Origin of the sequence: Sphingopyxis sp., assembly GCF_050725655.1 — a bacterium.
In the GTDB taxonomy this organism is placed as follows: domain Bacteria; phylum Pseudomonadota; class Alphaproteobacteria; order Sphingomonadales; family Sphingomonadaceae; genus Sphingopyxis.
This window is the reverse complement of sequence record NZ_JBOHHT010000112.1, coordinates 1-56,734: the sequence shown is the minus strand read 5'-3', so window position 1 is coordinate 56,734 and position 56,734 is coordinate 1. Positions and strand designations below refer to the sequence as shown.

Here is a 56,734-nt window from a genome sequence, read left to right as displayed (position 1 = left end):
CGACATCGTCGGGCGTCAGCCGATCGAGGAAGCGGTACATGATCTCGCGCCAGCTCCAGAAATTATCGTCGGGCCGGCTGCGGCGCTCCGAAAGCCCGGCCATGCCGCGCTGGAAGCCATGGCTGTGAACATTGCACAGCCCCGGCAGCGCGACTCGATGGCGCTCGTCCTCTCGCTCCGGCGCAACGCCGGTTTCGATCGAAGCGATCCGGCCGTCGGCGATGCGCAGCCGCGCATCCCTTGCCCAGCCATTTTCGATCCACGCACGTTCGAACCAGAGAGCCATCATCGTTCGTCCTCATATTATGTCTAGACATAATGGCGCATTCGGACGACATAGTCCAGATGGAGCAGCTCTGGACGAACGCCCGAATCGCAACGATGGCCGATGACGCCCTCGGCCTGATCGACAATGGTGTCGTGGCCGCGAAGGATGGACGCATCGCCTACGCCGGCCCCGCCGTCGGCGCGCCGACGGCGGCGCAAATAATCCATGATTGCGAGGGTCGGCTGATCACCCCCGGCCTCATCGATTGCCACACGCACCTTGTCCATGGCGGAAACCGTGCCAACGAATGGGCGATGCGGCTCGCGGGCGCTAGCTATGAAGAGATCGCCCGCGCGGGCGGCGGCATCGTCTCGACGATGCGCGCCACCCGCGAAGCGAGCGAAACCGATCTGGTCGCAAGCGCGCTCCCCCGTCTCGACGCCCTCATCGCCGAGGGCGTCACGACGATCGAAATCAAATCGGGCTACGGCCTGTCGACCGACGACGAGCTCAAGATGCTGCGCGCCGCGCGCGCGCTCGCCGACCACCGCCGGGTTCGCGTCGAACCAACCTTCCTCGGCGCCCACGCGCTGCCCCCCGAATATAAGGGCGACAGCGACGCCTATATCGACCTCGTCGTGGGCGAGATGATCCCCGCCGCCGCGCCGTTCTCAACCGCGGTCGACGCCTTTTGCGAAGGCATCGGCTTCTCGCCCGCACAATGCGAACGCGTGATCGAAACGGCGAAGGCGCACGGCCTTGCGGTGAAGCTTCACGCCGAGCAATTGTCGGCGCTCCATGGCAGCGCGCTTGCGGCGCTGCACGGCGCGCTGTCGGCCGATCATCTCGAACATGCGACCGACGACGATGTCCGCGCGATGGCCGCCGCAGGCACCGTCGCGGTGCTGCTGCCCGGCGCCTATTACTTCATGCGCGAGACCAAATTGCCGCCGATCGATGCGATGCGCCGCCACGGCACGCGGATCGCGCTCGCGACCGACAACAACCCCGGCACCTCGCCGACGACCTCGCTGCTGCTGATGCTCAACATGGGCGCGACCTTGTTCGGGCTGACGGTGGTCGAGGCGCTGCGCGGCGCGACGGTGAACGCCGCCGCCGCGCTGGGTCTTGGCGCCGAAATCGGCACACTCGAAGCCGGCAAGGCGTGCGACCTCGCGATCTGGAACGTCACCGACCCCGCCGAGCTGGTTTACCGCATCGGCTTCAACCCGCTTCACCAACGCATCAAGGACGGACAATGATCATCACTCCCGGCGCCATGACACTCGCCGACTGGCGCGAAATCCATGAGGGCGCGGGCGCCGAACTGAGCGCCGATGCATGGGCCGCGATCGACGCGAGCGCCGCCGCGGTCGCGCGGATCGTGGCGAAGGGCGCTCCCGTCTACGGCATCAACACCGGCTTCGGAAAGCTCGCGAGCGTGCGCATCGCCGAAAACGATCTGGCGACCCTCCAGCGCAATATCGTGCTCAGCCACGCCGCGGGCACCGGCGCGCCGTCGCCCGTCCCCATCGTGCGCCTCATGATGGCGCTGAAGCTCGCCAGCTTCGGCATGGGCGCCTCGGGCGTGAAGCGCGAGACGGTCGCGATGATCGAGGCGATGCTGGCGAAAGATCTGACCCCCGTCGTCCCGTCGCAAGGTTCGGTCGGCGCAAGCGGCGATCTGGCGCCGTTGTCGCACATGGCGGCCGCGATGATCGGCGTCGGCGCAATCGACGTCGGCGGCAAAACCTTGCCCGCTGCCGATGCACTCGCACAGGCCGGTCTCGCCCCGGTCGATCTCGGCCCCAAGGAAGGTCTCGCGCTGCTCAACGGCACGCAATTTTCGACCGCCAACGCGCTCGCCGGCCTGTTCCGCGCCGAGACCGTGTTCCGGTCGGCGCTGATTACCGGCGCGCTCTCGACCGAGGCCGCCAAGGGCTCCGACGCGCCCTTCGATTCGCGCATCCACGCATTGCGCGGGCATGCCGGACAGCGCGAGGTCGGCGATACGCTGCGCAGTCTGATGGCGGGATCGGCGATCCGCGCATCGCACGCCATCGACGATCCACGTGTGCAGGACCCTTATTGCCTCCGCTGTCAGCCGCAGGTGATGGGCGCCGTGCTCGACCTGCTGCGTCAGGCCGCGACGACGCTCGGCATCGAGGCAAATGGCGTCTCGGACAATCCGCTGATCTTCGCCGACGCTGGCCCGTTTGGGGACGAAGCGCTGTCGGGGGGCAACTTCCACGCCGAGCCCGTCGCCTTCGCCGCCGACATGATCGCAATGGCGCTCTGCGAGATCGGTTCGATTTCGGAGCGCCGCATCGCGATGCTCGTCGATCCCGCATTGTCGGGCCTGCCCGCCTTCCTGACCCCGCGCCCCGGGCTCAACTCGGGGTTCATGATCCCGCAGGTCACCGCCGCCGCGCTCGTCAGCGAGAATAAGCAGCGCGCCTATCCCGCCAGCGTCGATTCGATCCCGACCTCGGCCAATCAGGAAGATCATGTCTCGATGGCCGCGCACGGCGCACGCCGTCTGCTCGAAATGGCCGACAATGTCAGCGCGGTGATCGGCATCGAACTGCTCGCCGCGTGTCAGGGCATCGACTTCCACGCGCCGCTGAAATCAAGCGACGCGCTCGAAGCCGCGCACAAACATCTGCGTGCCGAAGTGCCGACGCTCGAAGACGACCGGCATTTCCATCCCGATATGGAGGCCGCGACCGCGCTGGTCCGGTCGGGCAGCCTCGCCGCCGCGGTGCCCGCCACGCTGCCGGGCATCGCTTGATGGACTGGCTGCGCGTCCATCGCGGCGACGCGCCGCTCGTCATCGCCTTCCCGCACGGCGGGACAGATTTGGCGGGTCTCGACGAGCAGTATGTTTCGCCATGGCACGCGCAGATCGACACCGACTGGTGGATCGCCGAACTTTACGCCTTCGCCGCAGATCGGGGCGCGACGCTGGTCGCGACCGACATTTCGCGCAGCGTCATCGATATGAACCGCGATCCGTCGGGCGCGTCGCTCTATCCGGGACAGACGACGACCGAGCTATGTCCGACGACGACCTTCGACGGCGAACCGCTCTATCGCTTCGATGCACCCGACGAGGCCGAGATCATGCAGCGGCTGCACTCCTATCACCGGCCCTATCACGACACGCTGGCTACCGAACTCGACCGCCTGAAATCGGCGCACGGCCGCGTCGTCCTCTACGACGCCCATTCGATCCGCAGCCATGTCCCGCGCCTGTTCGACGGCGAGCTACCGCAGTTCAACATCGGCACCAACGGCGGCGCGACCTCGGCCCCCGAACTCGAAACCATCGTCGCGAACATCTGCGCCGCGAGCGGCAAGAGCCATGTCGTCAACGGCCGCTTCAAAGGCGGCTGGACGACGCGCCACTATGGCCGCCCCGACGACGGCATCCATGCCATCCAGATGGAGCTGGCACAGCGCGGCTATATGGCCGAGCCCACCGAAATCACCCACGCCAATTGGCCCTCCCCCATCGAACCGAACCCTGCGATCCGGCCCGTTCTCGAACAGCTGATCGCCGCCACTCTCGATTTTGCGAAAGGACAGAAATGACCCGCCCCCTCAATCAGAGGCTCGACAACAGCCGCGTGATCCGCCCGGCGACCGGCCCCGAGATCAGCGCGAAAAGCTGGCTCACCGAAGCACCGATGCGGATGCTGATGAACAATCTCCACCCCGATGTCGCCGAGGCGCCGCACGAATTGGTCGTCTATGGCGGCATCGGCCGCGCCGCACGCGACTGGGAAAGCTATGACAGGATCGTCGAGACGCTGAAGCGCCTCAATGACGACGAGACGCTGCTGATCCAGTCGGGCAAGCCCGTCGGTGTCTTTCGCACCCACGCCGACGCGCCGCGCGTGCTGCTCGCCAATTCGAACCTCGTCCCCGAATGGGCGAACTGGGATCATTTCCACGAGCTCGATAAAAAGGGCCTGATGATGTACGGCCAGATGACCGCCGGCAGCTGGATCTATATCGGCAGCCAGGGCATCGTTCAGGGCACTTACGAAACCTTCGTCGAGATGGGCCGCCAGCATTATGGCGGCGACCTGTCGGGCCGCTGGCTGCTGACGGCCGGGCTTGGCGGCATGGGCGGGGCGCAGCCGCTCGCCGCGGTGATGGCGGGCGCCAGCTGCCTCGCGATCGAATGCCAGCCGAGCCGCATCGAGATGCGCCTGCGCACCGGCTATCTCGACAAGCAGGCATCGAGCATCGACGAAGCGATCGCAATGATCGAGGCGAGCCATGCCGAGGGCAAACCCGTCTCCGTCGGCCTGCTCGGCAACGCCGCCGAAATCCTGCCCGAAATGGTCCGCCGCGGCATCCGCCCCGACCTGCTCACCGACCAGACCTCGGCGCACGATCCGGTCAACGGCTATCTCCCCGCGGGCTGGACCCTCGATCAATGGTTTTCGAAGCGCGAGAGCGATCCCGCGGCGGTCGCGAAAGCCGCCAAGGCGTCGATGGCGGTGCATGTGCAGGCGATGCTCGACCTGCAGGCCGCGGGCGTGCCGACGACCGACTATGGCAATAACATCCGCCAGGTGGCGAAGGACGAGGGCGTCGAAAATGCCTTCGACTTCCCGGGCTTCGTCCCCGCCTATGTCCGTCCGCTCTTCTGCCGCGGCATCGGCCCATTCCGCTGGGTGGCGCTGTCGGGCGATCCCGAGGACATCTACAAGACCGACGCCAAGGTGAAGGAACTGCTCCCCGATAACACGCACCTCCACAACTGGCTCGATATGGCGCGTGAGAAGATTCAGTTTCAGGGCCTGCCCGCGCGCATCTGCTGGGTCGGGCTCGGCGATCGCCACCGGCTCGGGCTCGCGTTCAACGAGATGGTCGCATCGGGTGAACTCAAAGCTCCCATCGTCATCGGCCGCGATCATCTGGACTCGGGTTCGGTCGCCTCGCCGAACCGCGAAACCGAAGCCATGCGCGACGGCAGCGATGCCGTGTCCGACTGGCCGCTGCTCAACGCCTTGCTCAACACCGCGAGCGGCGCGACGTGGGTGTCGCTCCACCACGGCGGCGGCGTCGGCATGGGCTATTCGCAGCACGCCGGCATGGTGATCGTCGCCGACGGCACCCCCGAAGCGGCGAAGCGCCTCGAACGCGTGCTATGGAACGACCCCGGCACCGGCGTGATGCGCCACGCCGACGCGGGTTATGACATCGCGATCGACTGCGCGCGCGAAAAGAGTCTCGACCTTCCCTCGATCTGATCGCGGATTGGACTTGGCGCCCGATGCTTCGCATCCTAAGGCTCTCCCCACGAACAGGGGAGAGCCAGACGCCGATGTCCGAAGCCCAGCCGCCAAGCTATCCCGAAATCCGCGACGCGGTGCGCCGCCTCTGCGCCGATTTTCCTGGCGAATATTGGCAGCGGCTCGACCGCGACCGCATCTATCCGACCGAGTTCGTCCGCACGCTGACCGAAGCGGGTTTCCTCTCGGTCCTGATCCCTGAACAATATGGCGGGTCGGGGCTCGGCCTTGGCGCCGCGACCGCGGTGCTCGAGGAAATCCATCGCTCGGGCTGCAACGGCGGCGCCTGCCACGCGCAGATGTACACGATGGGCACATTGCTCAAACATGGGTCGGAGGCGCAGAAGCAAGCCTATCTGCCCGCCATCGCCAGCGGCGACCTGCGCCTGCAGGCGTTCGGCGTCACCGAACCGACCGCGGGCACCGACACCACGCGCATCCGCACCTTCGCCAAAAAGGTCGGCGACAAATATGTCGTCAACGGCCAAAAAATCTGGATCAGCCGCGCCGAGCATTCGGACCTGATGGTCCTGCTCTGCCGCACCACCCCGCGCGAGGAATGCGCCAAACCCTCCGACGGGATGAGTGTGCTGCTCGTCGACATGCGCGAGGCGCAGGGTAACGGCCTCACCATCCGTCCGGTTCGCACGATGCTCAACCATGCGACCACCGAGCTGTTCTTCGACGATCTCGAAGTCCCCGCCGCCAATTTGATCGGCGAGGAGGGCAAGGGCTTCCGTTACATCCTGTCGGGCATGAACGCCGAGCGCATCCTGATCGCCTCCGAATGTATCGGCGACGGCCGCTTTTTCATCGACCGCGCGACCACCTATGCCAAGGAGCGCGAGGTGTTCGGCCGCGCGATCGGCGAGAACCAGGGCGTCCAGTTCCCGATCGCGCGTGCTTATGTGCAGATCGCCGCCGCCGCCGAGATGGTCGACAAGGCGGCGCGGCTGTTCGACGCGGGGCAGGATGGCGGGACCGAGGCGAATATGGCAAAGATGCTCGCGTCCGAGGCGAGCTGGTACGCCGCCGACATGTGCGTGCAGACGCACGGCGGCTTCGGCTTTGCCGAGGAATATGACATCGAGCGCAAGTTCCGCGAGACGCGGCTCTATCAGGTCGCGCCGATCAGCACGAATTTGATCCTGAGCCATGTCGCGACCCACGCGCTCGGCCTGCCCAAGAGCTTCTGAGCCGATGGACGATTATTCCGCTTGGGTCGGCCGCAGCGAAACGCGCGAGGATGTCGCGACCGCGGCACCGCTCGCCGGCCTTGCCGCATTGCTCGACCATGACCCCTCGATCGGACCGCCCGGCACCGTGCCGCCGCTGGCCCACTGGCTCTATTTCCTGCCCACCGCGCGCCAGTCGGTGATTGGCGAGGACGGCCACCCGCGCCGCGACGGCGCGGGTCTGCTCCCGCCCGTTCCGCTGCCGCGCCGCATGTGGGCGGGCAGCCGCATCGAGTTCCTCGCACCAATCGCGGTCGGTGCCGCGCTGACCCGCGTCACCACGATCGAGGCGATCAAGCCCAAGCGCGGCGCAAGCGGCAACCTGCTCTTCGTGACGCTGCGCCACGACATCGCGGCGGGCGGCGTCGCCGCGATCCGCGAGGAACAGGACATCGTCTTTCGCGAACCCGCGCCGGCGGCACCCGCGACCGCCACCGATCCGGTTGTGCCGCAGGAGCCCGAGCCCGCCGACGCGGTGCGCAGCATATCGCCCGATCCGGTGCTGCTGTTCCGCTATTCGGCGCTCACCTTCAACGCCCACCGTATCCATTACGACCGCGACTATGCCCGCGATGTCGAGGGCTATGCCGGGCTCGTCGTCCACGGACCGCTGATTGCGACGCTTTTGATGGATCATTTCCTGCGCGCCGCGCAGGGTATCATTCCGCGCCGTTTCAGCTTCCGCGCCGAAGCTCCGCTAACCGACGGCCCGCCCTTCGATCTCTGCCTCGCGCACGATGGCGCGGGGGCGCGGCTGTGGGCGCGCGATGCGGCGGGCCGCACGACGATGCGCGCCGACGTGGCGGTCTGAGAGCGCGCAAATCCCCCCACAGAGATCATCTGGGTATTTCTCCACCCCCGACATTGCCAATTCGCAAAGCGGGTCATGCCGCGGCGGATCATGATCGCCTTGTTCGCACCGATGCGGACGGAGTCGGGGAGGATCCGCATCAAGCCATGCCGTTCGGCATCGCGCGCCATCCCCTTTTTGTAAGGAGAGTAGTCATGATCAAGAAAGTCATGCTGGCGGTGTCGACGCTGGCGCTTGCCGTCTCGGCCGCACCTGCCTTCGCGCAGGGGAGCCAAGACCAGGACAACGACAACACCACCACCGGTGCGTCGGGCAACAACAGCGACAATGACACCGTCGTTGTGAACGACCTGATCGACCTGTTTGTCCAGGACAATGCGGCCGACACCTTCTCGGACGACGATCAGGACAATGACGGCAATGGCTCGGGCAACGGCAACAATGCTGTCGTCGCGATCCAGGCTCTGACCGCTACCAACACCAACCAGAATATGGACGAACTCGTCGATATGGACGGTGAAGACGACACCGAAACGGCTGTCGGCTACAACAGCGGCAACAACACCGTGAGCGGCAGTGCCTTTGCGGCCTATGCCGGGATCCTGAACGCCGCCTGGAACACGGGCATCAACTCGAACGCCCAAGCTGCGACCAACATCGCTGCACAAGGCACTGTCAGCTTCGGCGACAGCGCCCCGGCAGCCGGTGGCGGCGACGGCGGCGGCGACTAATAGTCCCCCGGATGGCCGGCCCGGCACCACTGGCGGGTCGGCCATTTCTTCCCGTTTCGCTTTCAAGGAGCGCCCGCGTCATGAAACCCCCGATCGTCCAGGTTATGCTCGTCATGGCCGGCCTATCCGTGCCTGTATCGGCGCAAATGTCTCCACCGGAGGCGGCGGTTCCCCCGGCAGCCACGGCGGTTCAGATTGAAACATTCGAGGCGCCCGCAATCGCGGTGCGGCCCGAACGCAAATCGCCGATGCTGAACGATAACGAGCTCGATACGCTGCGCGGCGGCCAGTCGATCGTCATCACCAATCAGACGCTGGATTCGCTTGTCAGCGGCAACGTCCTCAACGGTGACTATACCGCGGGTTCAGTCACGCTGAGCGATTTCGCCCTGTCCAATTTCAACGGTGTCGGCAACCTGCTGATCAACACCGGTGCGCAGGTCAGTGCCCAGAGCGGCATGAACCTGACCATCAACCTCGGCGACTGAGCGCGCCGTGCGGCCCCTGCAGACCTTGATCGCGGGCCTGCTGTGCGCCCTTGCGGCCGCCCCAGCCGCCGCCGAGGTCCGGCTGACCGGACCCGAAACGGGCGGCAATTATCAGCTTCAGGTGATGACCTGGTGGGATATTCCTTTTCGCACCGTCGTTCGCCAGCGTTATGATTTCAGCTGCGGTTCCGCCGCCGTCGCGACCTTGCTCACCTATCATTATGGCGCGCCGACATCGGAGACGATGCCCTTTCGCGCCATGTGGGAAAAGGGCGACCGCGAGGCGATCCGCAAGGTCGGCTTCTCGATGCTCGACATGAAAAACTATCTCGCCTCGCGCGGCTATCGCGCAGAAGGTTTCCGGATCACCGCCGAGCAATTGAAGCAGGTAAAACGCCCGACGATCGTGCTGATGGACCTCAAGGGCTTCAAGCATTTCGTGGTCGTCAAAGGCGTCCGCGGCGACCGCGTGCTCACCGGCGATTCGGTTCTCGGCCTCAACGAATATTCGCTCGGCGATTTCGAGAAGCATTGGAACGGCATCGCACTGGCGATCGTCGAGGGTGGAAAACAGCGTCCATCGTTCAATCTTGCCGGCGACTGGGGCCCCTGGTCGCAGGCACCGCTCGAAGAGGACGGGTCGCTTCACGTCTCGGTCGGCGATCTGACGACCAACCTTCCCCCGCAATATCAGCTGACGCCGCAGATCCTGCTCGATGTGCGCGTCGGAACCGTGAAATGAGATTGAACATGTCCCCACGCATCCTCCTGCTCGCCTTTGCGCCCATGCTCCTCGCCGCGGGTGAGGCGCCGGCCGACGATCCGCTTGTCGGCGCCGAGACGGTATCGGACGAGATACTTGCGACGCAGCGCGGCGGCTTTGCCTTTCAAGGCATGGTGATCGCCTTCGGCGCCGATATTCGCAGCTTCGTGAACGACGAACTCGCGCTGCGCACGATCGTCAGCTGGACCCCCCAGGGATCCTCGATCGAGCGCTTTGTGTCGCCGGCGCTGACCGCCGTCGATGCGGCGCAGATCCAGGGCGGCATTTTGACCAGCGGCGGCATCACGATGCGTGTGGGCGACCAGCCAGTCTTCCTTGCGAACAACGGCCAGACCGCGCTGATCCAGAGCACCGACGCGATCCAGAATGTATTGATCAACACCGCCAGCAACGTCTCGCTGAACCAGCAGGTCGACGCCGTGCTCGACATCAGCGGCTATGACGGGTTCCGCGATGCGCTGGCTTCCACGCGGATGGGCGACGCGATCGGCGCTGTGATGGGTGCGCAGACGGTCGGCGCGCTCGGCAACTGAACGACCCCCCGCCCCTGCTTCGACAGGGACGGTTCACCTGGCCCCGCCTCTTTTGGCGGGGCTTTCTTTATAGGCTTGGGTCAGGTCGTCGGGATTATATCTTCCCGCCGAACGGCATGCGCAGCGTGATCGACACGTCGGGTGCATCCTCGGTCACGCCGATTTCGAAGCCGATGTTCAGAACGTCGCGCTCCGTCAGGCGATAGGACATGCCGAAATTGAGCGAGCCGACGTGGATATAGTTGGACTTCTGACGCGTATCGCCAATCTCGGTTTTGGTCGGGAAGATATAATTGTGCCGGTAGCCGAGCGAGAAAGAGAAGCGCGGGTTCAGCGCGAAACCGAAACCGATATTGGCCGAAACTGCATCGCCCGGATCGACGCGCCCGATCAGCACGTCGCCGACCAATTCGTTCACATCGCGGGGGATATGATAAAGATAGGCCATCCCGCCATAGATCACCGCGGGATCCGACGGCATCAGGAAATTGAGCCCCGGCTGAACCGCCCAGAAACCCGAGCCGGTGGCCAGCCCCGTTGCGACGCCGAATTCGTCATAGCCGACCTCGAACGGCCCCTTGCCTGTGTCCGATTTCACGCGCAGTGTCCCGACGAAGATCGGTTTCTGCCCGACCGGGCGATTGAATTGATAGCGCAGCGAGAATTCGGCGTCGCCGACCCCGTCCTCGCGCAGCGCGATCGACCGGACGATGCCTTCGTCGCGCTGCTGGACGACCTCTATCCGGTCGTTGCGATAGAGATAGGGGATGCGCACTTCGGCCTCGAGCCGGTCGCTGATTCCATAGCGCAGCGAAGCGGTGCCGACGAGCGTGTCGCGGTCGGCGTCGGTCGCCTCGATCAAACCGATCTGAATCCCCGGGATCAGCTCGATCCCACGAAAGACGAGGCGATTGGTCGACGAGCGTGTATATTCGAACGAGGGTTCGAAAATGAGATTGCCGGCGCGCGTCAGCACGCCCTGTCCTTCGGGGACCGCGGCGACACGTTCCGTGGTCGACTCGCTCGGAGGCGGTGCCTCCCCGACCGGCGCATCGGGCAGCGCGACCGCGGCGCTGCCAGGGCCGGGAAGCGCGGGACCGGCAACGCCTTGCCCCCCCCCCATGCCGGTCCCACGGAACATGTCGAGCGGCGCTTCGGCGAGCGCAAAGGACGAGAGCCGGTCGATCTGCGCCTGCTGCGTAATAAGCTGTCCCTGCATCTTGACGATCTGCTGCCGCTGCTCGGCCAGCATCGCATTTTGCTGGTCGATCAGCGCGCGCTGCTCGGCGATGATTCGACGCTGCGCATCGATCTCGCTCTCGACGCTCGCGGCTGGCACGCTTTCGGCGACGCCCCCCGAACCTGCAGCCGCCGCATTCCATGTCGGTGCGGTATCGAGAAAGGGAAGCGCTTCGCACAGGCATTCGAGCGCGGGAGTTTCATGCGCCTTGGCATATGAGGGCGTAAAAACCGCGGACAGGCCAACGGCGGCCACACCCATATGGCGCAGCACGGGCGGAGCCGACAGATTGCTCATGCGCCCGCCCCCTGCCCGGTGAACGATCGCTGCGGCTGCATCGCACGCATATTGTCGATCGCGACGCCCATTTCTTCGCCGGCAATGGCGCGTAGCCCGTCGAGGTCGACCAGCCGGCACAATTGCGGCCCCTCCAACTCGATCAGGCCCTGGCGGACAAAGCCCGAAATCGTCCGGCTGACCGTATGGATCGTCAGGCCCAGATGATCGGCAATATCCCCGCGCGTCATCGGCAAGGGAACGCTGCCGAGCGCCGACAGCCGCTTCGCCGCGATCAACAGGAACGCCGCGACGCGTTCGTTGGCATTGCGGCGGCCAAGCAGGAATATGCACTGGTTTGCGCTGTCGAGCGCCCGTTCGAGTGCCCGGTTCTGCCCGAACGAATCGGGATCGCCGCTCATCGCCGGGCGGCGGGTCAGGATCGTGTTGGTGACCGCCTCGGCGGCCGCATCGCGTGCGCCATATTCGACGCCGAACACGTCGCCCTGATAGAAAAAGCCCGTTAGCTGGCGGTGCCCGTCGACATGGAAGTGACAGGTTCTGACGGTGCCCGAGATGACTTCGAACCAGCAATCGCCGGGATCGCCCTGCGAGAAAATAATCTCGCCTTTCCGGAATTTGAGGATGGTGTCCTGCGGAATGGACCCGCGTTGAAATTCTGCCGACAGACCTTGCACGCCACGTCTCCAATCTGGAATTGGTATTTGCGGCGACCCCGTTTGCGAGTCTCATCTGCCTTTGCGGATGCTGAATCCATCCGCATAAAAACTGAGGAATTCGTGTGTATGAACAGCCTAGGAAAATCACTTACGTAAATTTCCTTAGCATTTCAGGAAAGATTAAGACTGAATTTCAATAGTATAGATGTATTAACACGTGCAGTGTCTCTACATGCTTAATTAGCTTAGGTTAATTGATAAACAGCGCACAAACATATATCATCGAAGCCAGAGCAGGTGGGTTGCGGCAATTGCCGCGCAAAAGATGCTCGTCGGTCGCACAGTGTCTACGCCTTGGGTGTCAGGGGATTGCGCCGTGCATCAAAACGCTTTGAACGTCGAACCGCATTTGACCTTTCGTGAACATCAAATACTGGAACTGGTCGCCGTCGGCTGCTCGGCCAAGCAGATCGCGATCGAGATCAATATCGCTCCACGAACTGTCGAACGGCACATCGAGAATGTGCGGCTGAAACTCAATGCGCGCAACCGCGCGCATCTGATAACCCAGGCTATGCACCTTGGCCTGCTGGTCATTGAAACACCGTCGCCTGACGAACCGACGCTCTTCGAGCTCAAATGATGGCGCACCCGCGGGATTCGAACCCAGGGCCCCCAGATTAGGAATCTTGTCACTTCGCGCCGTCCAAGGCCCGCGCGGAAATCGTCAGTCAGGGGGTTCAACTCCGGATCGATATCGTGGAGCGCGGCATAGACACCGCCGCCAATCCCGAGCGGTCCGGGCTCCGCCAGCACGCCGTAATTGGTCGGATGCTGCAGACTGGTCGACATGTGGAGCAGAAATTCGGCATCGGGCGTCGGCGCGTACCGGAGCAACAGCCGCAAGCCATATTCATCGACCGCGTCGAGATCGCCCTTGCCCGGAGCACGGTTTTTCAATGTCCCGTCGGCCTTCGGATAGGTGAAGGCCAGCCGGGCGGCCAGGTCTTCGTCGAGCGCGACATTGGCAAAGCCGGAGGTTTCGAAGCGGTCATGATTCCCATAGCCCGCCGACAGCGCAGTCGAGTTTTCGAACCGCGGCTTGGCAGCGATCGGATTGACCGCCCCGCTTTGGGCTGAAACCATCTCATAGCAGGCCGGACCAAACATTTTGGAATGGCGCCCAATGAAATACAATATTTGTTTCAACCAGATCAAAAAAGTTGTATTTTATGCCGCGGATGCCTAGGGCATTAATCGAACCACGGAGATTCGGTGCTGGGCGAACAACAATTGTCCTTGAAAGAGACGGATCGTGCGGACGCGCAATTGATGCGCGCGGCGCCGGGTCTCGCGGCTTGGCTTCGCCAGCGGATAGACGGATTCACAAAGCTGGACGACATAAGGCGGTTTCGTGGAGGACAATCCAACCCGACGTATCTGCTCGCCAGCGGCGCCAAGCTGTTCGTGCTGCGCAGCAAGCCGCCGGGGGCGCTGCTGCGATCTGCACACGCAATCGATCGCGAATATCGCGTGCTCGATGCGCTCGCTCCGTCGGGTTTCCCGGTCCCACACCCGATCGCCTATTGCGACGACGAGACGATCACCGGGCGAGCCTTTTATCTCATGTCGTTCGTAAGCGGGCGCGGGTTCCAGGACCCTGCCTTGCCCTCGCTTCGGGTGGAACAGCGCGCGCGGATCTATGACGGCCTTGTCGCGACGCTTGCACGGCTCCACTGCCTTGACGTCCGGGCGCTCGGGCTCGATGATTTTGGACGCGGCGATAGCTATCTGGCGCGCCAGCTCCGGCGATGGAGCGATCAGTTTCGCGCTTCGTCGAGCGCCCCCGTGGCCGAAATGGAACGGCTCTCGGAAAGACTTGCTGCTACGGCCCCGTTGCAGAACGGGATTGCTCTCATTCATGGTGACTATAAGCTCGACAATCTGCTGTTCGACGACGCGCTAACGCCCGTAGCATTGCTCGATTGGGAGCTGGCGACGCTGGGCGATCCGCTGGCGGATTTCACCTCGCTGCTCATTCAATGGAGTCTCCCACGCGACGAAAAGACGATGACCGGCGGCGTTTCGGAGAATATCGATGGAATCCCGACCATCACCGCGATGGCTGCAAACTACTGCGCGCTCACAGGCCGAGCGGGGCTTCCCGATCTCGACTGGTATCTTGCCTATAATCTGTTTCGCGGCAGCTGCATCTGTCAAGGCATTGCGGGCCGAATCCGCGTCGGCAATGCAGCCTCTTCAAGGGCGGCCGATGTGGCGGCGCGCGTACCCGACCTGCTTGCGGCCGCCACACGGCACGCAGAACAAGCAGGAATTTTATAGAGGCAATCGGGACTCAGGAGATGCGCCGGAAGACATTGCGCAGCGGCACGGCCTCGTCGCGGATCCCATCGGCGGTCGCCATTAACCCGCCAGCCATCGCACGGCGGCACATGGCCATATCGCTACCGGCATTGACCGCGACCGCGCCCGATATGGCACCCGTTGCGGTGAGCCAGACGACCAGAAACCGGCCCGATCGCGGATCGCCGCGGACGATTTCCGAGTCTCGCGCGTCCGCATGGCCGAGAAGCTGCAGATTCCAATCGAACTGATCGGACCATATCCACGGTGCGCGCGGGCTGGTTTCTGGCCGTCCCGTCATCACCGCGACGATCGCTGCCGCCTGATCGAGCGCCGGCTCCCACGCCTCGAGCCGCTGCCGCCCTCCGTCCAGCGCGACAAGGCGATTGGCCACATCGCCAGCGGCGAAAACATCGGGGTCCGATGTGCGGCCCTTCTCGTCGACCAATATGCCGTTGTCGAGGGCCAGCCCGGCGCCGTCGGCCAACTCGACATTGGGGACCGATCCGATCCCGGTGACGACCAAATCGGAATCTATCACCGTACCCGAGCGCAGATGGGCCGTGATTTCTATTCCGTGGCGGCGGAGCAAAGTCGGCGGATCGGCAAGATGGATCGCGACACCTTCGGATAGGAACTTTCGCCGCACCGCGTCCGCAACCACGGATGGAACTGCGCGCGCCATCAACTGGTCGGAGGCTTCGACAAGCGTTACTTCGCATCCGAGCGTGCGCGCGCTCGCGGCAACCTCAAGGCCAATGAAACCGCCTCCGATAATCAGGACGCGCCTCGATCGCTTGAGTTGCGTGCGCAAAGCTAGTGCATCACCGTGGCTGCGCAAATAGCGGACATCCGGGGTAGCATCGCCGTCCAGCGCAAGCTTCCGCGCGCGCGCACCTGTCGCAATCAACAATTTCTCATAAACGATCCGTCGCCCCGACGCGGTTTCGACTACATGGCTGGCCGTGTCGAGCGCAACCGCAGCGTCCCCCAGATAGCGCGTGACCAGCCCGTCATCCGCCCAGCCCAGCGTGGCCGGACCTTCCATCTTTGCCGAGACAAGGCACTGCTTCGACAAGCGCGGACGCTCATAAGGACCAACAGCTTCATCGCCGATCAGGCAGACGCTGCCTGCCCCCGCGATCCCAGCCAGACCGGCTGCGGCACGCCCGCCGCATGGCCCGGCACCCACGACGACATAGCGAAAGGCTTCGGCCGCACCGGCGGCGGCGCACGCGGTCAGTTTCGGCTGCACCTGATGTCCTCAAGCTGACGCCGAACCCCGGGAACCCATTGTTCAAGCCATCCAATCGCCTCGTCATCGGCAAAGGGCTGGATCGAGGCGTCGATCCGCAACCTGCCCTGCACCCGGCGCGCGCCGAGCGCTTCGAACAGACGATCCATGGTGTCACCCGCCGCGCAATAGGTGGCCGAATAGGTGGTGTCGCCGAGCGCGATCACGGCATAGCCGAGATGCGAAAGATCGGGTCGATTGCTCGACAGCCACTGCCAGCTTGCCGTGAGGTTGTCGGGGAGCTCGCCGCTACCGTGCGACGAGGTACAGATTAATACGCCGTCGATATTCGAATAGTCCGTCACGGCATCGCCCGCAGCGTTCAGGATGCGCGCGGCCATCCCCCACTCGCGCGCTCTGTCCATGACAGCCTCGGCGACGAGATGCGCGTTGCCCGATTGCGAACCAACCAGCAATCCGATCCTGAACTCGATCATCCCATATCCATCGCCAAAAACGACCAGCTCCCTCACGCCCCGACGAAGCGCGGCGCGCGGCTCTCGACAAAGGCGGCCGCGGCTTCGGCGTGGTCGGCCGTACGCACGCATTGGGTATGAAGGAGCGCCTCCTGATCGAGGACGAAGTCGAGCCTGCCCTGTTCGGCCAGATTGAAATTGCGTTTCATTGCGGCGAGCGCCACGCGGGGGCCATCCGCAAGCTGCCGCGCCCAGGTCATGGCGCTGTCCATCAATGCGTCGCCGCGCACGACCTTGTTGACGACGCCAAGACTTATCGCTTCCTCGGCGAGCAACGTTTCGCTGAAATAATAGAGCTCGCGCGCTTTTGCGGTGCCGACAAGGCGCGACAGGAAATAGGTGCCGCCGAAATCCCCCGATAATCCGATACGCGCAAAGGCGGTGACAATCTTGGCCCCGGCTGCGGCGATCCGAAGATCGCATGCGAGCGCCATTGACAGCCCGGCACCCGCGGCAGCACCAGGCAGGGCCGCAATCGTCGGCTTGGGCATGTCATGAAGCAGGCGCGAGCATTCCATGAACCGCCGCAGACTGGTCGAGGCGCGATCGATGCTGATGTCCTGCGCGCGCTTCACCGCTGCCGCCATCGCCACCACGTCACCGCCGGCCGAAAATGCCGCGCCGGCGCCCGTCAGGATCACGCAGCCGATCTGCGGATCAAGTGCGACCCGTTCGAGCGAGTTCAGCAGTGCCTCTGCCATCTCTTCGCTGAAGGCATTGCGCTGTTCGGGCCGGTTCATCGTGAGAACCGCCACGCCCTCTTGTACAGTCTCGATAAGGAGTGTCATTCTGCCATCCCTTTGCACGGCCACTTGCCGTCGATCACATATACAACAATATGAATTACAAGACTACTAGTTTTGTACTATGTTAAGGCCCGATCCTCCATTTTGCGCAATGTGACCGGGCTTCCGTTGGGCGCGGCATTGCCCGAGAGCGCGTCGATCCGGTCATGCGCGAGGATGTCGTTGAGACTGGCTCCAGGTTCGATGGCGGCGGTGTGCAGCGACACGCCCGGCCGATCATGGCCCCAGCCATGGGGCATGCAAACGACACCGGGCATCATGTCTTCGCTCTGCCGGACAATGATAGCGATCGACCCGGCCGCGCCGCCGAGTTCGGCCCGATCCCCGTCACGCAGGCCATGCGCCGCGAGATCAGCGGGATGGACGAAGAGCACACACCGATCCTTGCCGCCCGCGAGGCGCGGCACATTGTGCATCCAGGAATTGTTTCCACGCGCCTCCCGTCTGCCGATGATCCGGAGGCCCGGCAAACAGGGTGCAGCGATTTCAGCCTTTAGCCGCTCCAGATCGGCGATCAACAAAGGCGGTGCGCAGTGGATCTTGCGATCGGAGGTGCGCAATCGATCCGCAAGGCAGGGTCGTAAAGGACCCAGATCCAGGCCATGCGGGTGACGTTCGAGTTCCGCAACACTTAGCTGCCATGGGCTGGCCTGAAGCCGCAGATCGAGGATGTCCATCGGGGCGGCGAGCGGTCGGTGCTCGCGATTCAATTCCGCGGCCAGGCTTTGCCGGATCGCTTCGAGGGTTATCCAGTCATGCTGCTCGCCCTGCTCAAGCGGCACCAGTGCGGGTTGGACGCGCGCAATGTTACGCACCGCAAAGTTGAGGCTGATATCATAATTGGGTACGGCCAGCGGACGCGGAGAAGGAAGCACAAAGTCGGCGAAGCGCGTCGTCTCGTTCAAATGCACGTCGAACGACGCCATGAAATCCAGTTTCGCAAGCGCGCGTTCGAGCAACCGCCCGTTCGGGGTCGACAGCACGGGATTACCCGCAAGCGTGACGAGAGCGCGAATTCGGCCCGGCCCGGGCGTCAGGATTTCTTCGGCCAGCGCCGCGACGGGCAACTCGCCGCCGAATTCAGGATAACCCGATACACGGCTCCGATAGGATGCGTAGCTGGCCGGCCGCGCCCCTGCAGCCAGCGCGTCGAAGGCGGGCTCGGCGAACATGGCCCCGCCGGGGCGGTCGAGCGAGCCAAGCGCGATGTTGAGAAGGGCGAGCAGCCAGATCGACAGGGTCGCGAAGGGCTGGATCGAAAGGCCAATGCGGCCATAGGCGACCGCTGGCCCTTCGATCAGACGTCTGGCGAGACTTTCCAACATGCCTTGGTCCACCCCGCAGAAATCGATCAGCCGGTCGAACGGCAGTTCGTCGATGGCTGCCCACGCAGCTTCCCAACCGGAGAGCAGCGGCGCAACCGGACCGGGATCGGCCAGCCCTTCGCGCTTCATGATCAGAAGCAATGCCGCGAGCAGCGCCGCGTCGGTGCCCGGCCGCACGAAAATATGCGCGTCGGCGATCTTCGCCGTTTCGGTTCGACGCGGATCGATCACGATCATCTGGCCGCCGCGCGCGCGCAGATCCTTGATCCGACCGCGAAATCCCGGCGCCCCCATGATGCTGCCATTCGAAACCACCGGATTAGCGCCAAGGATCAGAAGAGTGCGCGTCCGGTCCAGATCGGGGAGAGGCAACAGCAGCTGATGCCCGAACATGAGAAGCGACACGAGCAGATGCGGATTGGCGTCCACCGAATTGGCGGAAAAGAGGCTGCGCGTCCCAACCGCGCGCTTGAGCGCCGCGCCGTGCGCCGCGAAATCGATCGCGTGCGCACTGGGATTGCCCGAATAAAAGGCGACCGCGTCGGGGCCATGGGCGCGGATGATCGACGCCAACCGGGCCCCGACGGCTGAGGCCGCTTCGTCCCAGCCAACCGGCACCCAGCCGGTTCCGTCACGCCGGAGCGGCTGACTCAGCCGATCGGGATCATTCTGGAGATCGAGGATCGAGACACCCTTGGGGCAGATATGGCCGCGGCTGAACACATCCTGTTCATCGGCGCGGATACTGGTCAGCACATTGTCGCGGAAAGTGAAGGCAAGCCCGCAATTTGCTTCGCACAGGCTGCACGATCGAAACATCGTGCGCTCCTTCGCCATCGCGAACGCTGCGGTCACATTTTCAGTTCGCGGGCGATCGCCTTGCGCGTCGCCGCACCATAGGGCGGTTTAAAACCCGCGAGCTTTGCGAAATCGATTTTGGGCTGGCGGTAAATGCTCTTGGCATGGCTGAAGGTCTTGAAGCCGTCGAAGCCGTGATAACTACCCATGCCCGACGCGCCGATCCCGCCAAAAGGCATCTCCTCCATCGCCGCATGGAACAAGACGTCGTTGATCGTCACCCCGCCCGAAATAGTCCGTTCGAGAATGAGGCGCTGCTCCGCCGGATCATTGCCGAAATAATAGAGGCCGAGCGGGCGATCGCGCCGGTTCACATAGCCGATGGCGTCTTCGATCCGGCTATAGGTCATCACGGGCAGGATCGGGCCGAAAATCTCCTCCCGCATGAGCGCCATATCATCATTTACATTCCGGACGATATGAAGCGGCATTTTCCGCCCGTTGGACGCAGCGAAGTCCTCAGACGCCGGGTTGATCGCGATCACTGCCGCCCCCTTGTCGCGTGCATCCTCGAGATAGGCTTCAAGTCGCACACGATGACGGTCGTTGATCAGCGCCGTATAGTCGGCATTAGCGATCACCGAGGGATAGAGCTCCGCGGCGGCACGGCTGATCGCCCCGACCACCGTATCTGCCTGCTCTTCAGGCACCAGCAGATAATCGGGGGCGAGGCAGATTTGCCCGGCATTGAGCAGCTTGCCGATCGCAATCCGTTCGGCCGCTTGCCGGATATCGGCGCTGCGCCCCACGATCGTGGGGGATTTGCCGCCGAGTTCGAGCGTCACCGGGGTCAAATTGTCCGCGGCCGCGTGCAGGATGTGCCGCCCGACCGGCGTTGCACCGGTGAAGATCAGATGGTCGAAGGGAAGCGCCGAAAAGCGCTGGCCAACCTCGGGTCCGCCACTGAAAAAAGCCAGCTCGCGAGGATCGAAATAGAGCGGCGCCAACTCCGCGAACAGAGCGGCCACCCCGGGCGTGTATTCGGAGGATTTGACCATCACCCGATTGCCCGCAGCAAAGCCGCCCGAGATCGGCCCGATGGTGAGCGAGACCGGAAAGTTCCATGGCGCGATCACGCCGACCACGCCCTTGGGCTGATACTCGACCCAGCCGCGCCCGCCGAGAAGCCCCAGCGGGAAATCCAGCTTGCGCGGCTCTTTGCGCGACCAACGGTCGACATGCTTGATGGCATGCTTAAGCTGACGGATCGAGGCCGCGACGTCGAAAAGCAGATTCACGTCGTCGCTGCGATGCCCGAAATCGTCGGTCAGCGCGGCGGAAAAGCGCGCACTGTTTTCGGCGAGCATGCGGATGCAGCGATTCAGCCGATCCTTGCGGCCAGCGATGCCGACCGGCAACTCGCCCATGAAGGCGGCGCGCTGCGCCTCCAATACCCGTTGCATATTGTCCAAGATGATTTCGGCCATGGCCACCTCCCGCTCAAAGGATCCTCTCGACGTCTCGCCGCTCAGCTCACCATACGCCAGGGCACGAATTCGGGCGGCCGCGCGAGCAGTGGCTCGAGCCGCTGCGCAGTCTCCGCCAAATGCGCGGATGACTGGTGGGCCCTAAAGGCGGCCTTGTCGCGCCACCGCTCGAAGACGAGGAAATTATGGTGGGTGCCATCGACCATCAGTTCGTAAATTACGCAGCCATCCTCTGCCCGGCTGGCGGCGCGCGCATCGGTCAATGCCGCGCACATCTTATCGGCGCAATCGGGCCTCGCCTCCATAGTGGCTAGCAGCGTGACGGATTGGTTGGGCATTCCAGTTTCCATTCTCGATATGATATGAATCAATATCATATTTTATACTACAAGATTTGTTTCATATATCAATGCTGGATTTCGAAAAGGGGCCGGGCTCAACAGCCCGGCCAGTCGTCATGCGGGAGAGGTCCGCAAGCCCGTGTTCGAAGCGGAAAATTCAGGCTATTGTGGGCGTGCCGGCCGTATCGCGAAGCGCGCGCCGAAGGATCTTGCCCGCGGGTGATTTGGGCAGCTCGGCGACGATGTCGAGCAATCGCGGCATCTCGATCGGTGAAAGCCGGTCGCTCAGAAAATGTTGCAGTTCGGCAAGATCGAGCGCAGCGCCCGGCTTCAGCACCGCCACCACGCGCACCGTCTCCCCGCGATAATCGTGGGGCGCGCCAACAACGGCCACTTCCGCGATCGCGGGATGCGCATAGATTGCCTCCTCCACCTGGGCTGGATAGACATTATGCCCGCTGGCTATGATGATGTCCTTCAACCGGTCGACCACAAAGAGATAGCCATTCGCATCGATCCAGCCGATATCGCCGGTTCGCAGCCACCCGCCTTCGACGAAAACGCTGACATTCTCCTCGCGCTCACCCCAGTAGCCGCGCATCACCTGTGGGCCGCGCACGCAAATTTCTCCCCGATCGCCTGGCGCGACGGGGATCGCGGGATCGTCGAGCGCGCGGATCGAGATCTCGGTATCCTGAAGCGGAAGCCCGGCGCAGCCAGGCGGAGGCGACATATCGCCGGGGACCAGCGACACGCCGGGCGACGTTTCTGACAGCCCATAGGCAGGACGCAGCCTGTGGCCGGTCGCGGCATGAAACTGCGCAGCCATCTCCTCGGGAATTGGCGCGCCGCCGGAGATGAAATATTTGCAGCCGACCCAATCCGCGCGATTGCCCAACCCATTTCTGAGCATCGCGTTGAACATCGTCGGCACGCCGAGCACATAGCTCAGCCGCTTGCCCGTGATCATGTGCACCGCCGTTTCGGGATCGAAACGGTTGATAATTGTCAGTTCTGCAGCAACCGAGCAGGCCAGGATAAGAATGTTGAGCCCGGCAATGTGCGAAAAGGGCGCTGCCGCGAACGCACGCTCGTCGCCATAGTCGAAATCGAGTGCGCCGTGCGACTGGGCGACGCTGGCGGTGATGTTGCGATGATCGAGAATCACCGCCTTTGGCGTGCCCGTCGTCCCGCCCGTATATTGCAGGATCGCCATATCCGCGGGATCGAGGGTCGGCAGTGACGTCCCGCCCGCGGCATCGGGCCAGCCCTCCATTACACCCAGCGGGTTCGAAGGCGAAACAAGCCGCAGCTGTACGCCGGAGACGTTAGCGGCCGTCAACTTGGCAACCAGCACAGGATCGTCCTGCGTATAGATCATGCGCGGCGTGCAATCGCCCAGCTTGAACGCAAGTACCGATTCTGGATCGAGCGGACTCGCAACAACGACCGCGCCTCCGGCCACCCAGACGGCGTTACACAGAAGCGGGAACACGGCATCATTCGGCATGCAAAGGAAAACGCGGTCGCCCTTTTTCATGCCTGCTTCGACCAGTGATGACGCAAGCGCGTACACAAGCCGGCACCCGTCGCCGTAGGTCAGCCGTAACGGCCCTTCGGAAAGCAACGGCCGGCCGGGAGCCCAACGTTCCGCCAGAAGCAGATAATCGGGAATCGCCCCCTCGCGCGCAATCCGCGCCATTTCCACACGCACTTCCGCTTGAGCGGGGAGCATTCCGCCGTCCGGGCCCTCCATCCAGCAATTCCTCTACCTCGACGACTGCCTCTTGGGGCAGAAGCAGAGAAATATACTACAAATTTTATCCTGTCATCTGAATTTTTGATTTATCTGATCAAATGGCCCCGGCGCCCCGGAATGGCCTGACAATCGACGCCTATCTGGCGGAGGCTCATATCGTCGTGTCTTCGCGACGCCGGGGACTCACTCTCGAGGATTTCGAACTCAATCGTCGCGGTCTCGCGCGACGCGTTGTGCTTCGCTGTCAAAGCCACCTCGCCGCCTGCCGCGCCGCCCGCGCACGGCGATGCTGTTGACCATTCCCGAGCGCCACGCAAACGCGCTGATCGGCGGTTTGAACGTGGAAGCTCGAGAATTTCCGATGGAAGCGGCGCCGGTGGACCTCAATCTCTACTGGCACGCCGCCATCGACGAAGATCCCGCTACTCAGGTCGATTGTCGCCGGGGCTCTTGTCCCGCTCGACGCTGGCGACGCGCACCGATGACCAGCAGAGCCGCAACGATGATCAGCAGCGGAAACCCCGAAGGCTGCATGATCAGGCTATTGACCAGCGCCCATCCGCCGAGACACCAGCCGACAAAGGACGGCAGCGGATAGCCGCGCCGGTCCAGCCACAGCAGCAACGCGCCGAACACGATGAACGGGATTGCGAAGCCGCCGATGGTTGCCCAGAAGGAATCGGTGCTCACCACAATCTCGAACGGACGATCGGCGGGCGGCGTCGTCGTGTGCGTCATCGTCCAGAGGTCGAACTGCGCCCAGCCGCGGATCACCGGCAGCGCGTCATATCCCAAAACGAGCATATGCAGGATGCCAATCGCAATCATCATATATGCGGACCATCTGATCATCTCTCTCTCCTCTGCGGTTGGGCAGCCGCCCATCGGGATTGGGAAGCAAATTTCAGTTGTGCAACATATTCTCTGGTGTACTGATATTCAAATGTAATATATTAGAATGGTGCTGAAGGATCAAGGCGGCGAGTTCCCCGTGTGCATTGGAAAATTTGGTCGATCGGGTCTCGAACGCGTTTTCATGATTTACGCGCAGAGATTGTCGCCTGATAGACCGTCAGGTTGCGATCTGATTCATCGCTGTTGGAGAAATCACATATGAGCGGACGGTCGCTGGGGAAGAGTGTGGAGCGGTTGTTGGGGTCGACGCGGATCAATCCGAGGAACCTGATCGCGACCATCTATGGCGACATGCTGGTGCCGCACGGCGGCAATGTCTGGTTGGGCAGCCTCGTCGAGATGACCGGACGGTTTGGCATCGCCGAATATCTATCCCGCACCACCGCGCTGCGCCTTGTCAAGGAGGGGCTGCTTCATTCTACCCGCGTCGGCAAGCTCAGCTATTATTCCCCGACGCCCGAGCACATGCAAGGAACGATCAGCTATTACCGCCGCACCTATGACGAGCCCGAGCGCGATTGGACGGGGACGTGGCGGCTGGTGCTGACTGGCGGGGCAAACCTCGACGCAAAGACTTATACCGGGCTGCGCCGGGACCTTCTCTGGCTGGGCGTTGGCCAACTCGCGCCGCATGTTTTCATCACTGCCGCCGCCGACTTGTCATCGCTGGAGCAGATGTTCAAGGATGTCGGACTCGTTGGACGCATCCAGATCATGGAAGCGCGCGCGGTGTTGCCGGATAATCCTGAGCTGATGCGCGCCATCGTTGCCGATGCGTGGAACATCGGTGCGGTGGAGGAGCATTACGAGACCTTCCTTTCCAGCTTCCGCCCGATCTGGTCGCAGATCGACAAGGGTAAGGTGTTGGATCCCGAACTGGCCTTCGTGATTCGTGCGCTTCTAATCATGGAATATCGGCGCATCGCCCTGCGCGACCCACGCCTGCCACGCGAGTATTTGCCGCCTGCCTGGGCCGGCGAAATGGCGTTCGCGCTCTGCCGAAACATCTATCAGGCGGTGCTGGAGCCATCCGAGACCTATCTCGAGACGATAGTGCGCACCGCCGACGGCCCGATCCGCGAAGCCACCACGGAACTCTACGCGCGGTTCGGCGGGCTGAAGCGCGGGGTCACCGCTTAGGCGACTGCGCCAATATCGCGCGCCTCTGCGCCAACGGATCGGTCAGCGGCTGCTGGCGATACCGTGCGACCTCGGCAGCGGTAAACAGCGGCGCGGAAAGTCGGCGGGCCGAACCGAATTCCTGCACGATCCAGTTGAGAAGCGCCGCGATCCGCGCGTCCGGCAGGCCGGATTGCGCCACACCCGGAACGCGCATGATGAACTCACGCCCACCCGGCCGCGAAAGGAACCGATCGATATGGCCCGCGAGCGGCGGCACTTTCCCCGGCGTCTCGCCGCCGTCGGGAAGATGGCAACCCTGGCAATGCAGCATATAGTCGGTGCGCGGCTCCGCCAGCGCCGGACCGGCGGAGCACAGCACCAGCGGCGCAAGCATGCGCAGGGTGCCGACGGCAATCATTTCGCGGGACGTGCCCTGCCCACCTCCGCCGGAGTACGCAACACTGCCTCGCGCCGCGTCAGTTCCGCCGGGGTGAAGAGGGGCGCCTTCGACCTGTTGTGCCGGATCAGCCAGTTCAGGATCGCGGCGCGTTCCTCGAGCCGTGTCGCGGCACGGAGGCCGGGCATATAGCCCTGATACGCCTTGCCGCCGACCTCGATCCGGCCCGACAGGCCGGTCGCGGTGACGGCGGCCAGATAGGTGCGCCCCGCCTCGCTTCCCGCATGGCGACCAACCTCGCTCAAGGGCGGATAGACGCCCGGGTTGCCTGCAGCCGTGCGGCCATGACACGAAGCGCAGCGCTTCAGAAATGCCTGCGCTCCGGCATCGGCGGCAGATGGTTGCGCGGGCGCAGGCAGAGCGGCCGCGACCAGCGCAGCACCAACGATCAGGCCAGAGAACCTAAGCACCATCCACCCCGATGATCGCGGCGATCGAGCAATTATAAACGATATCGGCGTCACTGCCCGCGCACCATTGCGTGTCGTTGGACGTGGACGGGCGATAGGGCGGCGTGTCGCCCTCATTGCGGTGACAATAGCACCGCCCGCAACCCAGCCGGCCGCAACAGTCATTATACGAGATGATATAATCGCGCCCGTCGGCAGGGTTTCGGCAGGTGCCAACCCAGGTGATCGGTGACAGGATCGTACCGGGCGGACAACTGGTTGCGGTGCCGCCGCAGCAGCCGCACAGAAAACCGTCGATGGCGCAGTGACGCCAATAGTCGCAGCTCGTCTGATCGCCAGGATCCTGCGGATTGGCGACCGGCGCCGAGGCACGCGCAACGGGAAGCACGACATGCGCGGCACCCGCGCCCACCAGCGCTACGCCCAGTCGACCGAGGAAAGACCGGCGAGAACTCGTCCGCGCCAGCCATCGCACGGCGCGCTGAGGCAAGTCGGACAGGCGATATTGATTGCGTCGCGTCGGGATCATGCTGCGCCTCTCTGCTTGTTCGCGAGATAGTCCTGCATCGACGTGACGCCGAGCCGCTTGGCCTCGATCAGGCTTTCCAGATGCTCGCGGCTATTCACCAGGCCGCGCGAGCTGAGCGCTCCGTTTCCGTCGATCAGCACCGCGAAAGGCACCTTCGCGACGTGATAGCCGAGACCGAGGTCGCGGGAGAGCAAATAGGCATTGATGTCCAATCGTTGTTCGCGGGCATGAGACATATGATCGTCGATCGATCCGCCGTCGCTCGCATAGACGATGTCGAGCCAACCCTTCTCGCTCGACGCGAGCGAGCGCGCGGCGGGGATCAGCTCGCGGCAGATCGGGCATTCGGGCCCGACGAACAGGATCATCTGTGCGCGGCCGTCGGCCCGCGTGCCCCCGATCTCGACGGTAGCACCGCCGAGTGCGGCGAGCTTAAAGACCGGCGCCGGTTCACCGAGTTTCGGGCCCGCCGACAGGCTGAGCGCGCCAGCCGGGGCGACGCGATCGAAGAGTATGCCGATTTGGCGCGCCAGCGCGGCGATCGCAACAAACGCAGCGGCGAGGCCGAAGAAGAACAGCGACAAGATGATATCGGTCACGGTCATCGAACAAATTCCATCGCACGGTCGTTGATCGAAAGCCGGTGCCGCGCCGCGCGCCCGACTATCGCGGCGAGCACGATACTGCCGGCGAGCACGACGGCGCCGGGATCCAGTGCTGACCGTGGCAACCCGGCGGCGGCGAACATAAGCGTCGCCAGCAGCAGGTTGCGGAGCACGAGCGGCCAGGCGATCGGCCGATCCGCCGCGAAAAGATCGCAGCCACAGGACAGTGACCGCCGCCCGCGCAGCAGATTGATCGCCATCGCGACCGCAAGCGCCGTGAGAAGGGTGGCGCCGAACACGAACCCCACGACCCGCGACGGGCCGGGCACCAGGATCAGCGCCGCCGCCAGCCATTCGCCGAGGACGACCGCCCCGGCGGTTGGCCGAACCGCGAAATCGGGAACCAGCCGATAATCGGCCACCAGCGCGCGAAACCGCTGCCAGTGCCGCAAATGGCTGGCGGCTCCCCAGGCGAGCATTGCGGCGATCGCGGCGCAAAACAGGTGATCGGCGAAGGCGATGAGCGGGACCATATCAGCGTACCACCTGCAACAGGATCGGCGTGAGACCGGCGCCTTCGATCGAACGGAGCGGCTTGCCCGTCACGGGATCATATATCTCCAGCGACATCGCGGCCTCGCTGGCTGCGGCAAGCATCGGCGCGCTGCCAGTCGTCAGCTCGATCGCGGTGGCGGGCTTGGCAAGTTTGAGCTGGCGCAAGGGCGTGCCGCGATCGAGATCGAAGACAAAAACTTCGCTGCTTGGATCCTGCATGCTGTGCCGCGGCCCCTGATGCGCCAGCACATAAAGCTCGTTCCGGTCGAGCGAAGCCGCGATCGGCTGCAGCCCTGCGACCTGCCAGCGTATGGCATGCGCTTTGATGCCCGGCGTTTCGTACAATGGTTGGTTCTCGTCCTCCGGCACGACGCCGAGCGCGACCGGCGAGCCGACTTTGAGGGCGCCTTTTGCATCCAGCCCCACCTTGATCATCCGCCCGCGATAGGTGACGAACGTCCATTCGGCCCCTTTGCGCACCGCGTGCTCGAACACGAGGTCCCTGGCGAAATCGAGTAGCAGCCCGGCCCGCTCCATCGACGCCGGTTTGCCTGTCGTATCCAGCGACACGTCGAGCAACTGCCCGTCGCCGCAGATCATGAAGAATCGACGTTCGGCAACGGGATAGGCGGAGACACATCCCGCGGTCTCGGTTTCGCCGACGAAGCGCCGATTCTCGAGATCTACCACCGAGATCGATTGGCCCGACGTGAAGTTGGTCGTTACCAGCCAGCGCCCGTCGTCCAGCAGCGCGGTGCGCGCCTTTTTGGGGACCCCCGAATAGGTCTTGGGCGGAATCTCGATTTCATGGCTGAAGGTCAGTGTCGCCGCATCATAGACCGCGACGACGTCGGTTCGCGCGCCGCGCGAACCGCGGCTGAAATAAGTTTCGATCGCGACGATGTGGCGCCCGTCCTTGCTGAAGTCGAGGGCGAAAGGAGCCATGCCCGTGTTGAGCATGCCGAGCATCCGCCCCTCCGCGGCGTCGAACAGCATCGCCCGCCCTCCTCCGAGCCCGGCAACCGAGTCGTTGACCCAGACCCAGCTAGGCGCAGCAGGCGCAAGCGGCGTGACGCTCGCGGTTTCGGGTGCGAGCGGCTCGGGGAAACTCTGTGCCCAACCTGGCGAGCCGAAGCCAGTCAGCGCGGCAGCGGCCAACCCCATAATATGCAGTGTACGGATCATGTGACGGTCTCCGCAATCGAAAGCCCCGCAGCGCCGGTCGCCGCATCCACCGCCGCGCGCTGCGGTGCATTCAGTTCGAGCCCCCCGAACTGCGCGAAAAAGGGTAGATAGGGATCCTCGATCCCGGGCGGCATACCCAGCAGCGTCTCGATCACGGCTGCGCCGCAAAAGGGAACATACGCCGCCGAGTAGCCACCTTCGTGCACAACCGCGACACGGCTGCCGCAAAGCGCCGTAGCGGCATCGAGAATCTGCGCCGTCAGGTCGCGATAGTCCGCCGAGGTGAGCATCATCCGTCCGAGCGGGTCGAGAATCGCCGCATCGAAGCCGCAAGCCACAACGATCAGATCGGGCGCGAAGCGCCTGAGCGCCGGGAGCACGACCTGATCCATCGCATGGCCATAGGTCTCTCCGTTGGAACCCGGCGGCAGCGGCACATTAATATTGCTCCCCTCGGCGCCCGGCGCACCGGTATCGGTCACAAAGCCGCTATCGACGGGATAGAGCCGGTCCTGATGGAGCGAGATCGTGAGGACTGAGGGATCGTCGTAAAAGATCGCCTCGGTGCCGTTGCCGTGGTGCACGTCCCAGTCGACGACCGCAACACGGCGCGCCAATCCCTGATGCTGCGCTGCACGGACGCCGATCGCGATATTAGCAAGTACGCAGAATCCCCGCCCGCGATCAGCCTCGGCGTGATGACCCGGCGGGCGGGAGAGCGCATAGGCATTATCCACGCGTCCCGAAGCGACACTCGTGATCGCCGCGATCGCCGCCCCGGCCGAAAGCCGGGCAATACCAAGCCCGCCCGGCGCGATCGGTGCGGAGTCGCCGAATTCGGTTCCGGAATCGCCGCCAGTGAGATCGAGCGCCTTCAACCGGTCAAGATAGGCTGCGGTATGAACCCGAAGAATGTCCTCGTCACGCGCGGGTGCGATCGACAGCGCATCCAGCGCTGGCGTGATGTCATAGCCGTCGAGCATATTCTTCAGCCGGCGCTTCGTTTCGGCATTCTCGAAATGCTCGCCGGGCTGGAAGATGCTGTTGTGCGGCACCGCACCCACCGCCAGGCCCGGATCATGCCACATCATACGTTCATGCCATGCGAAACCCGTACTCATAACGCCTCCCCGGCGATCGGCGGTTCCCCGCTAGAAACGATAGGCGAGCGACAGACCCCAGCTTCGGGGCATGTTCTCGGTCAGCACTGTGATGAAAAAGGGTGGTCCCAGATCGTTGGAGTCGACCACCGTCTTCGTGTTGAAGAGATTGTTGACATAGCCGGTCACCGAAATCCCCTTGCCCTCGCTGCTGACGCCGAAGCGCATATTGCCGATCGTGTGCGACTTGGCGCCGGCGAGCGGCAGGTTGTTGGTCTGGTAGAAGACGCGAGATTTATGCTGAAGGTCGAAGCCGATGAACGCGTCCATGTTATTGCGGACGGGCGTCGTGTAAGTGATCGATGCGTTCGCCGACAATTTGGGTGCGTTCACTAGCCGGTTGCCGCTGAAATCGCCGACATCGGTGACGAATTGGCCATATTTGGCATCGAGCAGCGCCAGGCCGCTTGTCAGTTGCCAATGCCGGCTGGGCGTCCAGGCAAGATCGGCTTCGAAGCCATATATCCGCGCTGCCGTCGCGTTGCGCAGGAAAGGCTGCAGGTTAAGGATCACGAATTCCTGCTTGTCGTCGAACTTCGAATAGAAAGCGGCGACGTTGAGCCTGAGCCGACGATCGAACAGGTCGGTCTTTGCACCGATCTCATAGGACAGCAGGGTTTCGGGATTGACCGGCGGCACCACCAGCTCGCGCGCGCCGAACGCCACACCGTTATAATTGCCCGCCCGGAAGGCGCGGCTCGCCGAAGCATAGAGCAGCACATCGTCGCTGGGCCGGTAGTCGAGGATCACCCGGCCCGACAGATCGGTCCAGCGTTTGCTGTCGATCGCTGCGGGTAGCCCGTCAAATCCGAAACCGGGGCCCAGGATCGCCGCGCCCGTCGCAAGCGAGGTTCCGTTGATCGAGCGCTTCTCCGACGTATAGCGCAGCCCGCCGGTGAGGTTGACGCCGCCGCCAAGCTCCACCGTTGCCTCGGCAAAGCCCGCGAGCGTGTTGGTGGTCATCCGGTAGCGGACATCATATCCTGTGGCGAAGGTGGAGAGCGCGCCATTGAGAAGGTCGGGAAAGACCGCTTCAACCACATCGTCAGGCAAGCCGTCGGTGGGGATGCCAAAGGCGCCCGCGATCGCGCGGAGATCGGCGGCACCCGTGGGCACAGCGCAGGTCGCGGCTGCGAAGCATTCGAATAGCCGCGCGCTGATCCCGTTGCGATGCCGCTCGCGACCGTAAAAACCGCCGACGACATATTGCACGGGGCCCGCCTCGCCGCTGAGCCGCAACTCCTGTGAAAAGGATTTCCCAAAGCTCGGATAGGTGGACCGCGCCAGTTCGAAAGGCGATTCATCGATATCCTCGAGCGCGTTGCGCCGCACACGATCATAGCCCGTCACCGACGTAAGCGTGACCGCACCGAAATCGACCTTGCCCATCAGCGCTATGTTCAGCGTCTTGAGCTTGTCATAGGTGCGCAGGTTGGAATCGCCCTGCCAGAATGTCTTCGGCGCGACATAGCCGGTCAGATCGGCGCCCGAAGGCAGCGTGCCAACCTGCCGCGAGCGCCGCAGATCGTCATCGGCCTCCCCTGCGGCCACCTTCAGAACGATCTCGCTGGTGGCGCTGGGCTCGATCCGTAGCTTGGCGCGAAGACCCCAGCGATCATAATCGCCGTCTTTCGTACCGAGGAACAGGTTTTTCCAATAGCCGCCGCGCTTGCGGACCACGCCGCTGACGCGGAGTCCGATGCCCTCATCGACGGGAATGTTCAGCATCGCCTCGGTCTCGAAAAGGCCGAAACTGCCTGTGCCCGCTTCGATGCGGCCTTCGAAATCGGCCGTGGGGTTGCGGGTAAAATACTGGATCGCGCCGCCGGTGCTGTTCTTGCCGAACAACGTACCCTGCGGTCCGCGAAGCACCTCGACGCGCTCAAGATCGAAGAGCTGGAAATTCTGCCCCGTGGCGAGCCCCTGATAGACCTCGTCCACATACAGCCCGACGGCGGGGTTCACATTGGCGGCGAACTCGTTGGTCCCGACGCCGCGTATCGTGATTTTGGGCACCGTCTCATAGGATCCGGCGAAGCTCAGTCCCGGCACGAGCCGCGTCAGCTCGGCGGCGGTGTCCATTCCCCGGCTCTGAATCGCCTCCCCCGAAAAACCCTGCGCCGAGATGGGCACGTCCTGGGCATTTTCCACACGCCTGCGCGCCGTCACGACGATCTCTTCCGAGTACGCCCTCACATCTCTGGCTGCCGCGTCCTGCGGCTGCGCGGCCGCTGGCAAAGCCGCTATCGAAGCGATCGATGCTCCTACAGCAAACCGTTGTCGCAGGTTACCAAACCGACGTTGAGTCATATACACCCCCACGCTTGAACCGTTGCAGCTTGACGATACGCCAGGTTGAGGCTGTGTCAATCTATAAAATACATAAGGTGTCACATTATTCAATAAAATGTTTCATATTGTCGTCGAGACGGAAACCACGGACACCAGCATTGGGCAATCATAATTTTTCTTACATTCTGTAGGCATCTTGAAGGTCCGTTCGCCACGATCGCCTCCTGAAGGGGGGTGTCGGAATGACCTCTAGGCTGTTTCCGATGCCGCAATTCTGTACGATATAGAACAAATTGTGTTGTTATATATCTCCGTGCGTTATAGATGGCGGAGCCAATGACGAGCGGCCGGGCTCGTCGCCTCCTGCCCGCCCGTGCGAGCCGACGTTGTCGAGAGAATATGATGCTGCAAGACCAGAGCCTTATCGAACGCAGGTACAGCGTGTTGGGCCGTCACTCCCCGCTCTTTTACGACCGGCCCGTGCACCTCGTGCGCGGAGAAGGCGCTTGGGTGTATGACGCTGACGGCCGCCGCTATCTCGATGTCTATAACAATGTGCCGCATGTCGGCCATTGCCATCCGCAGGTGCTTGACGCGATGACGCGGCAAGCGGCCGCGCTGAACGTCCATAGCCGCTATCTGCACGAAGGGATCGTCGCTTACGCCGAACGGCTGACCGCGACCTTCGACGCCCCGCTGTCGGCTGCCATGTTCTGCTGCACCGGCACCGAGGCAAATGAGCTGGCATTGAGAATCGCCCGGCAGCGGAGCGGCGCCACTGGCATCATCGTTACGGATTGCAGCTATCACGGCAATTCGGACGGGCTGGTGCGGCTCACCACATCGATGCCGACGGGCCTGCCCTTTCCCGACCATGCGCGCGCGATCCGCGTGCCCGATCTGCATCGCGCCGATCCGGGCCTGTCCGCAGACGCTCTGGCACAAGCTTATGCCGATGCAGTGGCGGTCGCGATCGACTCACTGCAGAAGGCGGGGCATGGAGTCGCGGCGATCCTGCTTGAAACGATCTTCTCGGCCGAAGGGCTTCCCGACGTCCCGCCGGGCTTCCTCGAAAAGATGGTGGGGCTCGTCCGCAATGCGGGCGGGCTGTTCATCGCCGACGAAGTCCAGTCGGGTCTGGCGCGGACGGGCGACCATATGTGGGGCCATCAGTCCTACGCCGTCACGCCCGACCTGGTGACGCTCGGCAAACCGCTTGGCAATGGCTACCCGCTGGCCGCGGTGATTGCGAGCGCCGACATGGTCGAGGATTTCGGCCCCGGCTATTTTAACACTTTTGCAGCCAATCCCGTTGCCGCGGCAGCCGGCATGGCGGTACTCGACATCATCGAGAAGGAGGCGCTGCGCGACAATGCGCGCACCGTCGGCGCCTATATCCGTGGCGGCCTGTCCCGGCTGGCCGAGCGCCACCCGATCCTGGGCGCGGTGCGCGGCCGGGGGCTGTTCTTCGGTGTCGAACTGGTGCGCGATCGTGAGACGGGCGAGCCGGCGCCCGAGGAGACCGTCCGCCTCGTCAACGCAATGCGTGACCGAGGCGTGCTGCTCAGCCGCATCGGGCCGGGCGGCAACGTGCTGAAGATGCGCCCGCCGATGGTCTTCACCACCGAGCAGGCGGATTTGCTGCTTTCCACACTCGACGACGGGTTGAGCGCGCTGTGAGGGACATGCCGATGGACCATCGCTTTGACGATCTGCCGACTGCGGAACGCGAAACCCGGTTTCTCGATTTCGCCCGCGCGGCGCTGTCACTCTGGCCGCGCGAATTCGGCGATCTTTCGCTGGTGAAATATCGCGAGAATGCCGTGTTCTCGGCAACCCGCGACGATGGGGTCCGGGTCGCGCTGCGCGTGCACCGGCCCGGTTATCATTCCGGCTCCGCAGTGCTTTCGGAGCTGATGTGGATGCAAGCACTCGGTGCCGCCGGTATTGCAGTTCCCGAGGTGGTGCCGATGCGCGCGGGCGCGCTCTGCGAAGCGTTTTGCGATACCGCGCTGCCTGAGCCGCGCCTTGTCGACATGCTGACCTGGCTTGAAGGAACGCCGGTGAGCGCACTGGCGGAAAAGGTTTCGGACCCGCAAGAGTTCGGGCAATTCTGTTTCGATGCCGGCGTGCTGGCCGCGCGGCTCCACGATCATGCGGCGCTCTGGACGCGCCCGGATGGCTTCGAACGCTTGCGCTGGGACGCCGACGGACTCGTGGGCGAGGAGCCGCTATGGGGGCGCTTCTGGGAATTGCCCGCGCTCGACGATGATCAGGCGGCGCTGCTCGCGCGAACACGGATCAAGGCGCATGCCGAACTGCGGGCGATGGGCGAGCAGGACGCGCGGTTCGGGCTGATCCATGCCGACCTGATCCCCGACAATCTGCTTCACCACGAAAGGATGCTGCGTCCGATCGATTTCGACGATTCAGGCTTTGGCTGGCATCTCTTCGACATCGCAACGATCCTGTTCGCTTATCTCGACGAGCCGTTCTACGAGTCGGTCGAGGACGCCCTGTTCGCGGGCTATCGATCGGTCCGCGCGCTGGACGATAGCGAGCGAGCGCGGCTGCCGCTGTTCATGTTGCTGCGCAGCCTGACCTATCTCGGCTGGATCCAGACGCGCGCCGACACGGCGATCGCCCAAGATCTCGCGCCGCTGCTGATTGATCGGGCCTGCCGACTAGCCACGCGCTACACGCAGGATAAGCCCGCCGCCGCAACGAAGGCCGACGGTGGTTGAGCCGACACCCAAAGCGCCGCAGCTGCTCCCGCTCATCGCGGGCATGTTCGTTGCGATCATGCCGATCATGACGTCGCCGTTTATCGTCGGAAGCGCCATGGATGCCATCGGCATCACGATGGCCAAGGCCGGATGGCTCGGCGCCAGCGCCCTGGTCCCGATCGCCCTGACCTCGATGGCCAGCGCGCCGTTCTTGCCGCGCCTTCCAATACGGGCGTTCGCGGTTTTCTGTGCTGCGATGCTCGGTTTCAGCTATCTCGGCCTGGCGGCCGTCGACGCCTATTGGCAGTATGTCTGCCTCAGCATATTCGGCGGCGTCGGCGCCGGCGGACTGCTCGCGGTCATCGCAATGAAAGTCGCGCAAACCCCGGACCCCGAACGTGTCTATGGCTATATCTATACCGTCACGTCGATAGGTTTTGCGGCGCTGATGTTCGGTTTGCTCCCCATGCGCGAGTTCGCTGGCGTCGGTGCGATGTTCCTGGTGCTGGCCGGTCTCGCCGCGGCGCCCATTCCCCTGCTCGCGCGGCTGGCGACCAGCGCCCCCGCAGCGGCGGCGCAGTCGCACGAAGCCGCTTCGGCCGAACGCTGGCCAGTGATTCTCCTTTTCGCCGTTATGACCCTCGCAGCACCGCTCAACGGCGGCGTCTATGCCTTTTGCGAACGAAAGGCCGCAGAGTTATCGCTGAGCGCGCAGGCGACAGGCACCATATTGTCACTCACCATGATATGCTCGATTATCGGTTCGGTGCTGGTGTCATGGATTGCGACGCGTCCGGGCCGGACAATTCCGACGGTAGTGGTTCTGATGATCGCGGGCATTTCCTACATGCTCATCCTCGCGGCGCAGTCTGTCGAAACCTATGTCGTCGGCATGATATTGTACGGCCTGATCCAGATGGCGATGAACGCCTATATGTTCGGCCTCGCCTCTGCGCTCGACCGACAGGGCCGGGTCGCGGGCGCCCTGCAGGGCTATTCGCTCATCCCCTACGCCTTGGGCGCAGGGCTGTTTGGCAGTCTGGCAAGGGGCGAACCGCTTGCGATGCTTGCCTGGCCGAGCCTGATCGCGAATCTGGCGGCGATCGCAATGCTGCTCCCGTTACTGCTGATGCTCGATCGTACAGGTCGGCGTCAAAATAGCCGACGCGATACCGCACCCCTTGCCAGCTGATCCTGGCATTTCGACTGGTCGACGTTGAGGTGCCCAGTCGCTGCTGCGGCCTGTGTCAGATGGTCTGCCCGCCATCAACGACGATCGTCTGGCCGGTCAGGAATGTGGATGCGCCCGACGCCAAAAACACCGCGGTGCCCGCAATCTCTTGCGCCTCGCCAATGCGCTTGAGCGCCGCGCCCGCGGTTGCGTTCTTCAACGTCTTGGGGTCGTCCCAAAGTGCTTTGGCGAAATCGGTCTTGATGAGACCCGGCGCGATGCAGTTGACGCGGATGTTATGGCGACCGAGTTCGCAAGCAAGATTCCGCGCAAGTTGCATGTCGGCCGCCTTCGAGATGCAATAGGCACCGAGCACCGTCGATCCGCGGATGCCTCCGATCGACGAGATGATGATGATCGACCCGTCCTTGCGGGCAATCATCTCGGGCATCGCCATGGCGATCAGCCAGTGATTGGCGACGATGTTGTTGGCGAGCACCTTGCGAAATTGCTCGTCGGTAATCCCCGCCATCGGTCCGAAATAGGGATTGGACGCTGCATTGCATACCAGCACGTCGATCCGTCCAAAGGACTCACGACTTTTATCGATCAAATTCTGCAGCGCCTTCTTCGCCGAGATATTGGCGGCAACCCCGATGGCGGTCCCCTCGCCATGTCTGGCGTTGAGCTCGGCAGCGACCGCGTCACATGCATCCTGCTTGCGGCTCGAGATCACGATCCTGGCGCCGTGCGCCGCCATCTCCTCGGCGATCGCCTTACCAATTCCGCGTGTTGATCCGGTAATTACCGCGACTTTTCCGCTCATGTCGAACAGGGACATGCTCATACCTTTCCTGTTGGAAGACCAGGCAAGTCGGCTGTGGCGCGCCGATGGCTTCCTGGTCATTTGTGGTTCACGGACTCCGCCCGGTCAGAATATTTCAAACAGCCCGGCAGCGCCCTGCCCGCCGCCGACGCACATGCTGACGACGCCGTATCTCGCGCCGCGCCGTTTACCTTCGATCAAGACGTGCCCGGCCATTCGCGCGCCCGACATGCCGTAAGGGTGCCCCACCGCGATTGCCCCTCCATCGACATTGAGCAGGTCATTGGGGATCCCGAGCCGGTCCCGGCAATAAAGGAGTTGCGAGGCGAAGGCTTCATTGATCTCCCAGAGACCAATATCGTCGATCTTGAGGCCGAAACGTTTGAGCAGCTTCGGGATCGCGAAGACCGGCCCGATCCCCATTTCGTCGGGCTCGCATCCGGCGACCGCCATGCCCCGCCACATTCCGATCGGCTCCAACCCTTGCTGCTGCGCGCGCTTGCCCTCCATCATCACGAGCGCCGAGGCGCCGTCGGAGAACTGGCAGGCGTTGCCCGCAGTCACCGATGCGTGCGGCCCGAGAACGGGTGCGAGCGCGGCAAGAGCCTCGATCGTCGTCGAGGGCCGGTTGCATTCGTCTTTCGCAAGGGTCACGCTCTCCGCCGAAACCAGTTCACCGTCGGCGTCATAATTGCCTTTTTGCGCGGTCACCGGGACGATTTCGGCATCGAACCGACCTGCCTCCTGCCCGGCCGCTACCCGCGACTGGCTTTGCAGCGCATACGCATCCTGCGCCTCTCTCGAGATGTTGTAACGATCTGCAACCACCTGCGCGGTGTCGAGCATGCTCATGTAGAGTGCCGGGTTGCGCGCCACGACCGTCGGGTCGCAAAAGCGGTGCATATTGTTGTGCTTGTTCTGGACGAGGCTGATCGATTCCGCACCCGCTCCCACGACAAGATCCATCTCGTCGTGCAGAATCTGCTTGGCCGCCGTGGAGATCGCCATCAACCCCGACGAGCAAGCGCGATCGATGCTCATGCCGCAGGTCGTGATCGGCAGGCCCGCCGCCATCGCCGAAGCTCTGCCGAGCGTGCTCGCCTGTGGTCCCTGAAGGATGGCGGCGCCGATGACGACATCCTCGACCTTTTCCGGCTCCACCCGGGCGCGGCGGACGGCTTCGGCAATCGCCAGCCCCGCCAGCGTCGGCGTTTCGGTATTGTTGAATGCGCCCTTGAACGATTTGGCCATCGGAGTTCGCGCCGTCGCCAGAATAACCGCTTCTCTCACCATTGCCTCCATTCTATATAATACATTTTCACACTATGAAATAATCATATGTAGTATATTGTCAAGCGATTCGAGTTTCCGAATGCCCCTGACTTTTCCCGCGGGCAGGGAGGAAACAGCGTGGCTAGCGCCCAAGAGACTCAAAATACATTCTTGATAAGTATCAAACAAAAAATGTATAACATCATAAAGCGAGACTGATACGATGACGGATTCCGCCGATGAGAAAGCGACGTGGGAGCGCCACTATCCTCCGGGGCTGAAACGCACCACGCCGTCTGCCCGTCCTCTATGGACACTGCTCGAGGACGCGGCGCGCGATCATGCCGATTGTACCCATCTCAGCTTTCGCGGACGATCCTGGACGTTCGCCGAAAGCGCGCGGATCGTCAGCCGGATCGCGGGTGGCCTGCATGCCCTTGGCGTGGAAGCGGGCGATCGCGTCGGCCTCAACATGACCAACCTGCCCACCTATCCGTTGCTCTGCTTCGCCTTGTGGCGGCTGGGGGCCGTGGGTGTCGGCCTTAACCCGGCCTATTCGATCAGGCAACTTGCCAACAACGCCGGCGATGCGGGGGTGAGTTTGATCGTCGCATCTGACGATCCCGAGCAGCAACCCAGGGCCAGCACGCTTGCCGCGCAAACGGGGGCGAAGCTGATCCTGTGCCGTGACGATGCGAGCGATCTGATCGAGCGCGATCCGGCGGCCGCGCCTCCATCCGCCGATACGCTGGCCGGACTGATCGCCGCAGCCCCGCGCGCGGGCCGACCGCTAGATTCTGCGAGCCTCGCCATGATCCAATATACCGGCGGCACCAGCGGCGCGCCCAAGGGGGCAATGATCACTCATGGCAGCATCTGGCATGCCACGCACCAGATGCGGAACTGGCAGCACCGCCTGCGCGATGGCCGGGAGGCCTGGTATGCCGCCGCCCCGATGACGCACATTGCCGGCCTTATCCATTTCGTCGCGCTGCCCGTGCTCGCGGCGGGAGAGGTGGTCCTGACCGAGCGTTTCTCGGTGGATGAGCTGATCGCGCTCGTCGGCGCGCGCCGTATCACGATGCTGACCGCAGTGCCCACGATGGTGAGCGCGATCGCAGCGCATCCCGACGTTGCGTCGGTGGATTGGCGCGGGGTCAGTCATGTCATGGGCGGCGGCGCATCGCTCGCGCCGGAGCTTGCCCGCACCTTTCATGCGCTGACCGGGCTGCACGTCCAGATGGGCTATGCGATGACCGAAACCAGCTGCGGCGGCGCCGCAATGCCCGCCGAGGGGATCGAGGGGCACGAGAGCGGGACGGGTGTTCCCGTGCCCGGCATGCAGATCGAAATCCGCAGGGTCGGGGCGCCGGGCGAAACGGTAGCGCACGACGAAGTAGGCGAAATATGCCTGGGCGGCCCGGCCATGTTCACGGGCTATTGGGGTCGCGAACTCGACCCCAATGAAACGACGCCCGACGGCCTTTTCCGTAGCGGCGACCTTGGCCGCATCACGCCGGACGGGGTGCTCTATGTGATCGATCGCATCAAGGATGTGATCATCTGTAGCGGATACAAGGTCTATCCCGGTGTCGTCGAACATGCCGTGCTCGAACATTCCGCGGTGCTTGAAGCGGTGGCGGTCGGCATGCCCGATGCCTATCGCGGCGAAACGGTCATCGTCGTCGCGGCGCTGCGCGCGGGAACCGCGCTGACGCTGGTCGAGCTTCAGGATTTTCTCCGCGAGCGCCTCTCGGCGATGGAAACGCCCAAGCGGCTCGTCCTTCTTCCCATGCTGCCCAAGACCGAGAACGGCAAACTATCGCGCCATCTCGTTCGTGCGGCGCTGGCCGAACTTTCCAAAACAACAGGACAGGAACCGAATGATGCAGGCTGACACGTCAATCAGGGGAAAAAACGCCGCCGATTATCTGGCGGAGGCCGAGCAGCTGGCGACGCGGACGACCACCGCTCTCCTCGCTCGTCCGGTCGCGAAAGTGGGAGTGATCGGCGCCGGCACAATGGGGCGCGGCATCGCACTCGCATGCCTTTATGCGGGGCTGGACACAGTATTGATCGATCAATCCCGCGAGGCACTCGACGATTGCTCACGGCGCATCGCCGCAGATCTGTTGGTCCAGGGCGAACGCGGCCGCTGGCCTGCCGAGCAAAGCGCCGAGCGTTTGTCCCGGCTCACCGCGACACAGGATTACGCCGCGCTTGCCGATTCCGATCTCGTCATCGAAAGCGTGTTCGAAACGATGGCGATCAAGCAGGCGGTGTTCCGTCAGCTCGACGCCGCCTGCCGCGCGGATTGCGTGCTAGCGAGCAACACCTCGACGCTCGATCTCGACGCAATCGCCTCCGCGACGGCCCGACCGCAGTCGGTTGTCGGGCTGCATTTCTTCAGTCCGGCGAACGTCATGCGCCTGCTGGAGATCATCCGCGGCGGCCAGACAGCGCCCGATGTTCTCGCGACCGCGCGCGCCTTTGCCGTGCAGCTCGGCAAGGTGGGTGTGGTGGTCGGCAATTGTTTTGGCTTTGCGGGCAACCGGATGATCGAGGGTCTGGTGCGCGAGGTCAACATGATGCTGCTCGAAGGTGCCGTCCCCGCGCAGATCGATGGCGTCCTGAAGGATTTCGGCTACGCGATGGGGCCTTTCGCGGTGGCCGATGTCGTCGGGCTCGACGTTCCCTATCGCTCGCGTCAGGAGGTCTCGCAGGCGCTACCCGGCGATGCCGCTTATTGCCGCATGGCCGACCTGCTCGTCGAACAGGGTCGCCATGGGCAGAAGACGGGCATGGGCTATTATGTCTATCCCGACGGCCCGCGCCACCCGCGCCCCGATCCCGAGATCGCGCGCATGGCGGCGGAGGAAGCTCGCCGGCTAGGCATCGCGCAGCGCGAGATCGGCACCGACGAGATCGTCGAACGCTGCGTGCTCACCGTCGTGAACGAAGGCGCTGCAGTGCTTGAAGAGGGGATCGCTGATCGCGCCTCCGACCTCGATGTCATCTATACTTCGGGCTATGGTTTTCCTGCCGGACGCGGCGGCCCGATGGCCTATGCCGACACGCTCGGCCTGGCCGCTGTCCTCGAACGGGTGCGCGGCTATCATGCCCGCTACGGTGATTATTGGCGCCCGTCCGACCTGCTCGCCGAGCTGGTGAAGAATGGCGAGAGCTTCGCCGATCATGACGCGCGCTGCGGCACCGAGGAGTTCGCGCCATGAGCGAGGAGTTCGGCTTCGAGACGCAGCTTCACGGCACGGTGCTCATGGTCGTGCTGGCGCGGCCCGAGAAGATGAATGCCCTCCGCATCAGCGATGTCGACGCGCTGCGCGGTCTGTTCGAGCGCAGCGCGACCGACCCCGCAGTCCACTGCCTGCTCGTGACCGGGCAAGGCCGGGCCTTTTGCGCGGGCCGCGACGCCGCCGATGCGATCGGCGGCGAGGATGCGGGGGCGCTGCTCCGCGACAGCATCAACCCGATGGTACAGGCGCTTTTCGATCTGCCCAAACCCACGATCGCTGCAGTTAACGGCCATGCGATGGGTGTCGGCCTGGGCCTTGCGCTCGCCTGCGATATTGTACTCGCCGGCGATGCGGCGCGCTTTTCATCGCCTTTCGCCCGGCTCGGAAGCGCGCTCGACACGGGCGGGCACCATTTTCTGCCGCGCCGCATGTCGATCGGCCGCGTCTTCGAAATGGTCTATACGGGCGATGCGATCGGCGGCGCCGAAGCAGCGCGCGCCGGACTGGTCGATCGGGTTGTTCCCGATGCGCAGCTCATGGCCGACGCGGCAGCGCTTGCGGAGCGCATCGCTGCCGGCCCACAGATTGCGTTCCAAGGGCAGAAAGCGCTGCTGCGCTCGCTGGGCGCGGCCGGACTCGACACCGTTCTTGCCGCCGAAGCCGACCTCCAGGGCCGGCTCGCCCTGACCCCAGATTATGCCGAGGGCATCGCCGCATTTCGCGCGCGCCGCGCCCCCGTTTTCACCAGCGTGGGAGAATGATGTGTCCGATAGTCTTGTTCTGATCGAGCGGATCGGGCGCGTTGGCGTTGCCACGCTGAACCGCCCTGAGGCCAAGAACGCCTTCAACCAGCCGCTCGCCACCGCGCTTGGTGCGGCGCTCGGTGCGTTCGAGGCCGACACCGAAATCGGCGCGATCGTGCTGACCGGCGGCGATACCATTTTTTCCGCCGGCGCCGACATCAAGGAGATGACGCGCAACACCTTTGCCGATGCCTATCTCGCCGATTTCTCGGCGCGCAATTCGGACATCGTACCCAATTGCCGCAAACCCGTGATTGCGGCGGTCGCGGGCTATGCGCTCGGCGGCGGCTGCGAAGTCGCGCTGGCGTGCGATATGATCATCGCCGACGAAACCGCGCGCTTCGGCCAGCCCGAGGTGAAGGTCGGGATCCTGCCCGGTGGCGGGGGAACGCAGCGCCTGACACGATTGATCGGCAAAGGCCGAACGATGGAACTGTGCCTGACCGGCGACATGATCGATGCACAGGAAGCCGCGCAGATCGGCCTCGTCACCCGGCTGGTGCCCGCCGGACAGGCGCGTAGCGTGGCGATCGAGACCGCCGGGAAGATTGCCGGTCATTCCCTGCCCGCAGTGATGATGATCAAGGAGTGCATCAACCGCGCGCACGAGCTGACGCTGGCCGAGGGCGTGAAGTTCGAGCGCCGGATGCTGCACACCACCTTTGCGCTTGAAGATCAGACCGAGGCAATGCGCGCTTTTGCGGAGCGCCGTGCGCCCGTCTTCAACCACCGCTAACAGAGGAGAACGACATGTCTATCGCAGCGAACGAACTGGGTCGCCGGGAGAATCTCCGGCGCTTTGGCTATCGTCTGTCCACCGAGGCTCAACGGGACAGCGGCGCCGGGCTTTGGGACCTATTGCACTCGGACTTCCACTTTCCGAGCGGTCGCGCACCCGAACTCGACGCGCTGAGCGGGCCCGTCCGCACCGCGGCCGAACACTATGCGGCACATCTGAGCGAACTGGACGATCTGATGGACGCCTGCGACGCAATCCACGCGCGGATCCTCGCCGACGGGCCGGAAGCGGATCTGGTGGAGGTCTATGTAGAGGCACGAGATGCCTATGAAGACGCCGTCGAACGGTTCGGTGAGCTGCGCCGCGCTGTGCAGGAGCGGCTCGACAACGCGGTCAACTGAACCGTAGCGTTATGCCACCGCAGCGCGAGCTGCCCTCACCTTCGTCGCTTTGACAGAAACGAATGAAGCGCAGGCATTGGGATAATGCCTGCGCTTCATGTCCATGCTGGCCGCGCCCCGCGCGCCAGCCCACTCGGTCTATTCAAAGCCCTATTGAACAACGGCAGGCTGTTCGAGTTCCTCGTCGTCCATCGCATACCCCATACGCTGGTCGTAATCGGGCTCGATCCCCTCGACAAAATCCAGTCCGGCCTCGTCGAGCCGCTTCTTGACCAGCTCCAGATACTCCGCCTGCGCGTCTTCGGGCTTGAGCACCTTCAAACCCATGTCGGCATAGAGATCGAAATTCTGCGACTGGACACTGCCCGGCGCCGAAGGTCGGCCATAGGTGCCGAGTCCCATCGCCAGGAATTTCGCTACACGGCGCTGCAGCCGCTCGCGTCCTGCCTCGCCGTCGAATTCGATGATCCGCTTTGCCGCCCACAGGCCGAAGCCCATATGCCCCACCTCTTCGCGCGCGATACGCTCTGACACTTTGGCCCAGGGCAAATAGGAACATTTGGTATATTGGTTCAGAAAGATGACCGCGCCGGGCGTTACGACGCAGGACATCATCGCCACGTCTTCCCAGCATTTGAATTGCTGCTGCCAATAGGGTCGACGAAAGCCGTTGATAATATTTACTTTTTTTGGATCAGGGTTTTCGGGATTGTCTCTGAGCTCCGCCATCCGCGCCTTTACATCGACGCCCAAGGGCTCGAGGATCGTCCACAGATAGAAGGCGTGACCATATTCCTCCATCGTCTTCTTGGAGAGCCGGTACGCCTCTTCCGGCCGCGGCGCGAATTGCAGGTTCTCCCCTACGCGCTGCGCGCCAGCATATTCCGAATCCGCCTGAAAGGTGAGGAGATGCAGCAGCGCCGTCCTGTATTCGTCCGGCATCGTGTCGCCTTGATCATAAATGCGCATGTTTCTTCCTCCTTAGCACGACTTTTATATGATACATTTTTCTGTGTAATACAACAATCAATGTATTATATTATCGACAGGCGGAGATGAAGCGGAAAAGACTTGCCGCGACGGGCTCGGGCATCAGCCATGCGGCAAAATGTCCCCCCGCGGGATGCTCGTCCCACTGGACGACATTGTAGGCGCGTTCAGCCCAGCACCGCGGCGCGATCGGGAAGAAGCCTCCCCCGTGCATCGAAAAGCCCGTCGGTATTTCGATCCGCTCGCCTTTTGCGAGGCCGAAATTGCCAAGGTTGCGGTCCGCCCAATAGATCCAGTTCGCGGTGGGCAAGTTGCCGAGCGTCCAATAGAGGGTCGCCGCGGTTAAAAGCTGATCGCGATCGATCGCGGGATCCTCGTCCACCTCCTGCCCCGACCAGCCATGGTATTTCTCGATCAGCCAGGCGGCGAGTGCGGCGGGCGAGTCCGACAGGGCCACCGCCAGCGTCGTCGGCTTGGTCGCTTGCAGCTCGCGGTAACCGCCATCGGCGTCGAGTCGTTTTTTGGTGGCCGTGAGCCAGCCGATCTCGGCCTCGCCGAGCGGCGCCGCCTCTCGATCGATAGCTGGCCTTAGTCCCAGCATGCTCAAGTGCAGCCCGCGCACACAATCCGGATGGTCGAAAGCAAGCCAGGACCCCGTCACCGATCCCCAATCGCCGCCGTGCATGAAGAAACGGGGTACTTCCAGAATATCAACCATCAGCGTGCGCCAAAGCCCCGCCATCGCGCGGTGCGTCATCGGCGCGGCGGGCGCCTCGGACAGCCCGAAACCAGGAAGCTCGGCAGCAACGACGTGCACCGCATCAGTCGCCCGACCGCCATAGCGTTCCGGCATGCTCAGCCTGCCGATCAGCTCGTGATACTCGATCAGACTCGACGGCCAGCCCGGCGTCAGCAGCACGACCGGTGCGTCGGCGCGCGCGGCGTGCTGGACGATCAGATGCACCGCGATTTCGCGGCCGCCGACATCCAGCCGCGCGCGGTAATGCGGCCACTGATTCAGCCGCGCCTCGGCTGCGCGCCAGTCGAACCCGTCCTGCCAATAAGCGATCAGCGATTTGAGCCAGGTGCCGTCGACCCCATAGCGCCATCCCGCATCCACCGGCTCGGTGGGGGGGCGATAACGCGCCAGCCGCGCTTGCATTTCGTCAAGCGAGCTCTGCGGGGTGTGAATATCGAACCGTTCGAGACGGTCGAGCCGAATGGTCATGCCTGCACTTTCTCCTGACTGACGGGCCGCACGCGCCCCGCTACGAACCCGCAACGTTTCACGCGGCTGGCGCGTACATCTCGTCGACCAACGCCGCATGGTTGCGAAGGATGATTGATCGCCTGATCTTGAGCGTTGCGGTCACTTCTTCGTCGCCCGGCACGAATGCGCGCCGGAGTATCCGAAAATCGCGGACATTTTCGATGCGCGACAGCTGCAGGTTCGCGATGCGAACATCCTCCGCTACCAGCGCGTGCGCCGCCGGCGACGTGGCATCACCGTCTTGGCCGCGTTCCGCCAAGGTGCGCGCCATCGCATCCGGATCGGGCAGGATCAGTGCCGTCAGATAGTGGCGCCCGTCCCCCGCCACCACCGCTTCGGCGATGTGGGGCGTGGCGCACAGCGCCGCCTCTATCGCCGAAGGTGCGATATTTTTCCCGCTCGACGTGATGATGATGTCCTTGATCCGGTCGATCAGTATCAACCGGCCCTCGGTATCGATCCGGCCGACGTCGCCGGTGTACAGCCAGCCATCGCGAAGGGCATCAGCGGTTTTGTCGGGAAGGTTGAGATAGCCCGCAAAAACATGCGGACCGCGCACCAGAATTTCGCCGGCCTGCGACAGCCGGACGGTGCCATGCGGCAGCGGGGTTCCCACCAGCCCGGGACTTCGCCGGGAATCGCGGCTCAGCGTCACCGTGCCGCACTCGGTCATGCCATATATATCATCGACGGGAACGCCGATCGCGCGCATCCACCCGTGCACGTCGATGGGGATCCTGGCGCCGCCGCATAGCAGCCGACGCGCCCGATCGAGACCAAGCGCTGCACGCAACGCCGACAACGGTCCCGCCTGAAGCGCCGCGAGCTCCTCCTGCATAGCCGCGTCGACCTTTTCGCCGGCCATTGCGGCGCCGGCGATGACCATCGCCCGGTCACGCGCACCGCGAAGCGCCGTCCGCTCCGGTTCGGGGGCGCTTTCTATCCAGGCATCGCCCGCGGCCCTGATCTTCTCATAGACACGCGGCACGCCCAGCATCAGCTGCGGCCTGATCTCTGGCAGTGCAGGACCGAGCGCGGCCGGGCCATCGACGAAGGAAGAGACGACGCCGTTCGCCAGCGCCACATAGCCCATGCTGCGCTCGGCAATATGGCAGAGCGGCAGGAATGCAGGGCGACGCCAGCCGCTTTCGATCGCAAGCGCGGGTCCGATCGCAGTCACCTGACTGACGATGTTGCCATGCGTGATGATCGCGCCCTTGGGGCGGCCAGTGGTGCCCGAAGTATAGACAATCATCGCGGTCGAATCGGATGCCAACCGGCCGTCACTCACGACGCCCATCGCGGGATCGCGCGCCAACGCCGCGCGTCCCGATGCGCACCAGGCGGCAAGCGACACGAATAGCGGATCCTCTCGCGGCACCGCACCCTCGTCGAAGATGACGATGCGTGCGATGCCGGGGCAGCGATCGCGAATCTCGCGGAGCTTGGCCACTTGTTCGGCGGTATCGACAAAGACGATCCGCGCCCCGCAATCGTTGACGAGCCAGGCCAGTTTTGCGGCGGGCTCGGTGGGATACAGCCCCGCCGATGCCATGCCCACACACTGCAGGCCGAGGTCGGCTGCCAGCCAGTCGGGGCGTGTTTGCGCCAGAATGCAGCCGACATCGCCTGGCTTGAACCCTTGTGCCAACGCCGCCGCCCCGATGTCCGCAATCGCGCGCGTCAGCCGCTGCCAGGTCCAGTCCCGCCAGACGCCGCGCACCTTTTCCCTAAGTACGACCCGCTCGGTATCCGCCGCCGCAAGCCCGGCAATCATGTCGCGAACCTGACGCCATGCACGATCGTCAGCTGCCTGCGACGATGCGGCACATTCGGCCTGCCTGTCAGGACGGTGGGGTTCCATCGGCATCATGCATGGACTATAAAATACATATTTCTATCTTTCAAGACTCCATATGTATTATATAATTCGTTCGCCGACCGGATCAAAGGCAGGCTGGCCGATCTGGCGGAGCAAGCCGTTCAGATCATAGGTGAAGTGTTCGCTGGCGAGCAGCCCGTCGCGAAAGGTGACAACCACGGTGAAGGGGAAGCGGACAGACCTGCCGGTCGGCGCGATACCAAGGAACGGGCCGGTATGAGTCCCCGCGAAAACCGCTTCGCCGATCACCAGATCGTCGGCGGCCCAATGCAGACGCCCTTCATCGGTGACGATCCCGAACGCCCCCCACCACAGTTCATAATGGCGCTGCGCCGCCTCGCGCCCGTCGAGCGTCAGCCCGACCGGGCGATCCTCGAAATGGCAGTCGGCGTGCAGCGTCGCCAGTGTCTCGGCCATGTCGTGTCGATGTTCCGCAGCGGTGTGGCGGAACAGGCAGGCGCGGTTGATCTCGCGGGTCGTCATCATGGCATTTCCCTTTTTTGCCGCTGGACAAGCACTGCCCGGCATAATATCAGAACTCGAATGACATATACGAACTCTAACAATATGGGCAAGCCGGATTCCGCCGCCCCCCGCCCGGGCGAAGGCAAGCGGGGCACCGCCGGCCGGATCGGCTATCTGTTGATGCAGGCGGCGAGTGTATTTCGCCTCGCCATGGCGCGCGCACTTTCCGATCTCGACGTGACGCCACCGCAGTTTTCGGTGCTGACGATCATCGATGGCTATCCCGGCATTTCGAGCGCCGATATCGCACGCTTGTCGCTGCTCACGCCGCAAACGCTGAGCGTGATTGTCAGCAACTTGCTGCGCGCGGGTACGATCGCGCGTTCCCCGCATCCGGTGCACGGCCGCATCCAACGGCTCGCGCTAACGGCGGAGGGCGCCACGCTGCTCGCGACGTGCCGCCTCCGCGTCCACGCGCTTGAACATGATCTGGAAGCTGCGCTCTCGTCCGATCAGTCGGCGCTGCTGCGCGGCTGGCTGGTCGATGTCGCCCGCACCCAGACCCGCGACAAGTAGAAATCAAGGATCTTCATCATGACGACCACAGGCAATGGCGATGATTGCGTCGCCTTTAACATAGAAGACGGGATCGCATGGGTCCGTTTCAACCGGCCCGACAAGCGCAACAGCATGAGCCCCAAGCTCAATCGTCGCATGGACGCAGTGCTCGATGCACTCGAATTTCACGACGATGTCGGCCTGCTCGTACTTTCGGGCGAAGGCAGCGCCTGGTCCGCAGGGATGGATCTGAAGGAGTATTTCCGCGAAACCGAAGCCGGGGGTCTTGGCGCCGTCCGTCAGGCGCAGCGCGAAGCCTATGGCTGGTGGCGGCGGCTACGCTGGTTTCAGAAACCGACGATCGCATGTGTCAACGGCTGGTGCTTTGGGGGCGGCTATGGCCCGCTCTATGCCTGCGATCTCGCGATAGCTGCCGAAGAGGCAATGTTTGGCCTGTCCGAGATCAACTGGGGTATTTTGCCCGGCGGCGGCGCCACCAAGGTGGTAAGCGACCTGATCCCCATGCGCGATGCGATGTATCACGCGCTTACCGGCGAGCCGGTGGACGGGCGCAAGGCGGCCGAATGGCGATTGGTGAACGAGGCCGTCCCGCGCGACCGGCTCGAGGCGCGCGTGCGCGAGATCGCGGCGGTGCTGCTGGCAAAGAACCCCATTGCGCTCAAGGCGACCAAAGACGCGATCCGCCGCGTCCGCGAGATGACCTATGATAATGCCGAAGACTATCTCGTCCGCGCGCAGGAAGCCGCCAATTTCCATGACGCACAGGGGCGGCACGAGGGATTGCGTCAGTTCATCGACGAAAAGAGCTATAAGCCCGGCCTCGCCGCTTATGACCGGGCGCGGTCGATCTGATCCGCCTGTGCTTCTTGCCGCCCAACTGCCCATAGCCATTCTACGCCAGCCATGGTCGACGAGGCTTGCCTTCAAACATTCACGTCCATATACGGTGCCGTATATTTGGCGCCGGAGATCGACATTGACGGATCGCAGTGAAGGGCCATCGCGGCACATTTGGGTTATCGCAGCGTTGAACGCGCTGTCTGAAGGCGGGATCGACGCGGTCAAGATCGAGCGGTTGGCGACGCAGATCGGTGTGAGCAAGGCGCCGTTCTACTGGCGATTCAAAGATCGTTCCGACTTGTTGAGCGCCGTTCTCGACTATTGGAAGGATGACCTGACGAACAGCCTGATCGCCAAGGTGAACGCGATCCCCGAGCCCTGCGAGCGCCTTGAGGCGCTCATGGCGCTTTCACTCGAAGAACATGCGGATGGCTTGCGAATTTCTGGCGTCGAGGGCGCTATCCGTGCGTGGGCCGCGCAGGATCGGGACGTTGGAGACTTTGTTGCAGGAGTGGACACCGTTCGGGTGAACTATGTTGCAAAGGAGCTTCAGGCACTCGGCGGCAGCAAGGAAACCGCCGAAACTCTCGCGAAGGGCATCTATCTCGCATTGATCGGTCTCTACACCGCGCGGCGCTATACCCCCTCCCTCGCGAGCAATGCCGCCTATGCCTCGATTGTGCGTGCAGCGCTGAACAGCCTGAGCAGCGAAACCGGCCAGAGGGACCTTTGACGATGCAACGTCTCGATGCCTTTCAGGAGTCTCCGGACATCATGCAATCGTTGCTCGCTATTGAGAAAAAGCTGTCGGGCAGCGGGATGGATCGAAACTTGGTCGAACTGGTGAGGCTCCGGTCATCTCAGCTGAACGGATGCACCTATTGCGTCGATATGCATGCTCGCGAAGCAAGCCAGCATGGCGAGATGATGCAGCGCATCAATCTCGTTTCCGTCTGGCGCGAGTCGTCCCTTTTCTCCGATCTCGAGCGCGCCGTTCTGGCCTGGACGGAATCCTTGACGCGCAACCCGGGCCAGCAAGGCACCGATGACGCCTTTGATGAACTTGCAACACATCTGTCGCCCGGTGAGATCGTCAATCTGACCCTCATCATAGGCATGATCAACTTGTGGAACAGGCTCGGTGTTGCCTGCCGCTGGCAGCACCCGGTCGACCGGGCCGAGATGGCATAACGGTCCCGATCTTGTCGTGAGGACGATGGAATGACGCACGCTACGAAACGTTCAACACGCCTGCTTTTTGCCCTTCTGTACAGCCTTGGTGCCAGTTGTGCCGTTATCGCGCTGTTTCAGATCGCCCTCGGACTTTCGGCGATCCCTGGTGCGGGCCACGCGAGCGCAACCGTAGACAGCGAGCATCGCTTTTACGCCATCTTCTTCCTCGGCTTCGGCATCGCTCTGATCTGGTGCGCGCGCAGCCTCGCCGCCCGGCTTACGCAGGCTCGATTTCTCCTGGCGCTATTTTTCGCCGGCGGCTTGGCGCGGCTGGTCTCGATTGTGCAAGTGGGGCCGCCCAGTGACTTTTTCCTTGTCTTGACCGGCATTGAACTGACCCTGCCGGTGTTGATGATAGCGTTGATGGGTTCTGCATATCGCACCGACTAGGATCGCCTTCGACACCTGAATGCCATGAGGGCAATTCCGTTAAGTCAGGAGGGCCTTGCCCGACGGACACCGACCAACAGCAATATGTTCGCGAGGAGGAGGATCGGCCATGGTGTGAGCAACAGGATCACAGCATCGACCAGGGTCCAGATCCCCAGTGTCCAAGCGACGAACGAGGGCGGGACGATACCGCGGCGGTCCATCCACAATATCATCAGGCCGATCACCACGAGCGGTATGCCGAAGCTGTCGAGACTGAACCACAAGGCGCTGTTGGCCGGGCTCATATTGGCAAGATCGTCTTCCCATAGCTCCCCGCTGAACCACGCCCCAGCGTGGCGTGCGGCACCCTCCAATAGGAGAGCGCCCAGCGTGTGGGCCGCTCCGTATAAGATGATGAGCCAACCAGCCCATTTGATCATCCGAGGTCTCCATCATCGGGGCAAGCATAGCCTGACCGCGGATGCGCGCGGACTGTGACGGCGGTTGGGTCATGGCTTTGTTGCGCCATGAACGGGTTTGCCTGAAAAACGCTGCGTATCGGGAAGGCCGTCATGCAAATGCGCAGGCAGTCGCCACCTGCAACAATATGGCCACCGCCAGAAACAGGAGCCATCCTTTGTGCCGTCCGCGCGTCGTAACCAGCATCGCTATCGCGGTCACGCAGAACGTTGCCGCAAAGACCGTCAAGGTCAGCGCCCATTGCCTTGAAGCCGGAGCGACCGCCATGACGGCGATAGCTATTCCAATGCCGCACCAGGCGATCGACGTTGCGTGCCACGCCAACCGCAAAATCGTGCGGGCATAATGACCCTCTCCAAACACTCCCGCCGCAGGCAATGCTGCGAGCAACGGGCGAACAATCATCACTTCGCCCAGCCACGAATGAACGATGCAAGCCGAGAAGAGCAAGATTGCCGCAACAAGAAGTATCAGCATATTTCGTCTACCCCGGTCTCCGACGGGCGACAAACCTGCATCATCATCCAAGGCACGATCCGGCGGTGGAATGGCGCGACGACCTTCAGATATATACGGCCAAATGCGTTGTTCACTCTGACTGCGGAAACGACCGAGACAAGTTGATTGCCGTCGTCATGCGTGCCGACATCCACTGACACACGAAAATCGAGATGCTTGTCGTCCATACCGAGTACCACCCGGTGATCGGAAATCGAGATCACGGGAAGGTCGCCAATTCGCAGGCGACTGGTTTCGCCGCGCAGACCGGCTTTGAGGCCAAGCGGGCCGACGATCATATTTCGCAAGGCCAGCAGAAGTTCGACAAAGCGCGGTACGCGCGTGAAAATGCGCATTGTGGCTTCCGCGGCGTTCAGGTTTGAGCCGGCAACTTTCATATCATATCGATCGGCAAAGGTAGCGCGCGCGAGAATTTGGTGGGCGTCATCGGGCGGCATGGCGACCGGCTTTGTCAGCATTCTCATGTCTTGTTTTCCTGGGGCCGAACAGGCGGCCTGCCTTGGATACGGACCCGCCCTCCCTCACGCGCTGGCCTTGGACCCGTCGATTGCGCGATATAAGGGATAGCAGGATACGGCACCGTATAGTGCTATCCGGCCCACTTGAAAAGGCCAATACGGCACCGTGCAGCAACATGTAGCGAGCCGGGGAAGAGCCACAAAACTCAAAAATCCGCCGAGAGCTGGAGGCTCATGCGGCGCGAGCTGCGCAAGGAGAAGCCGTTACTTCCCGAAACTTGCAATATCCGTTCATCGGTGATGTCCTGAAGGCTCAGCCTGGCCGCCACTGGCACGTCGCCCATCTGCCAACGATACCGGACGCCGACATCAAGGGTCGCCGCCGCCGGAACGCGCAGCTGCCCGCCGTCGAGTTCGGCATAGCCTTCGGTGCTCGCAATGACGCGTCCGGTATAGGCGGCCGTCATCTGCAGCGACAGCCCGTCTATCTGCGCCACGTCATAGTCGAGATCGAGCCGGGCATTGATCGCGGTCGAACCAAGCGGTCGCCGACCAGTTCGTCCCAGCGTCGTTGGCGAACCGACAACCTGAGGATCATAATAGATCAGTCCGCCAACGACACGCAGGCCATTCAATGGCTGGGCAACGACGGATAGTTCGACGCCGCGGTTACGTCGTTCACCCAGCCTTGTGTAAAAATTGGCGGAATTGGTCGCAAAATATGGCCGTGTGGTTTCAAAAACGCCTGCGACAAGCCGTGTGTCGCCAAATGACAGGCGTATCCCTGCATCCCACTGGCGGGTCTGGGATGCCGGGGGCGTGTCGTCGCGGTTCGAGGCGAACTGGGGCGGCGCGGCTGTTTCCTCAAGACCCTTCACATGCCCGCCATAGACGGTCAGCCAGCTTGTCGGCTGGAGCGCGACAGCGATATTGTAGAGCAGCGCATCCGCGTCCGTGCGCGCCGAAATCCCGTTGCGCGAAACAGTCTGCCGGTAGCTCGACTTCTGGACGCTGGCGTTGACCTCGGCCAAACGGCGCCATCGTCCGATATAGGCAATGCCCGGGGACCATTGGGTCACCGAATTGGATGTTGTCGGCTGAAACGTGAAGTTTGGCTGACGCGCTGGATTGGCCACGCCAATCCGGGCCGGACCAAGGAGTGCGGAGCCACCGCCGCCCTGCTCCAGCTTCTTGTCCCGGACACGTAACGACATGGTGAATTGGTGTGCCAACGCATCGCTTTTCGGCGACCAGATAATCTGCGCTTCGCCGGACGTCCATCGGGCCGGCAACGGCGGCTCCGCGATCATGATATTTTGTGCGCTCCCATCCGGCGCGACATCAAGGAACAGATCGACATAAGAGCGGCGCCGGGTGGAGCGGGTTTCGAATGCGCCGCCGCTCAATCGCCAGTCCGGCGCGATGTCGATATGTCCGATGAGGCCATAATGATGGGTGCGCTGGAGCCGGTCGGCCCAGCCCTGGCCTTTGAACCGTCCCGGTTTGAAATCGGGCGGCAGGAACGGACCCAACGTTACCATGAGTGCGCCGGTGTCGCCGCGGTTTTCCGCGAATGTCCAAAACGCTGTCAGGGCGCCGCCGCCAAATCGCAACCCCGGTATTACGGCCGCCGTAAACTCCTGGGTCGCGCGCCCATCTGCATAGTCGTTGTGGGTATAGCCGGCGCCCACCGCCACTGCCAGCTTGTGCGGCAAAACCGGAATTTGTGCATCCACCTCGACATAACCGCCCTTATAATAGGGACGGCCGACCACCACGCTGGCGACAAACTCGTCGCCGGCGGGACGAAGTCGGTAGTCGATGATGCCCGACGGTGCAGCGAAAGGATAGACAAGCGCCGGCAGCCCCACCCTCACGCTCGATCCCGAAACAAGGCGCCGGGTCAACGCCGCATTCACGGTGTCGATATAGAGTCCCTCAAGGCGGCGATTGCCAGCCGTGATCGGGCTGAACCCCCTGACGTTGTCGGTTGAATAAACGCCGATCTGCTCGTCCCCGACCGTGACACCAAAGGCATCGGACGCCGATGCGACGGCGTTTTCGTTCGCACGCTGGGCCCAAACCGTCGGCGAATGAAAGGCGAGAGCAAGCGCCGGGCCGACAATGCCGAACCCTGATTTTCGATCGTTTCGCATGAAAGACCTTGTCCTGATAACCTGCAATCATCCGGGGAGGTTTGGCCGCGCGACGCGAGCGCGTCGCGTGGGACTGGTTGCCAAAAGCTCGAAAATTGCCGACTTCAGCCTGGCGGATGGCGAAAGCTCATCCGCTCGCGAAACTCCTTGATCGTTGCGGTCCTGCCATGACCGGCTGCGATCGTTTCAATCTGGAGGCCAAGCTTGTCGATGGCCTCGGCAAAGGCGGCGAACGAGGATGGCGCCGGGCCCGTCGGCCCCTCATTGCTCGGTATCTGGAACAGGTCGCTTTGATACACGATCTTCTCGCGCGGGAGATACGCGATCAGTATTTCTTGCGCATGAGGGTTTGGACCGACATCGATGAGCTCCAGCGTCCGCTTGCCATCCGACAACACGAGCTTCCTGTTTCGGACCATTTCGAGCCGCAGAGGCCGCGGCTCGGCGTCCAGTCGGTCGCCATGGCGCGCTTTTGCAAATGCTTCGATAAATCCGCGATTGCCTGGCGTCGTTATGACCGTGGCTCCCGAGGCGATAAAGCTGCGCAGTCCGCTCATATGATCGTCATGATGGTGGGTGAGCGCCACGAAGCGGATCGGCTTGCCGGGAACAAGGGATTCGACCTTTTTGATCAGTCGCTCGCCGCCTTCGCTCGAATGGGGCGCGTCAACCACGACGACATAATTTTCGAACTCGACTGCCAACGCATTGTGCTGCGGATCCGAGACGCTGTGCAGAACATGGATACCCTTGCCGAGTTCTTCGATTCTCTCGGGATTTGGCTGCGAGGGCCCTACTGGCAAATAGCCCGTCGCATCGAAAGCAAATGATTGGTCCGTCGACGAAGGGTCGATCGCGACCGAGAGATCGGTGAGCAACGTTTCATGCCCGGCTTCCCTGAGCCTTACGGTGCGCGGATATCTGCCCAAACCCTTGCCGACATAATCCTCGAAAAGGGTCTCGGCCGCTTCGGTTCCGGTCAAGATGTCAGAATATAATGTGTCGAATTTCGAGATGAGCCCGCTCGCGCGATCGACAAACAGCGCGACCTGAACGCCATCGGGCATGGGAAAGGAAATCACATCGTGCGCGCGGCCAGCCAACGTCGCGCTGTCCAGCGAACGGAGCTCTAGCGGATTGGCGAGCGCGTGACGTATCAGGAGGTGCGGGGATCTGCGCGAATGGGCCGCCAGTTCGCGCTCGAACGAGGGCGGCGCTGGAAAAGGTCTGACGCTGCGGGCGTGCAGGTTATAGATGCGGGGTTCGCCGCTGCCGATGATCGTCAGGTTGCGGCGAAGGACGCCGCCCTGATCGTCCGTATAGTGGAACGCCAGCCTCCTGTTCCGAAGGTCGAGCAACAGATCGGTTTCATGCAACGCGCCTTTGAACGGCGGCGCCGCGCTCGGAGATTGAAATCGAGCGAAGGAATGCCCCTTGGCCGCAACCCTGATCGCGCCCATCGCCAGCAGCGCGTCAGTCCCGCCGAAAGCATCAGCGGCACGCTTCAGTGTCATTTGTGCCTGACTCTGCGAATGTTCGGTCGGCGTTTCGACATTTGCGTTCAATTCCTGTGCACACAGCGGCGCCGGGAAGAGCATGATCAGCATCAGATTCTGTATAAGCCGTCTCATCGAGTTGCCTTTCAAATTTGGGCGTTGCGCTGGCGTCGAAGCCGCGGGAAGCAGGTCATTCGCGAATATGAACCACCCGCACGCTCGATCGCCGGGGGATCATGCCTTCAGCGGGATTGGGTTCTTCATTGAGATAAAGCCGCGATGCCCAGGGGTGACAGGCGATGCCAAAGGGGAAGGACAGCCTGGCGCTGTCGCCGACACCGTCGACCATGCCGCGTTCGCCGTTTCCCAGAATGCGGGTGGCCGTACCCGTCGCGGAGATCCGGTAAACAGCATGCGAACGAAAAGCCGCCACATAGAGCTGGTCGCCCTTGAAGCAGAGGTGCGAGAGACCTTTGTCCGACACCGAGGCGAACAGCGAGACGCCGCCGCCCGGATCCACTTTGGTTATCCTGTTGTCATGATAGTTTGCGACATAGAGATTGCCGT

58 protein-coding genes (1 of these 58 cut by a window edge) are annotated in these 56,734 nt (G+C 63.1%); 27 read left to right on the top strand and 31 right to left on the bottom strand.

Features of this window, described 5'->3' with window-relative positions; translation table 11 throughout:
• A protein-coding gene (locus ACREBX_RS17105) for a formimidoylglutamate deiminase (protein ID WP_431562942.1) crosses the window boundary here: on the bottom strand, positions 1-289 show its 5' portion. It extends 1,061 nt beyond the left edge of the window; 289 of the gene's 1,350 nt are visible here — the first part of the coding sequence; it begins with the start codon at positions 287-289; its stop codon lies off the left edge, out of view.
• A 29-nt stretch (positions 290-318) separates the two neighbouring features.
• Here ACREBX_RS17105 and hutI point away from each other — a divergent pair, with 29 nt between their 5' ends.
• From hutI to ACREBX_RS17055, 10 genes are all read left to right on the top strand, one after another.
• The gene (gene hutI / locus ACREBX_RS17100; protein ID WP_431562941.1) at positions 319-1,530 is read left to right on the top strand and encodes an imidazolonepropionase; all 1,212 of its coding nucleotides are present in this window, start codon (positions 319-321) and stop codon (positions 1,528-1,530) included.
• A complete protein-coding gene (hutH, locus tag ACREBX_RS17095; protein WP_431562940.1) occupies positions 1,527-3,059 on the top strand; it encodes a histidine ammonia-lyase in 1,533 nt (510 codons plus the stop codon). The genes hutI and hutH overlap by 4 nt, the downstream gene beginning before the upstream one ends.
• The gene (hutG, locus tag ACREBX_RS17090) at positions 3,059-3,862 is read left to right on the top strand and encodes an N-formylglutamate deformylase (protein WP_431562939.1); all 804 of its coding nucleotides are present in this window, start codon (positions 3,059-3,061) and stop codon (positions 3,860-3,862) included. Before hutH ends, hutG begins: the two co-directional genes overlap by 1 nt.
• Positions 3,859-5,535: a urocanate hydratase gene (gene hutU, locus ACREBX_RS17085; protein WP_431562938.1), complete on the top strand. Its 1,677-nt coding sequence runs from the start codon at positions 3,859-3,861 to the stop codon at positions 5,533-5,535. The genes hutG and hutU overlap by 4 nt, the downstream gene beginning before the upstream one ends.
• Positions 5,536-5,609: 74 nt before the next feature.
• Positions 5,610-6,773 carry an acyl-CoA dehydrogenase family protein gene (locus ACREBX_RS17080; protein WP_431562937.1) on the top strand — a complete coding sequence of 388 codons (1,164 nt, stop codon included), beginning with the start codon at positions 5,610-5,612 and terminating at the stop codon, positions 6,771-6,773.
• Between the two features lie 4 nt (positions 6,774-6,777).
• Entirely contained in the window at positions 6,778-7,623 is an 846-nt protein-coding gene (locus ACREBX_RS17075) for an FAS1-like dehydratase domain-containing protein (protein ID WP_431562936.1), read from the top strand.
• Positions 7,624-7,817: 194 nt separating this feature from the next.
• A complete protein-coding gene (locus ACREBX_RS17070) occupies positions 7,818-8,354 on the top strand; it encodes a hypothetical protein (RefSeq protein WP_431562935.1) in 537 nt (178 codons plus the stop codon).
• 80 nt (positions 8,355-8,434) lie between these two features.
• On the top strand, positions 8,435-8,842 hold the full coding sequence (locus ACREBX_RS17065; protein ID WP_431562934.1) for a hypothetical protein: 408 nt from the start codon (positions 8,435-8,437) through the stop codon (positions 8,840-8,842).
• A 7-nt stretch (positions 8,843-8,849) separates the two neighbouring features.
• The gene (locus ACREBX_RS17060) at positions 8,850-9,584 is read left to right on the top strand and encodes a C39 family peptidase (protein ID WP_431562933.1); all 735 of its coding nucleotides are present in this window, start codon (positions 8,850-8,852) and stop codon (positions 9,582-9,584) included.
• Positions 9,585-9,592: 8 nt separating this feature from the next.
• Entirely contained in the window at positions 9,593-10,159 is a 567-nt protein-coding gene (locus ACREBX_RS17055) for a hypothetical protein (RefSeq protein WP_431562932.1), read from the top strand.
• Between the two features lie 94 nt (positions 10,160-10,253).
• On the opposite strand, the gene ACREBX_RS17050 is transcribed toward ACREBX_RS17055, so the two are convergent.
• Both ACREBX_RS17050 and ACREBX_RS17045 read right to left on the bottom strand, forming a co-directional pair.
• Positions 10,254-11,696: a hypothetical protein gene (locus tag ACREBX_RS17050; protein WP_431562931.1), complete on the bottom strand. Its 1,443-nt coding sequence runs from the start codon at positions 11,694-11,696 to the stop codon at positions 10,254-10,256.
• Entirely contained in the window at positions 11,693-12,373 is a 681-nt protein-coding gene (locus tag ACREBX_RS17045) for a helix-turn-helix domain-containing protein (protein WP_431562930.1), read from the bottom strand. Before ACREBX_RS17045 ends, ACREBX_RS17050 begins: the two co-directional genes overlap by 4 nt.
• A gap of 307 nt (positions 12,374-12,680) precedes the next feature.
• On the opposite strand from ACREBX_RS17045, the gene ACREBX_RS17040 reads away from it, so the two are divergent.
• From ACREBX_RS17040 to ACREBX_RS17030, 3 genes are all read left to right on the top strand, one after another.
• Complete coding sequence (locus ACREBX_RS17040; protein WP_081940626.1) at positions 12,681-12,998, top strand: helix-turn-helix domain-containing protein; 318 nt, start codon at positions 12,681-12,683, stop codon at positions 12,996-12,998.
• Positions 12,999-13,114: 116 nt separating this feature from the next.
• The gene (locus ACREBX_RS17035; protein WP_431562929.1) at positions 13,115-13,495 is read left to right on the top strand and encodes a hypothetical protein; all 381 of its coding nucleotides are present in this window, start codon (positions 13,115-13,117) and stop codon (positions 13,493-13,495) included.
• 135 nt (positions 13,496-13,630) lie between these two features.
• A complete protein-coding gene (locus ACREBX_RS17030; RefSeq protein WP_431562928.1) occupies positions 13,631-14,698 on the top strand; it encodes a phosphotransferase family protein in 1,068 nt (355 codons plus the stop codon).
• Positions 14,699-14,711: 13 nt separating this feature from the next.
• Here ACREBX_RS17030 and ACREBX_RS17025 read toward each other — a convergent pair whose 3' ends face one another.
• From ACREBX_RS17025 to ACREBX_RS16990, 8 genes are all read right to left on the bottom strand, one after another.
• On the bottom strand, positions 14,712-15,974 hold the full coding sequence (locus ACREBX_RS17025; RefSeq protein ID WP_431562927.1) for an NAD(P)/FAD-dependent oxidoreductase: 1,263 nt from the start codon (positions 15,972-15,974) through the stop codon (positions 14,712-14,714).
• A complete protein-coding gene (locus ACREBX_RS17020; RefSeq protein ID WP_431562926.1) occupies positions 15,959-16,450 on the bottom strand; it encodes a flavodoxin domain-containing protein in 492 nt (163 codons plus the stop codon). Before ACREBX_RS17020 ends, ACREBX_RS17025 begins: the two co-directional genes overlap by 16 nt.
• Positions 16,451-16,482: 32 nt before the next feature.
• Positions 16,483-17,277, bottom strand: coding sequence for an enoyl-CoA hydratase-related protein (locus ACREBX_RS17015; protein ID WP_431562925.1), 795 nt, complete (start codon positions 17,275-17,277; stop codon positions 16,483-16,485).
• Positions 17,278-17,354: 77 nt separating this feature from the next.
• Positions 17,355-19,439 carry a molybdopterin-dependent oxidoreductase gene (locus ACREBX_RS17010; RefSeq protein WP_431562965.1) on the bottom strand — a complete coding sequence of 695 codons (2,085 nt, stop codon included), beginning with the start codon at positions 19,437-19,439 and terminating at the stop codon, positions 17,355-17,357.
• Between the two features lie 32 nt (positions 19,440-19,471).
• Positions 19,472-20,905, bottom strand: coding sequence for a coniferyl aldehyde dehydrogenase (locus ACREBX_RS17005; protein ID WP_431562924.1), 1,434 nt, complete (start codon positions 20,903-20,905; stop codon positions 19,472-19,474).
• Between the two features lie 41 nt (positions 20,906-20,946).
• Positions 20,947-21,243 (bottom strand): putative quinol monooxygenase, encoded by a 297-nt coding sequence (locus tag ACREBX_RS17000; RefSeq protein WP_431562923.1) that lies wholly within the window; start codon positions 21,241-21,243, stop codon positions 20,947-20,949.
• A 160-nt stretch (positions 21,244-21,403) separates the two neighbouring features.
• Positions 21,404-23,002 (bottom strand): AMP-binding protein, encoded by a 1,599-nt coding sequence (locus ACREBX_RS16995; protein ID WP_431562922.1) that lies wholly within the window; start codon positions 23,000-23,002, stop codon positions 21,404-21,406.
• Positions 23,003-23,431: 429 nt separating this feature from the next.
• Complete coding sequence (locus ACREBX_RS16990) at positions 23,432-23,857, bottom strand: DUF6463 family protein (RefSeq protein ID WP_431562921.1); 426 nt, start codon at positions 23,855-23,857, stop codon at positions 23,432-23,434.
• Positions 23,858-24,118: 261 nt separating this feature from the next.
• On the opposite strand from ACREBX_RS16990, the gene ACREBX_RS16985 reads away from it, so the two are divergent.
• Complete coding sequence (locus ACREBX_RS16985; RefSeq protein WP_431562920.1) at positions 24,119-25,060, top strand: PaaX family transcriptional regulator; 942 nt, start codon at positions 24,119-24,121, stop codon at positions 25,058-25,060.
• On the opposite strand, the gene ACREBX_RS16980 is transcribed toward ACREBX_RS16985, so the two are convergent.
• From ACREBX_RS16980 to ACREBX_RS16945, 8 genes are read right to left on the bottom strand one after another with little or no spacing between them, the layout of a single operon-like run.
• Positions 25,050-25,460, bottom strand: a complete 411-nt coding sequence (locus tag ACREBX_RS16980) for a c-type cytochrome (RefSeq protein WP_431562919.1) — start codon at positions 25,458-25,460, stop codon at positions 25,050-25,052. The two genes, ACREBX_RS16985 and ACREBX_RS16980, sit on opposite strands and share 11 nt — an antisense overlap.
• Complete coding sequence (locus ACREBX_RS16975; RefSeq protein WP_431562918.1) at positions 25,457-25,912, bottom strand: c-type cytochrome; 456 nt, start codon at positions 25,910-25,912, stop codon at positions 25,457-25,459. The genes ACREBX_RS16980 and ACREBX_RS16975 overlap by 4 nt, the downstream gene beginning before the upstream one ends.
• Positions 25,902-26,438, bottom strand: coding sequence for a methylamine dehydrogenase light chain (locus ACREBX_RS16970; protein WP_431562917.1), 537 nt, complete (start codon positions 26,436-26,438; stop codon positions 25,902-25,904). The genes ACREBX_RS16975 and ACREBX_RS16970 overlap by 11 nt, the downstream gene beginning before the upstream one ends.
• Positions 26,435-27,043 carry a methylamine dehydrogenase gene (locus ACREBX_RS16965; protein ID WP_431562916.1) on the bottom strand — a complete coding sequence of 203 codons (609 nt, stop codon included), beginning with the start codon at positions 27,041-27,043 and terminating at the stop codon, positions 26,435-26,437. Before ACREBX_RS16965 ends, ACREBX_RS16970 begins: the two co-directional genes overlap by 4 nt.
• Positions 27,040-27,576, bottom strand: a complete 537-nt coding sequence (locus ACREBX_RS16960) for a MauE/DoxX family redox-associated membrane protein (RefSeq protein ID WP_431562915.1) — start codon at positions 27,574-27,576, stop codon at positions 27,040-27,042. The genes ACREBX_RS16965 and ACREBX_RS16960 overlap by 4 nt, the downstream gene beginning before the upstream one ends.
• A 1-nt stretch (position 27,577) precedes the next feature.
• Entirely contained in the window at positions 27,578-28,783 is a 1,206-nt protein-coding gene (locus ACREBX_RS16955; protein ID WP_431562914.1) for an amine dehydrogenase large subunit, read from the bottom strand.
• Positions 28,780-29,904, bottom strand: coding sequence for a class II histone deacetylase (locus ACREBX_RS16950; protein WP_431562913.1), 1,125 nt, complete (start codon positions 29,902-29,904; stop codon positions 28,780-28,782). Before ACREBX_RS16950 ends, ACREBX_RS16955 begins: the two co-directional genes overlap by 4 nt.
• 30 nt (positions 29,905-29,934) lie before the next feature.
• Positions 29,935-32,112, bottom strand: a complete 2,178-nt coding sequence (locus tag ACREBX_RS16945) for a TonB-dependent receptor (RefSeq protein ID WP_431562912.1) — start codon at positions 32,110-32,112, stop codon at positions 29,935-29,937.
• Positions 32,113-32,634: 522 nt separating this feature from the next.
• On the opposite strand from ACREBX_RS16945, the gene ACREBX_RS16940 reads away from it, so the two are divergent.
• From ACREBX_RS16940 to ACREBX_RS16930, 3 genes are read left to right on the top strand one after another with little or no spacing between them, the layout of a single operon-like run.
• Positions 32,635-33,915, top strand: a complete 1,281-nt coding sequence (locus ACREBX_RS16940; RefSeq protein ID WP_431562911.1) for an aspartate aminotransferase family protein — start codon at positions 32,635-32,637, stop codon at positions 33,913-33,915.
• Between the two features lie 11 nt (positions 33,916-33,926).
• Positions 33,927-34,979: a phosphotransferase enzyme family protein gene (locus ACREBX_RS16935; RefSeq protein WP_431562910.1), complete on the top strand. Its 1,053-nt coding sequence runs from the start codon at positions 33,927-33,929 to the stop codon at positions 34,977-34,979.
• Positions 34,972-36,153, top strand: coding sequence for an MFS transporter (locus tag ACREBX_RS16930; RefSeq protein ID WP_431562909.1), 1,182 nt, complete (start codon positions 34,972-34,974; stop codon positions 36,151-36,153). Before ACREBX_RS16935 ends, ACREBX_RS16930 begins: the two co-directional genes overlap by 8 nt.
• A 55-nt stretch (positions 36,154-36,208) precedes the next feature.
• Here ACREBX_RS16930 and ACREBX_RS16925 read toward each other — a convergent pair whose 3' ends face one another.
• Both ACREBX_RS16925 and ACREBX_RS16920 read right to left on the bottom strand, forming a co-directional pair.
• Positions 36,209-36,973, bottom strand: coding sequence for an SDR family NAD(P)-dependent oxidoreductase (locus ACREBX_RS16925; RefSeq protein WP_431562908.1), 765 nt, complete (start codon positions 36,971-36,973; stop codon positions 36,209-36,211).
• Positions 36,974-37,063: 90 nt separating this feature from the next.
• On the bottom strand, positions 37,064-38,248 hold the full coding sequence (locus tag ACREBX_RS16920; protein ID WP_431562907.1) for an acetyl-CoA C-acyltransferase: 1,185 nt from the start codon (positions 38,246-38,248) through the stop codon (positions 37,064-37,066).
• Positions 38,249-38,453: 205 nt separating this feature from the next.
• Here ACREBX_RS16920 and ACREBX_RS16915 point away from each other — a divergent pair, with 205 nt between their 5' ends.
• The 5 genes from ACREBX_RS16915 to ACREBX_RS16895 are packed head-to-tail and all read left to right on the top strand — an operon-like array spanning position 38,454 to position 43,427.
• Positions 38,454-40,127 carry a class I adenylate-forming enzyme family protein gene (locus ACREBX_RS16915; RefSeq protein WP_431562906.1) on the top strand — a complete coding sequence of 558 codons (1,674 nt, stop codon included), beginning with the start codon at positions 38,454-38,456 and terminating at the stop codon, positions 40,125-40,127.
• Positions 40,114-41,463 carry a 3-hydroxyacyl-CoA dehydrogenase NAD-binding domain-containing protein gene (locus tag ACREBX_RS16910; RefSeq protein ID WP_431562905.1) on the top strand — a complete coding sequence of 450 codons (1,350 nt, stop codon included), beginning with the start codon at positions 40,114-40,116 and terminating at the stop codon, positions 41,461-41,463. The genes ACREBX_RS16915 and ACREBX_RS16910 overlap by 14 nt, the downstream gene beginning before the upstream one ends.
• Entirely contained in the window at positions 41,460-42,245 is a 786-nt protein-coding gene (locus ACREBX_RS16905; RefSeq protein ID WP_431562904.1) for an enoyl-CoA hydratase/isomerase family protein, read from the top strand. Before ACREBX_RS16910 ends, ACREBX_RS16905 begins: the two co-directional genes overlap by 4 nt.
• Position 42,246: 1 nt before the next feature.
• Positions 42,247-43,023: an enoyl-CoA hydratase-related protein gene (locus ACREBX_RS16900; RefSeq protein WP_431562903.1), complete on the top strand. Its 777-nt coding sequence runs from the start codon at positions 42,247-42,249 to the stop codon at positions 43,021-43,023.
• 14 nt (positions 43,024-43,037) lie between these two features.
• Positions 43,038-43,427 (top strand): hypothetical protein, encoded by a 390-nt coding sequence (locus tag ACREBX_RS16895; protein ID WP_431562902.1) that lies wholly within the window; start codon positions 43,038-43,040, stop codon positions 43,425-43,427.
• Positions 43,428-43,577: 150 nt separating this feature from the next.
• On the opposite strand, the gene ACREBX_RS16890 is transcribed toward ACREBX_RS16895, so the two are convergent.
• The 4 genes from ACREBX_RS16890 to ACREBX_RS16875 form a co-directional block, all read right to left on the bottom strand.
• Entirely contained in the window at positions 43,578-44,396 is an 819-nt protein-coding gene (locus tag ACREBX_RS16890) for a Phenylacetic acid catabolic protein (RefSeq protein WP_431562901.1), read from the bottom strand.
• A gap of 70 nt (positions 44,397-44,466) precedes the next feature.
• Positions 44,467-45,645, bottom strand: coding sequence for an epoxide hydrolase family protein (locus ACREBX_RS16885; RefSeq protein ID WP_431562900.1), 1,179 nt, complete (start codon positions 45,643-45,645; stop codon positions 44,467-44,469).
• Positions 45,646-45,703: 58 nt separating this feature from the next.
• Entirely contained in the window at positions 45,704-47,551 is a 1,848-nt protein-coding gene (locus ACREBX_RS16880) for an AMP-dependent synthetase/ligase (protein WP_431562899.1), read from the bottom strand.
• Between the two features lie 57 nt (positions 47,552-47,608).
• Positions 47,609-48,055: an ester cyclase gene (locus ACREBX_RS16875; RefSeq protein WP_431562898.1), complete on the bottom strand. Its 447-nt coding sequence runs from the start codon at positions 48,053-48,055 to the stop codon at positions 47,609-47,611.
• A 57-nt stretch (positions 48,056-48,112) separates the two neighbouring features.
• On the opposite strand from ACREBX_RS16875, the gene ACREBX_RS16870 reads away from it, so the two are divergent.
• The 5 genes from ACREBX_RS16870 to ACREBX_RS16850 all read left to right on the top strand — a co-directional run bounded on the left by ACREBX_RS16870 (position 48,113) and on the right by ACREBX_RS16850 (position 51,076).
• Entirely contained in the window at positions 48,113-48,610 is a 498-nt protein-coding gene (locus tag ACREBX_RS16870; RefSeq protein ID WP_431562897.1) for a MarR family winged helix-turn-helix transcriptional regulator, read from the top strand.
• A gap of 18 nt (positions 48,611-48,628) precedes the next feature.
• Positions 48,629-49,465: a p-hydroxycinnamoyl CoA hydratase/lyase gene (locus ACREBX_RS16865; protein WP_431562896.1), complete on the top strand. Its 837-nt coding sequence runs from the start codon at positions 48,629-48,631 to the stop codon at positions 49,463-49,465.
• A gap of 124 nt (positions 49,466-49,589) precedes the next feature.
• Positions 49,590-50,186, top strand: coding sequence for a TetR/AcrR family transcriptional regulator (locus ACREBX_RS16860; RefSeq protein ID WP_431562895.1), 597 nt, complete (start codon positions 49,590-49,592; stop codon positions 50,184-50,186).
• A 2-nt stretch (positions 50,187-50,188) separates the two neighbouring features.
• On the top strand, positions 50,189-50,644 hold the full coding sequence (locus ACREBX_RS16855) for a carboxymuconolactone decarboxylase family protein (RefSeq protein ID WP_431562894.1): 456 nt from the start codon (positions 50,189-50,191) through the stop codon (positions 50,642-50,644).
• A 30-nt stretch (positions 50,645-50,674) separates the two neighbouring features.
• Entirely contained in the window at positions 50,675-51,076 is a 402-nt protein-coding gene (locus ACREBX_RS16850; protein ID WP_431562893.1) for a DUF4345 domain-containing protein, read from the top strand.
• A 44-nt stretch (positions 51,077-51,120) separates the two neighbouring features.
• On the opposite strand, the gene ACREBX_RS16845 is transcribed toward ACREBX_RS16850, so the two are convergent.
• The 6 genes from ACREBX_RS16845 to ACREBX_RS16820 all read right to left on the bottom strand — a co-directional run.
• Complete coding sequence (locus tag ACREBX_RS16845; RefSeq protein ID WP_431562892.1) at positions 51,121-51,498, bottom strand: DUF6463 family protein; 378 nt, start codon at positions 51,496-51,498, stop codon at positions 51,121-51,123.
• A 130-nt stretch (positions 51,499-51,628) separates the two neighbouring features.
• A complete protein-coding gene (locus ACREBX_RS16840; RefSeq protein ID WP_431562891.1) occupies positions 51,629-52,015 on the bottom strand; it encodes a hypothetical protein in 387 nt (128 codons plus the stop codon).
• On the bottom strand, positions 52,009-52,521 hold the full coding sequence (locus ACREBX_RS16835; protein WP_431562890.1) for a DUF2867 domain-containing protein: 513 nt from the start codon (positions 52,519-52,521) through the stop codon (positions 52,009-52,011). The genes ACREBX_RS16840 and ACREBX_RS16835 overlap by 7 nt, the downstream gene beginning before the upstream one ends.
• Before the next feature lie 200 nt (positions 52,522-52,721).
• Entirely contained in the window at positions 52,722-54,671 is a 1,950-nt protein-coding gene (locus ACREBX_RS16830; RefSeq protein WP_431562889.1) for a hypothetical protein, read from the bottom strand.
• A 104-nt stretch (positions 54,672-54,775) separates the two neighbouring features.
• Entirely contained in the window at positions 54,776-56,278 is a 1,503-nt protein-coding gene (locus ACREBX_RS16825; protein WP_431562888.1) for an MBL fold metallo-hydrolase, read from the bottom strand.
• A gap of 79 nt (positions 56,279-56,357) precedes the next feature.
• Positions 56,358-56,734 (bottom strand): hypothetical protein (locus tag ACREBX_RS16820; RefSeq protein ID WP_431562887.1); only part of this gene is annotated, 377 nt, incomplete at its 5' end.

Bases quoted from the DNA above. Each gene is read 5' to 3' on its own strand.
- hutI (WP_431562941.1), top strand. From the start codon at position 319: ATGGCGCATTCGGACGACATAGTCCAGATGGAGCAGCTCTGGACGAAC.
- hutH (WP_431562940.1), top strand. From the start codon at position 1,527: ATGATCATCACTCCCGGCGCCATGACACTCGCCGACTGGCGCGAAATC.
- hutG (WP_431562939.1), top strand. From the start codon at position 3,059: ATGGACTGGCTGCGCGTCCATCGCGGCGACGCGCCGCTCGTCATCGCC.
- hutU (WP_431562938.1), top strand. From the start codon at position 3,859: ATGACCCGCCCCCTCAATCAGAGGCTCGACAACAGCCGCGTGATCCGC.
- ACREBX_RS17080 (WP_431562937.1), top strand. From the start codon at position 5,610: ATGTCCGAAGCCCAGCCGCCAAGCTATCCCGAAATCCGCGACGCGGTG.
- ACREBX_RS17075 (WP_431562936.1), top strand. From the start codon at position 6,778: ATGGACGATTATTCCGCTTGGGTCGGCCGCAGCGAAACGCGCGAGGAT.
- ACREBX_RS17070 (WP_431562935.1), top strand. From the start codon at position 7,818: ATGATCAAGAAAGTCATGCTGGCGGTGTCGACGCTGGCGCTTGCCGTC.
- ACREBX_RS17065 (WP_431562934.1), top strand. From the start codon at position 8,435: ATGAAACCCCCGATCGTCCAGGTTATGCTCGTCATGGCCGGCCTATCC.
- ACREBX_RS17055 (WP_431562932.1), top strand. From the start codon at position 9,593: ATGTCCCCACGCATCCTCCTGCTCGCCTTTGCGCCCATGCTCCTCGCC.
- ACREBX_RS17050 (WP_431562931.1), bottom strand. From the start codon at position 11,696: ATGAGCAATCTGTCGGCTCCGCCCGTGCTGCGCCATATGGGTGTGGCC.
- ACREBX_RS17040 (WP_081940626.1), top strand. From the start codon at position 12,681: ATGCTCGTCGGTCGCACAGTGTCTACGCCTTGGGTGTCAGGGGATTGC.
- ACREBX_RS17020 (WP_431562926.1), bottom strand. From the start codon at position 16,450: ATGATCGAGTTCAGGATCGGATTGCTGGTTGGTTCGCAATCGGGCAAC.
- ACREBX_RS17015 (WP_431562925.1), bottom strand. From the start codon at position 17,277: ATGACACTCCTTATCGAGACTGTACAAGAGGGCGTGGCGGTTCTCACG.
- ACREBX_RS17010 (WP_431562965.1), bottom strand. From the start codon at position 19,439: ATGTTTCGATCGTGCAGCCTGTGCGAAGCAAATTGCGGGCTTGCCTTC.
- ACREBX_RS17005 (WP_431562924.1), bottom strand. From the start codon at position 20,905: ATGGCCGAAATCATCTTGGACAATATGCAACGGGTATTGGAGGCGCAG.
- ACREBX_RS17000 (WP_431562923.1), bottom strand. From the start codon at position 21,243: ATGCCCAACCAATCCGTCACGCTGCTAGCCACTATGGAGGCGAGGCCC.
- ACREBX_RS16995 (WP_431562922.1), bottom strand. From the start codon at position 23,002: ATGGAGGGCCCGGACGGCGGAATGCTCCCCGCTCAAGCGGAAGTGCGT.
- ACREBX_RS16990 (WP_431562921.1), bottom strand. From the start codon at position 23,857: ATGATCAGATGGTCCGCATATATGATGATTGCGATTGGCATCCTGCAT.
- ACREBX_RS16985 (WP_431562920.1), top strand. From the start codon at position 24,119: ATGAGCGGACGGTCGCTGGGGAAGAGTGTGGAGCGGTTGTTGGGGTCG.
- ACREBX_RS16980 (WP_431562919.1), bottom strand. From the start codon at position 25,460: ATGATTGCCGTCGGCACCCTGCGCATGCTTGCGCCGCTGGTGCTGTGC.
- ACREBX_RS16975 (WP_431562918.1), bottom strand. From the start codon at position 25,912: ATGGTGCTTAGGTTCTCTGGCCTGATCGTTGGTGCTGCGCTGGTCGCG.
- ACREBX_RS16970 (WP_431562917.1), bottom strand. From the start codon at position 26,438: ATGATCCCGACGCGACGCAATCAATATCGCCTGTCCGACTTGCCTCAG.
- ACREBX_RS16965 (WP_431562916.1), bottom strand. From the start codon at position 27,043: ATGACCGTGACCGATATCATCTTGTCGCTGTTCTTCTTCGGCCTCGCC.
- ACREBX_RS16960 (WP_431562915.1), bottom strand. From the start codon at position 27,576: ATGGTCCCGCTCATCGCCTTCGCCGATCACCTGTTTTGCGCCGCGATC.
- ACREBX_RS16955 (WP_431562914.1), bottom strand. From the start codon at position 28,783: ATGATCCGTACACTGCATATTATGGGGTTGGCCGCTGCCGCGCTGACT.
- ACREBX_RS16950 (WP_431562913.1), bottom strand. From the start codon at position 29,904: ATGAGTACGGGTTTCGCATGGCATGAACGTATGATGTGGCATGATCCG.
- ACREBX_RS16940 (WP_431562911.1), top strand. From the start codon at position 32,635: ATGATGCTGCAAGACCAGAGCCTTATCGAACGCAGGTACAGCGTGTTG.
- ACREBX_RS16935 (WP_431562910.1), top strand. From the start codon at position 33,927: ATGGACCATCGCTTTGACGATCTGCCGACTGCGGAACGCGAAACCCGG.
- ACREBX_RS16925 (WP_431562908.1), bottom strand. From the start codon at position 36,973: ATGTCCCTGTTCGACATGAGCGGAAAAGTCGCGGTAATTACCGGATCA.
- ACREBX_RS16915 (WP_431562906.1), top strand. From the start codon at position 38,454: ATGACGGATTCCGCCGATGAGAAAGCGACGTGGGAGCGCCACTATCCT.
- ACREBX_RS16910 (WP_431562905.1), top strand. From the start codon at position 40,114: ATGATGCAGGCTGACACGTCAATCAGGGGAAAAAACGCCGCCGATTAT.
- ACREBX_RS16905 (WP_431562904.1), top strand. From the start codon at position 41,460: ATGAGCGAGGAGTTCGGCTTCGAGACGCAGCTTCACGGCACGGTGCTC.
- ACREBX_RS16895 (WP_431562902.1), top strand. From the start codon at position 43,038: ATGTCTATCGCAGCGAACGAACTGGGTCGCCGGGAGAATCTCCGGCGC.
- ACREBX_RS16890 (WP_431562901.1), bottom strand. From the start codon at position 44,396: ATGCGCATTTATGATCAAGGCGACACGATGCCGGACGAATACAGGACG.
- ACREBX_RS16885 (WP_431562900.1), bottom strand. From the start codon at position 45,645: ATGACCATTCGGCTCGACCGTCTCGAACGGTTCGATATTCACACCCCG.
- ACREBX_RS16880 (WP_431562899.1), bottom strand. From the start codon at position 47,551: ATGGAACCCCACCGTCCTGACAGGCAGGCCGAATGTGCCGCATCGTCG.
- ACREBX_RS16875 (WP_431562898.1), bottom strand. From the start codon at position 48,055: ATGATGACGACCCGCGAGATCAACCGCGCCTGCCTGTTCCGCCACACC.
- ACREBX_RS16870 (WP_431562897.1), top strand. From the start codon at position 48,113: ATGACATATACGAACTCTAACAATATGGGCAAGCCGGATTCCGCCGCC.
- ACREBX_RS16865 (WP_431562896.1), top strand. From the start codon at position 48,629: ATGACGACCACAGGCAATGGCGATGATTGCGTCGCCTTTAACATAGAA.
- ACREBX_RS16855 (WP_431562894.1), top strand. From the start codon at position 50,189: ATGCAACGTCTCGATGCCTTTCAGGAGTCTCCGGACATCATGCAATCG.
- ACREBX_RS16850 (WP_431562893.1), top strand. From the start codon at position 50,675: ATGACGCACGCTACGAAACGTTCAACACGCCTGCTTTTTGCCCTTCTG.
- ACREBX_RS16845 (WP_431562892.1), bottom strand. From the start codon at position 51,498: ATGATCAAATGGGCTGGTTGGCTCATCATCTTATACGGAGCGGCCCAC.
- ACREBX_RS16840 (WP_431562891.1), bottom strand. From the start codon at position 52,015: ATGCTGATACTTCTTGTTGCGGCAATCTTGCTCTTCTCGGCTTGCATC.
- ACREBX_RS16835 (WP_431562890.1), bottom strand. From the start codon at position 52,521: ATGAGAATGCTGACAAAGCCGGTCGCCATGCCGCCCGATGACGCCCAC.
- ACREBX_RS16830 (WP_431562889.1), bottom strand. From the start codon at position 54,671: ATGCGAAACGATCGAAAATCAGGGTTCGGCATTGTCGGCCCGGCGCTT.
- ACREBX_RS16825 (WP_431562888.1), bottom strand. From the start codon at position 56,278: ATGCTGATCATGCTCTTCCCGGCGCCGCTGTGTGCACAGGAATTGAAC.